Genomic DNA, 57,171 nt, shown 5'->3' with positions numbered 1-57,171 from the left:
CGAGATCGGAAGCGCTATGCACGATAAGTTGTTCGGACGGCGAAGCCTGCTGTGCGGTGCCAGTGCGCTCACCGCGGCGTCACTGGCACCCTGGGCCGCTGGTTGTGGTCCCGACGACGACGCGTTGACCTTCTTTTTCGCCGCCAATCCGGAAGAGACCGATGCCCGGATGCGCATTGTCGGCGAATTTCGGCGCGGCCATCCCGACATCAAGGTTCGGGCGGTGTTGTCCGGGCCGGGCGTAATGCAGCAGCTATCGACGTTCTGCGCTGGCGGAAAATGCCCGGATGTGCTGATGGCGTGGGATTTGACCTATGCCGAACTGGCAGACCGGGGAGTGTTGCTGGACCTCAACACATTGTTGGGGCGGGACAAGGCGTTCGCTGCGGAGCTGAAGTCCGACAGCATCGGGCCGCTGTATGAGACCTTCACGTTCAACGGAGGTCAGTACGCCCTGCCCGAGCAATGGGCCGGAAACTACTTGTTCTACAACAAGCAGCTGTTCGCAGACGCCGGCGTGCAGCCGCCGCCCCGCACCTGGGAACAGCCGTGGAGTTTCACCGAATTCCTGGACACCGCCCGCGCTCTCACCAAGCGGGATTCATCGGGCCGGGTCACGCAGTGGGGCTTTGTCAACACCTGGCTCTCGTACTACGCGGCCGGATTGTTCGCCCTCAACAACGGCGTACCGTGGTCCACCCCGCGGATGAACCCGACTCATCTCAATTTCGATGACGACGCGTTCATCGAGGCGGTGCAGTTCTACTGCGATCTGACCAACAAGTACCAGGTGGCGCCCGACGCATCCGAGCAACAATGGATGGCCATGACTGATCTGTTCTCGCTGGGCAAGGCGGCGATCGCGCTGGGTGGGCATTGGCGCTACCAGACATTCATGCGAGCCGACGGGCTGGATTTCGATGTCACGTCGTTGCCTATCGGGCCTTCGGCGGGCACAGCGCCCGCCAGGCGATCCGGGGCCTGCTCCGATATCGGCGTCACCGGGCTGGCCATCTCGGCCAGCTGCCCACGCAAGGAACAGGCATGGGAGTTTGTGAAATTCGCTACCGGTCCCGTCGGTCAAGCGTTGATCGGTGAATCCCGCCTCTTTGTGCCGGTCCTGCAATCCGCGATCCATTCGACGGGATTCGCCAAAGCTCATCGCAGAGTTGGTAACCTCGCCGTACTCACTGGGGGGCCATCCAATTCAGAGGGACTGCCGATCACGCCGGCGTGGGAAAAGGTCAACGCCTTGATGGACCGCGGCTTCGGACCTGTGCTGCGAGGATCCCGGCCGGCGACATCGCTGACCGGGCTCGCACGCGCCGTCGACGAGGTGCTGCGTAGTCCATGACATCGCGCGCGCGGGCTGGTCGCATGTTCGTCGCACCGAATCTGGCTGCGGTCTCGGTCTTTATGCTGTTTCCGCTCGGGTTCTCGCTATATATGAGCTTTCAGAAGTGGGACGTGTTCACCCCGCCGACGTTTGTGGGTCTGGCGAACTTCCGAAATCTCTTCACTGCGGATCCACTGTTTCTCATCGCGCTGCGCAACAGCGTGGTTTTCACTGTTGGGACGGTGATCCCGACCGTCCTGATCAGCTTGGTAGTCGCCGGCGTGCTTAACCGGAAAGTCAAGGGCATCGGAATCTTTCGAACGATTGTCTTCTTGCCACTTGCCATTTCGTCAGTGGTGATGGCGGTCGTCTGGCAGTTCATCTTCAATACCAATAACGGGCTGCTCAACATCATGCTCGGCTGGATTGGCATCGGCCCTATTCCATGGCTGGTCGACCCCAGCTGGGCGATGGTCTCGCTGTGCGTGGTCAGCGTTTGGCGGAGCGTGCCGTTTGCCACCGTCGTCTTGTTGGCGGCGATGCAGGGGGTTCCGGAGACGGTTTATGAGGCGGCCAAAATCGATGGCGCCGGCGAGATACGACAGTTCATGTCCATCACAGTGCCGTTGATCCGCGGGGCGATTTCGTTCGTGGTGGTCATTTCGGTTATCCACGCGTTTCAGGCATTTGACCTGGTCTACGTGCTCAATGGCCCAAACGGCGGGCCGGAGTCGGCGACCTATGTGTTAGGCATCATGCTGTTCCAGCACGCATTTTCGTTCCTGGAATTCGGGTATGCGTCGGCGCTGGCGTGGGTGATGTTCGCCATCTTGTTGGTGTTGACCGTGCTGCAGTTGCGGCTGACCCGGCGGCGCTCGTGGGAGGTATCTGGTGGGCTTAGCTGAGCGACCCGACCGCATAGTTAAGCGCAGCGTCGTTCGCGCGGTCGTCGTCTACACGGCGCTGAGCGGCATCGCATGGTGCGCGCTGTTTCCCATTGTCTGGGCGCTGTCGGGCTCGTTGAAAAAGGAAGGCGAGGTAAGCGAGCCCACGCTGTTGCCGGCTCACCCGCAATGGTCAAACTACACCGAAGTATTTGCTCTGATTCCGTTCTGGCGAATGCTTTTCAATACCGTGTTGTATGCCGGATGCGTCACGGCCGGCCAGGTTTTCTTCTGCTCACTGGCCGGATATGCGTTTGCGCGACTGCGATTTCGCGGGCTCGATGCGTTGTTCGTCTTGTACTTGGGCACGTTGATGGTGCCGCTGACCGTAACGGTGATCCCGCAGTTCCTCCTGATGCGGGTCCTGGGCTGGACCGACACACCGTGGGCGATGATCGTGCCGGGTTTGTTCGGGAGCGCGTTCGGCACCTATCTCATGCGGCAGTTCTTCCGGACGCTGCCGCGCGATCTTGAGGAAGCAGCAATCCTGGACGGCTGCTCACCGTGGCAGATCTATTGGCGAATCTTGCTGCCCCACGCCAGGCCCGCAGTGATGGTGCTGGCGGTCCTCACCTGGGTCAACGTGTGGAACGACTTTCTGTGGCCGTTGCTGATGATCCAGCGCAACAGCCTGGCCACCCTAACGTTGGGCCTGATCCGGCTGCGGGGAGAGTACGGCGCCCGCTGGCCGGTGATCATGGCGACTTCGATGCTGATCATGCTGCCGCTGGTCATCATCTATACGATCGCGCAGCGCTCCTTCGTTCGCGGTATCGCCGTCACCGGGCTCGGTGGGTAGTCATGGCTTCGGTGACCTTCGAGCAAGCGACGCGGCAATTCCCAGGCGCAGATCGGCCCGCCCTGGATCGCCTCGACCTCGGCGTCGATGATGGTGAGTTCGTGGTTGTGGTAGGGCCATCTGGATGCGGCAAGACCACCTCACTGCGGATGGTGGCCGGATTGGAAACGCTGGATTCGGGATGTATCCGGATCGGCGACTGCGATGTCACCCACGTCGATCCCAAGGATCGTGACATCGCAATGGTCTTTCAAAACTATGCCCTCTACCCGCATATGACCGTCGCGCAGAATCTGGGGTTTGCATTAAAGATCTCTAAAACCTCCAAGACCGAGATCCGCGATCGGATACTGTCCGCTGCGAAAATGCTTGATCTGCAACCGTATCTGGATCGCAAACCCAAAGACCTTTCCGGCGGCCAACGTCAGCGGGTGGCGATGGGGCGCGCCATCGTGCGCCGTCCACAGGTGTTCTTGATGGATGAGCCGCTGTCCAACCTCGATGCCAAACTGCGGGTGCAAACTCGCAATCAAATCGCGGCGCTGCAACGTCAACTCGGCACTACCACCGTTTATGTCACCCACGATCAGGTCGAAGCCATGACCATGGGGGACCGTGTCGCGGTGCTGCGCGACGGTGTGCTGCAACAGTTCGCGACGCCTCGTGAGCTTTATCGCAACCCCGGGAACGTCTTCGTCGCAGGATTCATCGGGTCTCCCGGGATGAACCTGTTCACCCTGCCGATCGTCGATTCCTCTGTTTCGCTAGGGGATTGGCCGATTCGCATACCGCGTGAGATCGCCGGGGCCGCAAGCGAGGTCATTATTGGGGTCCGTCCTGAAAATTTCGAGCTAGGCAGCGTCGGTGTCGAAGTGGAGATCGACATGGTCGAGGAGCTCGGGGCCGACGCCTACCTATACGGCCGAATCATAGGACCCAGCAAAGTAATCGGTCAATCCGTCGTTGCACGTGTCGACGGCCGAAACCCGCCCGGAAAGGGGAGCCGCGTTCGTCTGCAGTCAGAACCCGGGCAAGTGCATTTCTTCGGCGTTGATGGACATCGAATTTCCTGAGCATCTGGTCGATAGGATTATCGGCGCGCCGCGCACCGGTAGACCGGCATGATCGGGCTATGGTGGCGCCGTGGGCGCTATGCGTGTTGACCTGGTGTGTGAAGGCGGCGGGGTTCGGGGGATCGGCCTGGTCGGAGCGGTGGACGCACTGGCCGCGGCCGGATACCGATTTCCCCGTGTGGCGGGGACCAGCGCGGGCGCGATTGTTGCGTCGATGATCGCCGCTTTGCAGGCCGCTGGCGAACCGCTGACCCGGCTTGCTGAGGTGATGCGCACCATCGACTATCGGAAATTCCTTGACCGCAATCTGATTGGACGGGTGCCCTTAATCGGTGGCGGGCTGTCACTCCTGGTGGCGGACGGGGTTTACCGAGGGGCCTATCTCGAGGAGTTGCTCACCGGTTTGCTCGGCGACTTAGGTGTGCGCACCTTCGGCGACTTGCGTACCGGCGAGGAGCCCGAACAGTTCGCTTGGTCGCTGGTCGTGACTGCCAGCGACTTGTCGCGACGCCGGTTGGTCCGCATCCCATGGGACCTTGACGCTTACGGCATCGACCCGGACGACTTCTCGGTAGCACGCGCGGTACACGCCTCGTCGGCGATTCCGTATGTGTTCGAACCGGTTCGGGTAGCCGGCGCGACCTGGGTCGACGGCGGCTTGCTGTCGACTTTTCCGGTGGAGTTATTCGATCAGTCCGACGGCGATCCGCGATGGCCGACATTCGGGATTCGGCTGTCGGCGCGTCCCGGCATTCCGCCTACCCATCCGGTACACGGGCCGGTGTCGTTGGGAATCGCTGCGATAGAGACCTTGGTGAGTAACCAAGACAACGCACACATCGATGATCCGTGTACCGTGCGACGCACCATCTTCGTACCCGCAGATGAGGTGAGCCCGATCGACTTCGACGTCACCGTCGAACAACGGGAAGCGCTTTACCAACGCGGATTACAAGCTGGTCAACAGTTTTTGAAGACGTGGAATTACGCGGACTATCTGGCGGCCTGTGGCGGCCCGGCTTTGCGGCGCGACGGCGCGCCGCAAACATGATTACGCGCAAGATTTCCTAGGATTGTCGGGTGGTTGATCGCTATGGAACCGACGTGCTTGCCGGGGGCCGGCGCAAGCCCCGCTCGACTGAGCACCCCGCGGAGCTGGGCATGGTCGTGGAGGATGTTGCGACCGGCTATGTCGGTGCCGTGGTCCGAGTCGAATATGGCCGCGTCGACCTCGAAGACCGGCACGGGCGCACCCGTGGCTTTCCGCTGGGCGGCGGTTTTCTGCTGGAGGGCCGTCCGGTGGTCCTGACCGCGCCGCGCCGCGCGGCGCCGGTTGTGGCGGGCCGGACGGCGTCTGGCTCGGTCGCGGTGCCGGATGCCCGTGCCCGGGTCGCCCGCGCCAGTCGGATCTATGTTGAGGGCCGACACGACGCCGAACTCATCGCGCAGGTGTGGGGCGATGATCTGCGAATCGAAGGTGTCGTTGTCGAGCACCTCGGTGGCGTAGACGACCTGGTGAATATCGTGGCAGAGTTCCGGCCCGGTCCTGGGCGCCGGCTCGGCGTTCTCGTCGACCATCTAGTGGCAGGGTCGAAGGAGGCGCGGATCGCCGATGCGGTGCGCCGGGGACCAGGCGGCCCTGACACCTTGGTCGTCGGTCACCCGTATGTCGACATCTGGCAGGCCGTGAAGCCGCAGCGGCTAGGCCTGGCGGCCTGGCCCAACGTGCCGCGACATATTGAGTGGAAGCACGGCGTGTGCCAGGCCCTCGGCTTGCCGCACCACGACCAGGCAGACATCGCCAGCGCTTGGCGGCGGATTCGTTCGTGCGTGCGCGATTGGAACGATCTAGAGCCGGCGCTGATCAGCCGGGTTGAAGAGCTTATTGACTTCGTGACACAGCCTGCCTGACGGAAGGTGTTGGCAGCAACGGGACTTGGGCGCAGGATAAGGGGAGCGCGGATTGAGTTAACCGGATCCAGCAAAGGTCCTCTGCCCACCCGGTTGAGGACTAAAGGCTCACGACGATGAATGTGCCGGCAGATAGCCTTGCTCGTGATGGAGGGAGAACGAAATGCCTGCTGCCGTGAAATCTGATGGCATCGTTGTTGCGGTCGACGGCTCGCCGGCATCGAATGCCGCGGTCTGTTGGGCAGCCCGTGACGCAACGATGAGAAACATTCCACTGACCGTGGTCCACGTGGTTAATACTGCCGCTGCAACCTGGCCGCCGATCCCATACCCGGACTCTTTCGGGGTTTGGCTGGAAGACGAGGGCCGCAAGGTTGTGGCACACGCAGCCAAGATCGCCGAAGATGCCATGCCTCCGGAACGGAGGGTCATCGTCAAAAGCGAGGTCGTCTTTTCGACCCCGGTGCCGACGCTGGTCGAAATGTCCAGTGAGGCACAAATGATGGTCGTGGGCTGCACTGGTCGGGGTGCATTAGCCCGGGGTTTGCTTGGTTCGGTCAGTTCCAGCGTGGTGCGGCACGCCAATTGTCCGGTCGCCGTCATCCGTGATGAAGATCCGCTGATTCTCAATCCGCAGCATGCTCCCATCCTGTTGGGAATCGACGGCTCGCCGGCTTCAGAACTCGCCACGGCAATCGCGTTCGACGAAGCGTCGCGTCGGGGCGTCGATCTGATCGCCTTGCACGCGTGGAGCGACGTCACAGTATTTGAGCTTCCCGGATTGGACTGGTCGGGGATGGTGTCGGAAGCGGAGCGCAGTCTCGCCGAATGTTTGGCCGGTTGGCAAGAACGGTATCCCGACGTGGCGGTGCACCGATTGCTCGTATGCGATCGGCCAGCGCGACAGCTCGTCGAAAAGTCAGAATCCGCACAGCTTGTCGTGGTGGGCAGTCACGGCCGAGGTGGACTCAGCAGCATGCTGCTGGGCTCGGTCAGCAACACCGTCGTCCACGCCGTGCGAAGGCCGGTGATCGTGGCGCGGCCGTCGCAAGTGTCTGGTTGAAGCGACAGGTTTTGACAGGAGAGGTATGACCGAAGCCGTCACCCGGACGTTTCACCCACTTGACCCCCTCGCTGAGCATGAGTTCCGGCAGGCGGTCGCGATTCTGCGGCGCGACCAGGGTGTAGACGGCCGGTGGCGCTTCGCCTCGATAGCACTCGAGGAGCCAAGCAAACTCCAGGTCGCGACCTTCGACGACACCGGCGGGGTACCGGATCGACGCGCGGTCATCGTTTGCTTCAACCGCGATGTAAACCGCACATACAAAGCGTTGGTCTCGCTGTCCGATGACACGGTCGCGTCGTGGACCTATATGCCGGGGGTGCAGGCGAACGCGACGGTTGACGAATGGCACGAAGCGGGCGAGCTGCTGCGCACCCATCCCGCCGTGGTCGCGGCATTGCAGAGGCGCGGTGTCACCGACATCGATAACGTGCTCATGGATGTGTGGACTTATAGCGACATCATGATCCCCGAGGCCTACCGCGGCCGTCGGCTCGCCTGGTCGGACACCTGGGTCAAGTCGTCGGGCGGAGCTAATCCCTATGCGCACCACCTCAAGGGATTTCACTGTGTTATCGACTTAAACACGATGGAGCTACTCGAAATCGAGGAAGGCGAGCCCCTGGAGTTACCGGAGGTGATGGCCGAATACCTCCCTCGGCACATCCCCACACGCCTGCTCGAATCGAGCACCAGGACGCCGCTGCATCCGCTGCAGATCACGCAGCCCAACGGTCCGTCGTTCACCATCACCGGGAACCGGTTGCAATGGCAAAACTGGTCGCTGCGAGTCGGTTTCAACTATCGCGAGGGGATGACGCTGCATACGGTCACCTACAACGATCACGGCCGGATACGTCCGATCGCCCACCGCATGTCATTCGCCGAGATGGTGGTGCCGTACCGCGATCACTGCGATGACCATTACCGCCGTACGGCGTTCGACATCGGCGAGTGGGGTCTCGGATTCATGACGACCTCGTTGGAACTAGGTTGCGACTGTCTTGGCGAGATCCGTTATCTCGATGCGGTCTTGCACGACAGCAAGGGGGAGCCCTACACAATCAAGAACGCCATCTGCATCCACGAAGAAGATAACGCGGTGTTGTGGAAGCACGTCGACCCCGATACCGGCGCGGAGGTCCGCCGGATGCGCCGGCTCACAGTATCCTTTCACGCCACCGTCGCCAACTACGAATACCTGACATACTGGCGCTTCTACCAGGACGGCAACATCGAATGCGAAGTTCGCGCAACAGGTTTGATGGTGACCACGCATCTTCACGGCGGTGAGGAGCACCCGCACGGGACGCTGGTAGACCAGCGAACCTACGCGCCACACCATCAGCATTTCCTCACTGCGCGGCTTGATTTCGACATAGACGGCACCGACAACACGGTGTATGTGAGCGAGACCGAGGCGGTCCCGACGGGGCCGGATAACCCGTACGGATTGTCGGTGCGGCAGAAGAACATACCGCTGCGCACCGAGGATGAGGGCAAGCAGGACTACTGCTGGGAGACTCAGCGGGCTTGGCGTGTGGTCAACGAGAACGTCACCAATGGGCTTGGCGCCCATCCGTCCTACAAGCTCGTTCCGGGCGCGGCGATCCCGTCGCTGTTCGATCCCGATTCACCGATCTTGCGGCGCGCTGAAGTCATCTCCCACACCGTGTGGGTTACCCCGAATCATCCGGACGAGCGCTGGCCGGCCGGCGAGTTCGTGAACCAGAGCGGTCCCGGGCTGGGCCTGCCGGAGTGGACCTCGGCCAACCGTTCGATCGAGAACACTGATGTGGTGGTGTGGTACACCTTCGGTATCAACCACGTCACCCGTCCCGAGGATTGGCCGATCATGCCCGCCGACGTGGTGTCCTTTTGGTTGAAACCGGTCGGTTTCTTCGACCGTAATCCCGCCGTGGATGTCGCCCCGCCACCGCCTGCGCAATGCCCTAAGAGCCGCACCGGGATACACATGTCGGGCTCAGCCTCGGATGGCGGTGCGGAATCTGTCTCGGTAGGCCTTCGGTGAGACGCCAAGGTGGTCGACAAATGCCCGCCGGAGGGTTTCGGTGCTGCCGAAGCCTGCGAGGTGCGCGGTGTCGCTGACGGTGCGGCCGGCGTCAAGCGCGGCACGGGCGGCGTCGATTCGGACCATTTCGACGTAACCGGCGGGCGTCATTCCCAGTTCGGATCGAAACAGTCGTGTCAACTGACGCGTACTCAGAGAGGCCCGCGCGGCAAGGGTTCTCACGCTGTGGTCCGCGCCGGGGTTGGCCGCAATCGTATCGGTGACTACTCGAAGCGCGGACTGCGGCGGTGGGGTAGCCTCGACCAGCGCTGAGAATTGTGATTGCCCACCTGCGCGTTTGAGATAGACAACCAACCAGCGAGCCACGTCGCGGACGAGCTCGGTGCCGTAATCCTGTTCGACTAGTGCGAGGGCGAGGTCGATGCCCGATGAAACCCCGGCTGAGGTGAAGACCTCGCCGTCACGGACGAAAATGGCGTCCGGCTCAACGGTGATGTCGGGGAAGGCCCGGGCAAGCGACCGGGTACCTCGCCAGTGCGTGGTGGCGCGCCGGCCGCTGAGCAGGCCAGCCTGCGCGAGGATGAACGACCCCGTGCAAATGGACCCTAGACGCCGGGTGCGATCCGCCACCGATTTGACGGCCGCGACGAGGGTGGGGTCAATCGCCCGCGCCGGCAGGTGATCACTGCCTGCGACCAGGACGGTATCGGCGGATTCTATTGACGAAATGCTGTCGGTGACACCCAACCGGGTTCCGATCGAGGTTGTTACATCGCGACCATCTACCGATGCGATCTTGATGTGGTAGTCCCCGCCGAATCGGTTGGCCTCGGCGAAGACTTCGGCCGCTCCGGCGACATCCAATAGCGTCACATCGTCGAAGACGATGATCACCACCACCCGCGAGTGAGCACCGGCCGCTACCACAGCGCCATTGTGTCGCATTTTGTGGGCAGAACGGCTCACTAGCCATAGGTGTATTGCGCGGCACCCGCGCAGACTGACCGCAGTTGTCCAACTGAGGAGATTGATCATGGCCATCCAGTCGATTCAAACCATCGCCGGTGTAGCAATCCCCGACAGCGCACTGGTACGCGAGGCGACCGACTTTATACGCAACGCCGAAAATGAGCTGCTGTTCGACCATTCGCGGAGGGTGTTTCTGTTCGGCGCGCTGCGGGGCCGTCGCTTAGGGCTGCAACCAGATCTCGAGCTGCTCTACGTGGCGGCGATGTTCCACGACCTGGGCCTCACCGAGCGCTACCGCAGCTCCAATCTGCGCTTTGAAATCGACGGCGCCAACGCGGCACGGGACTTCCTGCTGCATCGCGGCGTCGATGCCGTCGACGTTCGCAAGGTATGGCTAAGCATCGCGTTGCACACCACTCCGGGCGTGCCGCAGTTCCTCGAGCCCGAGATCGCCCTGGTTAACTTCGGCGTTGAGACCGACGTGGTTGGCATCGGCCGTGACGAGCTCTCGTCAGAAGCCATTGACGCAGTGACCGCCGCCCACCCGCGTCCCGATTTCAAGAATCGCATTCTGGTGGCCTTCAATGACGGCATGAAGCATCGTCCGGACAGCACTTTCGGCACGATGAACGCCGACGTGCTGGCGCACTTCGACCCTACGTTCAAGCGGCAAGACTTGGTCGACATCATCCTCAACAACAGCTGGCCCGAATAGCGGAAAGGCGCAGACTTGGTCTCGGCGCCGACACGTTCTTGGATCTACAGCAGGACCGGCTGGAGGATGTCGGCAAGGTCGACGTGGTGTTCGACGTGTACTGATCACTATCGCTGAACCACCGCAGGTACAACCGGAGCACGGCCCGATCGTCGGAGCGGTGTGTTCACTGCCGCAACGTCATTTGAGTACGCTCCTCGAGCGATTGCTGCACCACCACTTCACTGATGCGCCGTTGCTTCTCTTTTCCGTAAGGTGATATTCAAGAGTCCGCACAGCGGGTGCGGCAACCCGACTTCTTCCAGGGGCGGACACTGACGCGGTTTACCCGCCTCTTGCGACGCCCGACTCATCGTCTATGAACCAACCCGAGGAAGTGACTTTATATGTCGGAGAAGAAGGTCTTCCACAACATCATCGGCGGAGAAATTCAGGCTGCCATCGACGGCGACATGATGGACGTCGTCAACCCGTCTACCGGCGAAGTTTACGCGTCGGCGCCGAATTCCTCGGCCACGGATGTGGACGACGCGTTCAAGGCGGCGGCTAAGGCGTTCCAATCCTGGAGGTGGTCCACCCCTAGCGAACGGCAGCGTGCACTGCTCAAACTCGCCGACGTCATTGAGGAGAACGCCGCGGAGCTCGTCGCAATCGAGAGCGAAAACACCGGCAAGCCGATCTCGCTGACGATGTCGGAAGAGATCCCGCCGACGGTCGACCAGATCCGGTTTTTCGCCGGCGCTGGGCGGATTCTCGAGGGCCGTTCCCAAGGCGAATACATGCGGGGATACACCTCGTCGATTCGTCGCGAACCAGTCGGTCCGGTTGCGCAGGTGGCGCCGTGGAACTACCCGATGATGATGGCGGTGTGGAAGTTCGCGCCGGCGCTAGCCGCCGGCTGCACCGTGGTGCTCAAGCCTTCTGACACCACGCCTGCGTCGTCGTACTGGATGGTGGAGAAGATGCAAGAGATCTTCCCGCCCGGGGTGTGCAACCTGGTGTGCGGGGACCGTGACACCGGTGCCGCGCTGGTCGCTCACCCAGTGCCGCAACTGGTGTCGATCACCGGTTCCACCCGGGCCGGCATGGCTGTGGCGGCCAGCGCGGCAAAGGACCTCAAGCGCGCCCATTTAGAACTCGGCGGGAAGGCGCCGGTGATCATCTTCGACGACGCCGACATCGAGGCCGCCGTCGAGGGACTCACCGCCGCGGGCTATTTCAACGCCGGCCAGGATTGCACAGCGGCCACCAGGATGATCATCCGTGACGGGATCTACGACGAGTTCCTGACGGCTATGTCTGAATCGGTGGCCCACACGAAGACCGGCTACGATCCGGCGGACGAGGACATCTTGTTCGGGCCGATCAACAACCCTAATCAGATGCAGCACATCTCCGGCCTGGTGTCGCGCGCGCCGGCGCATGCTCGAATCCTTGCTGGCGGCAAGCGAATAGACCGCGGCGGGTTTTTCTATGAGCCCACCTTGATTGCCGACCTTGAACAAGACGATGAACTGATCCAAACCGAGATTTTTGGCCCCGTGGTGACCGCCCAGCAATTCAGCGATGAACGGCAGGCCCTAGCCTTCGCCAACGGCACCGAATACGGACTGGCTGCCTCGGTGTGGACCAAGAACGTCGACACGGCCGCCCGGATGGCGGCGCAGCTGGACTTCGGCTGTGTGTGGATCAACACCCACATTCCCTTGGTGGCCGAGATGCCGCATGGCGGCTTCAAGCACTCCGGGTACGGCAAGGATCTGTCAATGTATGGGCTGGAGGATTACACCCGGATCAAGCACGTCATGCACTTCCACGGGTTTGAGGGGTAAGCGGGCGAAGTGCCACCAGTAGCACCCCGACGGCGAAGACCGCGGCGGTCAGCCATGGAAAATGGCCGTCCGGCGCGAAGCCGGCATAAGCGAAAAGATGCAGGCCAGCAGCGGCCATCGCCGCACCGGCCAGCATGATTACTTCGCACCAGCGATCCGTGAGCGGTATGCCGAGCATGGGTAGCGGGGCCGCGAAGAAGCGTCGCTGCCACCACAACAGCACCAGCTCGAACGATGTCGCTAGGCTAAGGACTAGCACCCACTCCAGCCGAACCAGCCACCAAGCTCCCGTTCCCTCAACGGGTTGGGGTACCAGGCTTGCCGGGTAAGCCACGATGGCGACGATTACAACAGGAATCATGTGCCATAGGTAAAGGGCCATCACATTGTTGTTGGCTACGGACAGCACTCGCTTGACTAAACCAGCACGCATCGCCCGGTTAAGCGCAGGCGCGAGTGTCACCACCAATCCTGCCTGCGCGCACGAGAAGGCCAGCATTGCCACCGTGGGCGGCGTCGTGTTCTGCACCGCTTGGCCAGGAACGCCAATCATACTGACCGGATACCATCCCAGCCAGATCAACAGCGCCAGCCCGACCGCCGAACCGGCAGCGAGCAGCAGCGGCCTGCGGCCGGCGAACAGCCCGCCATGCCAAGCGATTCCGAGCTGATAGAGCGCTCCCCAGCAGAGTAAGTAATTCAGCCAGCCGACGTAGGGCACGTGGCCCGCGATCGTAGCGACATCGAGCACCACGACCCCCACCGCCAGCATGCTCGGCGCTGCAAGTCCCCAACGATGTTGTGCGGCAACCGCAATCGGTGTCAGTGACACCACCACCACGTACACCGCGAGGAACCACAGGTGCATCGCCACCGCCCACCCCGCGTATTCCAGCACCCGGCCGGGCATGCCATAGGCTAAGAGAGTTACCACAACTGCCGACACCAGCGCGATGTATACCGCTGTCGGTCCCAGTACTCGGGCCAGTCGATGCCGAAGCCAGACCTCGCGCGAAAAACCTTCGGCGTCACGTCGATGTGTCCACGAGACTGCGCCCGCGTAGCCGGCTGCCAGGAAGAATACCGGAACCGCCTGGAAGATCCAGGTCAGCCACTGCGTCCAGGGGAGGTCTACGAGCGGGTTTTCCCGCCCGAACTGTCCATCGTGGTAGGTCACCGCTCCGTCCAGCCAATGCCCTAGCACGATGAGGATCACACCCGATACGCGGTAGAAATCCACCGCCAGATTGCGGATTGGACGCGCGGTGTCTACGTGGTCCATCAGATCACGGCAAGTTCGACGCGACGCACTTTCGCGAGGGTACTCGTTCGCGGGATTCAAACGTGGCTATATCGCCTGATCTCCTGTGGGTGCCCCGCGCGACATCGTTTTATTATCGGTACCGTATCGGTAATATATGTGCATGACCGTCCCCGAGGTGCTGGTAATCGGCGCCGGTCCGACAGGTCTGACGCTGGCGTGCAGCCTGCTGTTACATGGCGTGTCGGTACGCGTGATCGATCGTGCGTCTGGCCCGGCGGTGACATCGCGCGCCAACTTTCTGCACGCCCGCGGTTCGGAGGTGCTCGATCGGTTGGGTGCACTCGGCACGCTGCCGGACCAGTCATTGCGCGGTATGCGGATTACGACGTATCTCGGCGACCGCCCAATCATGAGACTGAGATTCGGCGATCTCGGGCTAAGGACCGCCGCCCCGCCAATGCTGGTGTCGCAGGCCAAGATCGAGGCGGCGCTACGCGACCGCTTTGCCGAGCTCGGAGGTGTGCCGGAGTGGAATCGTGCGCTTGTCGACCTTCGGCAGGATAACGATGGCGTCACTGCGGTACCCGGTGGAGGCGAGTCCGTCCGAACGCAGTGGCTGGTGGGTTGTGACGGCACGGGGAGTGCAACCCGCCAGCTGGCCGGCATCGGCTTTCCTGGCTGCAGGCTCAGCGAGCGGTTCCTGCTCGCGGATCTGCACCTGGACTGGGATCTCGATCGCAGCGGGACCACCGGCTGGATTCATCCGGCTGGCATGATCGGAGCGATGCCGATGCCCGACTCCGGCGGGAGCAACGACCTGTGGCGGCTCATCGCATACGACCCCGGCGACGACGAAAAGTCAACCGAGCAAGAGGTTCTCGAGCGGTTTCGAAAGATCCTGCCAGAACGTACCCAACGTGATGTACGAATCGGCGACGCCGAATGGCTGTCGCTGTTCTCGGTGCATCGCCGGCTGGCCGACTCGTACCGTCGGGGCAGGATCCTGATCGCTGGCGACGCCGCGCACGCGCATGCGCCATTCGGCGGCCAGGGCATGCTCACCGGCATCGGCGACGCGGAGAACCTGGCCTGGAAACTCGCTCTCATCTTGCGCGCCAAGGCAAGTGAGGCGTTGCTCGACACGTACGAGACTGAACGCCGGCCGCTGGCAACCGAGGTGTTGCGAGGCACAAGCACGGTGACGCGGATGAACATCGCGAGTAAGCCGGTAGGCCGATTTGTTCGGGACCGAATCGTGGTGCCGCTCGTGGGCTTGGCGCCAGTCCAGCGCTGGGCGACGTACACGGCCTCGCAGCTGTGGGTGAGTTACCGCAAGGGCCCGTTGGGAGGCCGCGGGCGTAAGCCACGTCCGGGTGATCGGATCGCCGACCTCGACTGCGTGCGCGATGACGGCACACCGACACGACTGCACGCCGAGCTGGGCGGGCGGTGGGCGTTGTTGGTGCCCGAGCACGCTGTCACCTTCGCCGGCTACGATGTTGCCCGGACGTGGCTTGGGAACTATCTGGATCGGTTGCGCTACCACGGTGCGCAGCCGATGCTGGTCCGTCCGGACGCCCACCTGGCATGGCGCGGCGATGTCGATGACACGGTTGGTCTCGAGCGGTGGCTGGCTGCCGCGATGCACACCGGACGGGTGCGATGACGCGAGCGCGCAGCCGCGGACGACCTCGCGATGCCGCTGCCGATGCCGCGATATTGCGGGCTGGCATCGAGCTGTTTATTGAGCGGGGTATCGACGGGGCCAGCATCGAGCAGATCGCCAAACGCGCCAGCGTTGGCAAACTGACGGTCTATCGCCGATGGTCGACCAAAGAGGCGCTGATCGCAGCGGCCATCGAAACGCTGTTTGCCAATGAGGTCTCGTGGCCGCCGCCAGAGGTGATCGATACGGCATCGCCATACGAGCTGGTCGAAGCGGCGCTGTCAAACGCGGCACAGACCGCGGCCGCGCCGGAGTTTCGAGCACTGGTCGCCAGGGTCCTTGGCTGTGCCGTCAGCCACCCCTCGCTGATGGCTACGTATTGGAAGCACTACATTGTGCCACGCCGCACGCTTGCAGCGCGTCTGCTGGCGCGGGCACGCGAGCTCGAAACGGTCTCGGCTGATGCCGATCTGGACGTGGCGATCGACATGATGGTTGGCGCGATCATGTGGCGTGTGCTGCAACCGGATCCGCCCGATGTGGTCGAGATGCACCGCTACCTCACGGCCGTTTACCGTCAGGCAGGGCTGCTGCCCTAGGCGGCTGACGCATGGGTTATTGTTAGCGATCTCATTTCGCTGCGAGAAGATCAACCTTGGTTTGTCGGAAAGCCAGTTCGTGCTGTCTTTTTTGTTGTCCAAGGGATCGTTCGGGTGCGTGCCACGCTAGACAGGAGCGGCGATGCGGTGTCCATGACATGGACACAGTGACGAGGAAGTGTGATGGCGTTGCCTGATATGCGCAGAAAAGACCGTGGCGGCCCGAATGTTGTTGTCAATGCCTGGCGGAGTGTAAAGCCCGCAGTCTTCATTCCTGCGTCAGTGGTGATCATCGCGATGATCGTCGTTTCCGTCGTCTACTCGGGCACCACTGCGAACGCGTTCGTCCGGCTGAACACCGCGGTCACCGCCAGTATCGGGTGGTGGTATATCTTGGCCGCCACAGGGTTTGTGGTGTTCGCGCTGTACTGCGGTGTCTCCCAGATCGGCACCATTCGGCTCGGCCGCGACGATGAGCTACCCGAGTTCGGCTTTTGGGCATGGCTGGCAATGCTATTCAGCGCGGGTATGGGTATCGGTTTGGTCTTCTACGGCGTGGCCGAGCCACTCAGCCACTACGTGCGACCACCGCAGGCACGAGGTGTGCTCGGGCTCACTGATGCGGCGGCCAACCAGGCGATGGCGCTGACAGTGTTCCACTGGGGCTTGCACGCCTGGGCAATCTACGCGGTGGTTGGTCTCGGTATGGCCTATATGACCTATCGGCGGGGCCGCCCCCTGTCGGTGCGTTGGTTGTTGGAGCCTGTTCTGGGTCGGCGTCGCGTTGAGGGGGTGCTCGGACACGCTGTCGACGTAATCGCAATCGTCGGAACACTATTCGGTGTGGCTACATCGCTGGGCTTCGGTATTACCCAGATTGCCGCCGGTTTGGAGTATCTCGGCTGGATCCGGGTGGACAACTGGTGGATGGTCGGCATGATCGTTGTCATCACCGCCACCACGACGGCGTCGGTAGTCAGTGGAGTCAGCAGGGGTTTGAAGTGGCTCTCGAACATCAACATGTCGCTGGCCGCGGCACTGGCCCTCTTCGTGTTATTGCTTGGGCCAACGCTGTTCCTACTGCAGTCGTGGGTGCAGAACCTGGGGGGTTACGTCCAATCGCTGCCGCAATTCATGTTGCGCACCGCCCCGTTCTCCCACGATGGCTGGCTCGCTGACTGGACGATCTTCTACTGGGGCTGGTGGATCAGTTGGGCGCCATTTGTCGGGATGTTTATCGCGCGGATTTCCCGGGGGCGGACCATCCGGGAGTTCATCGGGGCCGTGCTGCTGGTTCCCACCTTGATCGCTTCGCTGTGGTTCACCATCTTCGGTGACTTGGCGGTGTTGCGGCAACGCAACGACGGCGACATGCTCATCGACGGAGCGGTGGATGCCAACACATCGCTTTTCCAATTGCTCGGAGGTCTGCCCTTAGGGGTGATCACCAGCGTTCTTGCGGTGGTGGTGATCGTGTTCTTCTTCATCACATCGTCGGACTCTGGTTCGTTGGTCGTCGATATCTTGTCAACGGGTGAGCTGGACCCGCCCAAGCTGACCCGGGTCTACTGGGCGATGCTGGCAGGGACGGCTGCCGCCGTATTGCTACTGGTTGGCGGTGCCGGGTCACTGACCGCATTGCGGACCGCTGCCATTGCTACCGCCTTGCCGTTCTCGATCGTCATGGTGGTGGCGTGCTATGCCATGACGAAAGCGTTCCACTTCGATTTGGCTACCACGCCCCGGCTGCTGCATGTAACTGTGCCCGATGATGTGGTTCCCGCTGGAAGTCGGCAACGCCACGACATTTCCGCGACATTGGCCGGGCTTATTGCCGTCCGCGATGTCGATAGCGGCGCATACCAGGTGCATCCCGACACCGGCGCCCTCACCGTCACCACACCACCAGATCCCCTGGGCGACGGAGCCTTTGATACCGATTAGAGCGAAAGACACTGGAACTGGTCCAATCACCGGAACCCGGACGATGACGCATCCAGGCGGTGCTTCGACAGGAGAAACACAGTGGCAGAACGGTTGGCGGGAAAGGTCGCGCTCATTAGTGGTGGTGCGCGGGGGATGGGTGCCTCACACGTGCGGACGATGGTCCGCTACGTGCATCTCGACGTCACCAAACCTGAGGAATGGGAGGCGGCGGTCGCCATCGCCATCGACGAGTACGGCAGTATCGATGTACTGGTGAACAACGCGGGCGGGATCATGACGTTTACAAGTGCATTCAGGTCGAGCAGTGGGAAGCGCTGGGCCGTCCCGACATCGCCGAGAAATCGGCCCACGTGACATGTCCGGCCTCGATTATTGAAACCGCAAAATTGTGCCACCAGCTTGATCAGGTATCAAAGATTGTCGTCCCGACACCGCTGGGGCTGTAACTGATGTACACCGGTTGGTCCGCGAAGGGCATAAACCCGGTATTCATCAGGTTTCCTGTCGTAACCGTTGGGCTGTTGGTCCCGTCGGTGGTGTACGAGTACAGCAGCGTCTGACCGTCGCTTGTGTAGACCGAAATCTGTGTTCCCGGTGGCAGAGTTCCGGAGAGCTGACCGGTCCCGAGAACGGACGATGGGATGGCTCCGTGCACACCACCGGAATCGATGGTCGCGGAAACGGGTTGCAGAGGCCCGCCATTGATTTGCACGTTTACGGTGGTAATCGGCGACCCGACCACCGAGACTCCGGGGGGCAGCGGGTTAGCACCGAACTGGAGCACATGCTGGGGTGCGTTGATGAGCAGTCCCTGATTGAGTTCGCCCGGCAACGCCGTGGTCACGATGCTGGGGCCCGGGCCCCCCGCATTCGGCCCCACGCCCAAAACGCCAACGGCACCGGCGGGAGCCAGAAAGCCTTCCAGGGTTGTTGGCAAGGTGAAGAAGACGACGTCAACGCCGGTCGGTGCGGTGACGATGCCATTCCCGAAATTCACCGTCGTATTAAACGTGGCATAGAGGTAGGTCAGCCCGCCGCTGTACGCGCCGATGCCGAACCCGGTGGGCAAGCCGAGGTGCTGTATTCCGATATCCCACAACGGGATAACAAGACCGGTGGATCCGGTGTCAACGAGCACGAGCACATTCGGTCCGCCATTGACCGAGATGTTTGTCACCGGCTCGGTGACGTTATTCACCTGCAGCGGGACGGTTGCGCTCACCGGTGAACCAACGCCAGCGGCCCCGTTGTTGCCAAGCAACCAGCCGCCGCGGCCTCCGGCGCCGCCAAAGCCACCACTTCCGGCGGCACCTCCTGTCCCGCCCGCACCGATCAGACCCGCATCACCGCCAGCGCCGGCGACTCCACCAGGTCCGGCGAGCCCACCGGTCCCGCCGGAACCCAACAGCCACCCGCCATGACCGCCTGCCCCGCCCGTTGCGTTGTCTCCAGCGGCACCTCCGGCACCTCCATTGCCGATCAACCCCGCCGCGCCGCCGGCTCCACCGGATAGCCCTGACGCCGTGTTGGAAAAACCGGTGCCACCGTTGCCATATAGCAGCCCACCAGGTCCGCCATTGGGACTCGCGGCTGTTCCGTCTGTTCCATTGCCGATCAGTGCACGACCGAATAACACCTCGGTGGGTGCATTAACCGCATCCAGCAGTTCTTGCTCCATCGTCTGCAATGGCGACGCATTCGCGGCCTCGGCGGCGAGATACGACCCGGCCGCCGAGCTGAGTGCCTGCATAAATTGTTGATGAAACGCGCTGGCCTGTGCGCTGAGCGCCTGAAACTCCTGGCCATACCCGGCAAACAGCGCTGTCACTGCCGCCGAGACCTCGTCGGCGCCAGCAGCTAGAAGCCCAGTGATCGGCACGGCAGCAGCCGTATGCGCCGTAGTGAGCCCTGACTCAATGCTCTCCAAATCCGCCGCGGCCGCCGACAACCACTCAGGAGCCACGTCCAGAAGTGACACGCCGGCCCCCTCTGCGTCAACCACGGATCTATCTGCGCGTAAGCGTATCGAGGTCCTGGCTTGGCATCTCAGTTTTTGACCCACCAGTAGCAGATTGACCCGTCTCATCGGTGAACTCACGTCGGCGGCATGGGGCGCTGGGCCTTCAAGATATGGTTTGAACCATGACAGGGGAATTGATGGACTGGGAAGCCGTGTATCGCGAGCAAGGTGCCTTCGTGGGGCCGCCGCCGTGGAACATCGGCGAACCGCAGCCGGAAATCACGGCGCTGATCCGGGACGGCAAGATTCGCAGCGACGTCCTCGATGCCGGTTGCGGGGTTGCCGAGTTATCGCTTGCGCTTGCTGCGCACGGCCACACAGTTGTTGGTATCGACGTGTCTGCCAGCGCGATCGCTCGGGCCAAGCAAGCGGCCAAGGACCGGGGGGTGGAGACTGCTGCGTTCGTACAGGATGACATCGCGTCGTTCACTGGCTACGACGGCCGGTTTAACACAATCATCGATAGCACGCTGTTTCACTCGCTGCCGGTCGAAGCGCGCGACGGCTACATACGTTCGGTGTATCGTGCCGCGGCGCCCGGCGCGTCGTACTACGTTCTGGTGTTTGCTCCGGCAGCTTTCCCATTCCCGGACGGTGCGCTGCCGGCTGATTCCGCGCCGATTCCCAACCATGTCACCGAACAGGAGTTGCGGGAGGCTGTTGCGCGATGTTGGGAGGTCGACGACGTTCGGCCAGCGTTCATCCATGCGCATTTGTCCGACGTCTTATCCCGGATCCCGGCTGTTTCGCTAGACGACTACGAGGTCGACGAGAAAGGCAGGCTGAAGATGCCCGCCTTTCTGCTCACCGCCCACAAAGTGGGGTAAGCGCATCAGTCCTGGGCTTCATCTGATCGAGGGCATCGTGCCCGCCTCGTTGACGCAGAGATTTTTACCGATAATCTTTTCTCGCAACTAGGAAGAGGAGACGCCGTTGTCGTCGCGCGCACGCTCGGTCATAGTTGGTGGTTCCGTGCTCGTTGGTGACCCGTTGACCGCGGAATTCCGTCGGGTAGACGTCTTGATCGAGGATGGGCGTATCGGTGCGATTGAGGAGGATCTCTCCGGTGTCGATGCCGAAATTATCGATGCTGCGAATCGGTGGGTGATTCCTGGGTTTGTCGATAGCCATCGCCACCTGTGGCAGACCACAATGCGCGGGGTCACGGCCAACTGGAATCTCAACGACTATGCCTGGCGTATACGTAGTCATTTCGCAGGTTTGCATGACGCCGACGACGTCTACGCCGGCCAGTATGCGGGCGGCCTCGACGCCTTGGCTGCCGGTGTTACCACAACTCTCGACCATTCGCACATTACAAACTCACCGGAGCACTCTGATGCTGCGGTGCAAGGAATTAAGGACAGTGGCGTTCGGGCGTTGTGGTGCTACGGCTTTTACCCGTCCCCGCAACCGCACCCGGTATTCACCACTCCGGACGATCGCTTCGCCGACGCCCGCAGAGTGCGCGAGTCATACTTCCAGTCCGACGATGAGCTCGTCCGAATGGGGGCCGCGCTGACAGAACTCGGCGTGCGTCCATTCGCCGAAACCGCCCGTGAAATCGCTGTGGCAGATGATCTGAACGTGCCGATCACCATGCACACCCAGTGCCTATGGGTTCAACCAGCGGTTAAAGATGTTCAGCTCTACGCCCAGGCTGGACTTCTGCGAGAAGGTCAGATCCACGCACACGCCAATACGTGTGATGACACCGACCTGACCATGCTGCGAGACGCGGGCTGTTCCATCGCGACGACGCCCGACACTGAACTTCAGATGGGCTGCGGATACCCGGCATTTCGGCGCGCGACCGCCCTCGGCCTGATCGCCGGCATCGGCGCCGACATCGTGTCAAACAATAGTGGTGATCTCTTTACCGCCATGCGGGTATTGATCCAGCATGAGCGCGGCGCCGCACTGCAGCCGGTACTTGAACAATCAGGTCTTGGCGCTGTCGGCGAGTTGCCGGTGAGCACCCGGCAAATCCTGCGTGCTGCAACCCTGTTGGGAGCAAAAGCGCTTGGTCTTGAGTCTGTGTGTGGATCGATCGACGTGGGCAAGGCCGCTGATCTGGTGTTGCTGCGCAATGACCGGCTGCATTTGCGGCCCATCATCGACCCAGTTGACTCAATCGTCATGCAGGTGACTACTCGTGATATCGATCGGGTTCTCGTTAACGGGCAAACCGTCGTCCAGAACGGGGCACTGCCGGCCGCGGTGGAGCGGCGGGGCAGCGAGCTAATCGACACCGCCAACGGCAGACTCGCAGACCGGATTGCTCCACTCGGCGGCTGGCAGCTAGCCGTACCCGCCAACGCCGTCGACGATGCAGTGGCGTCGCTCGACACGTAATCCGGTCAGTCCAATCGCATTGCGCGCCAAGCTACTGGGGTTGAGCCCATTGGCCCAAACCCCAGTAACCCGGCGTCCACGGACGAGGTTAGGCCACCTGGTTGGGGCTGGCCAGTACTACTGCGGAGTTGTGACCGCCCATGCCCAGCGATGTCTTCAGGGTGAGTCCCTCAGCCATCGGCGTGGGGCCGTCCAACAGCCGTGGATGGCCGGGCGCAACACGCGGCGGGGCTGGGATCACCCCGTATTCGTATGCAAATGCCGCGGTAGCTAACTCAACGGCTGACGCTGCACCTTGGCAGTGACCGACCAGCGGCTTGACCGAGTAGATTTCCGGCCGCCCGTTCAGGATCTCTTCGAGGATTGCCGCCTCGGCACGGTCACATTGTTGGGTACCGGGCCCGTGCGCATTCATGTACCGAATTGCGCCGGCGTCAACACCTGCTCGGTCGAGTGCCTGACGCACGCACGCTTCTACCTGGGTGTGGGTCGGGTCGACGGAGGTCACATGGTAGGCGTCGTGCGACATCGCGCCACCTAGCACGTTGGCATACGGCTGCCCGGAGTCCCGCGACAGTACGAACGCCACTGCAGCTTCTCCCATCGGAAATCCCCGGCTGCCCTCCTGGAAGGGCCGGCACGCATCCAACGGCTCGGTATCCACCACGCCGACCCCCATCCGCACGAAGTGATCGACTGTCTCGGGGGTCATAGACAAGTCGGTGGTCAGAAACACCACATCGTCAGCGATGCCGCAATCCAGCCACATCTTGGCCGTGAGTATCCCGGCATTGCCGGAGGCACACATCGCCGACACATTCATTGCGGGGCCGTGGAAGCCGTATTCCTGCATCAGCAGCGACACCGGCGTGGAGGGCATCAGAGCAAGATAGTCGCGGACTCGCCGCTGCCCACCGTCCTCGCAGTGGAAGCGACCCCATTCCTCGAGCTCAGACACGACAACCGCGTGCACCACGCCCACCTGTCGGCCCGGAGTCCATCCGCGCTCCAACGCATCGGTGATCGCTTCGCGGGCCGCAGCGCGCATTGCGCGCGCCGCGAGGCTGGCTCCGTCGGCAGGATCACCGTCATCGCTAACCCGAGCCAACCACACGTCCTCGTCACGGTTCTGCCCATATCCCCCGAGCAGGGTGGCGGCTGGTTTGCCGCTCAACAAACCCTCCCACAGATATTTGGTGCCCCAGCCGTAGCCGGTTACTGCCCCGATCCCGGTCATCGCCATAGCCTGCTCACGCATGTTTTGTTTCCCCTCGCGTTGCTGTTTTGTCATTTTGTGGACATCCAAATGACACCCCACGTTGGTTATAATGCCCGATTTCGCTCGGTTCACCCAGTAAGGACACCTGAAGAGGAGCGGAGAAGACCTGCGGTACCGCCGTCAGATCTGATTCAAAACCCTCTACGAGGCTGGTCAGGGCTGCTGCGATGCACTAGCTTGGCCAGAGAAACGATGGCTTAAAATAAGAGGAATCAAGTTTGGAGACGGTGCGCAGCGTCATGGTCCACAGCGGCGAGTGCTCAGCTGAGTCGACTGCCGACGATGAACACGGCCAACATGATCTTGTCGAGCAGCGGTACCAACGGCTTGTCGACCACAGTCCCAATATGACCTGTGTGCACGAGAGCGGCCGGGTGACCTACCTCAATCCAGTCGGGGTCAAGTGGATGGCCGCAAAGTCGCCCGAGCAGATCATCGGGCACCCGATCACCGAGTTTGTCCACCCCGACTCAGTTCCGGCAATGATGTCCCGCATCGCGGGCCTGTGCGAGGTCGGTGACGCGTCCCAGCCATCGGAGGCGGTGCTGCTGCGCCTTGACGGCACTACGCTCGACGTCGAAGCGGTGTCGGTGCTCACCATATGGGAGGGAAAACCCGCTTACCAGGTCATCTTTCGCGACCTGACTACCCAGAAAGCCGCGGAAGAAACACTGCGCTTCCAAGCGGCTTTGGTCAACCACGTCAGTGACGCCATCATCGCCACCACGTCGACCGGCATCGTCACCAGCTGGAACCCGGCCGCGGAGGCCATTTACCGTCGCTCCGCATCAGACGCCCTGGGCATGCCGATCGGTGAAGCTGTCGGCGCGCCGCTGGATCCGCGCGCCATCATCACCGAGGGCGGGGTGCTACGCACTACCCAGTACGCCTCGGATGGCATGGCGCTGGCCGTGCGGGTATCTGCGGCCGCGATGGACAACGGCTACGTGCTGGTGTGCAGCGATCACACCGCCCTGCTTCGAGTCGAGCGCCGCTTCCAGACTGTGGTCGCATCATTGGAGGAAGGGGTCATCGTCCTGGACGGCGACGGCTACGTCGAATCAGTGAACCCGGCAGCCCTGCGCATCCTTGGCGTCAGCGACCGAAGCGCCCTCGACGATCCCGTCCGACGCGCAGCAATGCTTCCGCTATACGATGCCGAGGGCCGACCGCTTGACCGCGATCGGGGGCCTGTGCGCGAGTTTTTGCGGACCGGTACCCCACAAACTGGCTTCATCGTCGGTATCGATCGTCCCAGCGACGGGGCACGGATTTGGCTGTCGGCCAACAGCCGACCGCTTAACCCCGCCGATCCCGAAGACGCGGCGTTGCTGATTTCCTTCACTGACGTCACAGCCGACCGTCAGGCCAGCCAATACTTGGCCCATCAAGCGGCCCACGACACGCTGACCGGGTTGCCCAACCGCGCGTCCATCCTCGCCCGCATCGATAAACAGCGTCGCTGCGGCACCCCCGACCAGTTGCTGGCAGCGGTGCTGTTCATTGACCTGGACAATTTCAAGGCCATCAACGATTCGCTGGGGCACGACGTCGGCGACGTGGTGCTGCAGATTGCGGCGCAACGGTTACGGGCGGGACTGCGATCACGCGATGTGGTGGGTCGGTTCGGAGGTGACGAGTTCGTCGCTCTGATCCTGGGGAAGATCACCCATACCGAATTGAGCAAAGTCGCAGACAGGATGCACGCAGCGCTGTCCGAGCCGGCTCGCGTCGCCGATGCTTTGCTCCACCTCCGTGCGAGTATCGGCATCGTTGCGATCGAAGGCGATGACCCCCGCGACGTAGGTCAGATCCTGCGCGACGCCGACACCGCGATGTATCGGGCGAAGCTCTCCGGCGAGGGGACCAGCTACTACACCGACGCGCTGCGCCAGCGACCCAGCTGAGGTTCCCTGAAGGGGGCTGGGTTGGTTACCGTGGGATCGTCCGTATTCACAGCCGAGGAGTCGGCCCGGTATCGGGACGCGGGCTGGTGGTCGGAGTCGACGGTGTCGGATGCGGTACGTCGGAACGCTCAGCAGTCACCCGACCGCGCTGCCTATATCGACTATCCGGGCAGATCGCTGAACTGGCGCGAGTTTGATCGTGCGGCGTCGGTGCTGGCGGAGCAGCTAGCTGGTGTCGGCGTGGCTGTGGGTGATCGAGTTGCGGTGTGGCATGGCGACTCGGCCGCGATCCACGTGTTGTTCGTCGCGGTCGAACGCTGTGGTGCTGTCGTCGTCGGCATCGCCGCGCGTGCGGGTACCCGTGAAGCCGTTGAAATGCTGCGAAGTTCGCAGCCGCGGATTCTGATCAGCGATCGGCAGCGCAGCGATGCCGCGAGGCGGGCTGCAGCGGACATGGTTCCTGAATTCGCGGTGTCGGTGCTGATCTTGGCGCACGACGCGGGCACATTATCGCTGAATACACGCGCCCAGCCCCGGGTGTTGACGGCTGAGTCTGGGCTCGGCGCCGATGATGTCTTCTTGATCAACTCCACTTCTGGTACTACCGGATTCCCCAAATGTGTTGTACACACTCAGAACCGTTGGCATTACTTTTACCAGAAGGCCGTCGCGAACGGGGGACTGACGTCCGACGATGTATTCCTTCCCGTGGTGCCCATGCCCTTTGGTTTCGGAATCTGGGCCAAGCACATGACCCCGATCTATCTTGGTGCTACTGCGGTACTCCTGGAGAGTTTTACTCCGATTGCGACGTGTGAGGCGATAGCACGTCACAAGGTTACTGTGTTATGTTGTGTCAGTACGCAATTGACGATGCTGATGGCCGACCGGGCTTGCCGGGATTACGACCTGAGCTCGTTGCGTGTTGTTTTCACGGGCGGGGAGGTGTTGCCGTATCGGCCGGCGGCCGAGTTCGAGGAACTCAGTGGCGCCAAGATACTGCAATTCTATGGCTCCAATGAGACCGGCCTGCTCAGTGGGACCACCGTGCATGATTCGCGCGAACGCAGGCTCCGTACATGCGGCAAAATCGTGCCCGAAATGTCGGTCCGGCTTTTCGACGGCGACGAGGACGTTACTGAGACGGGGCATGGCCAACCTGCGTGCCGAGGTCCGGCGACTAGCCTCGGCTACCTGGGCGGGACTGACCACGACAAGCTATTCACCTGTGACGGCTGGATGCGTATGGGCGACATCTGCGAGATCGATGCTGATGGCTATCTCAGGGTCACTGGCCGGACATCGGATTTCATCGTGCGGGGCGGCAAGAACATCAGTGCCGCACAAGTTGAGGACGCCGTCGTAACTCATCCCGCGGTGGCGGTGGCCGCTGCGGTCGCGATGCCCGATCCAGTGTTCGGCGAAAAAGTCTGCGTCTATGCGGAGCTTTCCGATTCCCATGAGATCGACCTGCCCGGGCTCATCGAACATCTTCTGGGACAGGGAATTTCGAAGGAACTGCTGCCCGAACGATTGATCGTGCTCGACGAGCTCCCGCGATCGTCCGGGGGCAAGATCGCTAAAAGTCAGCTCCGCGATGATATTCGAGCCAGGTCGGAGGCCGATCATGAACGCTCGTAGTGCGTGACCGGGTGGCCTGAGAGGTGTAGGTAGGACCCAGCGGGGACGCCACCGATCTGATCGTGAACGGTCGGTTCGCGGAGCTTTATCGCTTTGGTCACCGGCTTGCCGGAGCCGGGGCCCCGGGTGTTTGTGTGGGGACACCCCAATTCGTCACTGTGACGTTTAGGTGCGCAGCCAAAGCCAAAAGCCGGACATGGGGTGGGCCGGCGTGGAGTCAACCGGCGGTCCGGCGCTGAGCGGCATTCTCATCCCGTCGCCGAACGGCATAATCTGATCATTAAGTGATTGAAACGTACGTCAAGCTGCAGCGATACACGATACGACTTCTGACGGATAGTGCAGCTGTGGCGACTGTCCGTCAGCTGCGACAACGTCGCAATCGCGCCGAGGTGCGAGTTCTTTAATGCAACTCGCATTGGGAAACTGGTAATGGTGCGTACTCGGTAGGTGCGAGTTGGTTGCCTTCGAGTGGACCACTGGGCGCCGGTAATGCAAACCCCGACGGCGCGTTCGGCCAGGTCTGATCGGGAGAGAGAGCCAGGGCAGCCTGCCAACGTCGGTACTTGATGCGCTGATGCGGTAGCATCACGATATGCGAACAACACTGGACCTCGATGATGACGTGGTCGTTGCGGCACGCGAACTGGCCGCTGGTGAGCGGCGTTCCTTGGGTGCGGTGATCTCCGAGCTGGCGCGCCGCGGCCTCACGCCGGCGCGTGTTGAGGCCGCCGGTGGGTTGCCGGTCGTCCGTGTGCCACCGGGTACGCCACCGATCACGCCCGAAACCGTCCGACGTGCGCTCGATGAGGACTGACCACCGACAATGGCGCTGCTCGACGTCAACTCGCTGATCGCTTTGGCGTGGGACTCTCACATCCACCACGTACGTATGCGCGAGTGGTTTGCCGCTAATGCGCCGCAGGGCTGGGCGACCTGCCCCATCACAGAAAGCGGGTTCGTTCGCGTGTCGACGAACCCGAAGGTGCTTCCGAGTCCTATCGGGATGTCCGACGCGCAGCACGTTCTCATTTCCCTGCGTGGGGCTGATGGCCACCAGTTCCTATTCGACGACGTGTCAATTACTGATGACGACGTTCCAACTATTCTCGGTCACCGCCAAGTGACAGACGCGCATCTGCTCACGCTCGCGCGCCGTAGGGGAGTTCGCCTCGTTACGTTCGACGCCGCGATCGTTTCTCTCGCGCAGGGACGCGATGTGGAACTACTGACCTTGCTTTAAGTACAACCGGCGGGCGTCCATCACGCCTTTCTGGCTGTCAGCTCATTCCGAAGAATAGAGCGAGGCCGGATCGCTGCCATGCCTTCGCAGGTAGGTGCCAACATGTTCCGGATCGGATAGTTGAACCGCTATTTCACCGAAATCTGTTGTTGTACAATATAACTCGCATTGGTTAACTGGTAACGATGCGTGCCGAGGAGGTGCGAGTTGGGGGCGCCCAAAGCTTGGTCGGCGGCCACTCTAACGCGGTGATTCATAGGCCCCCCTGCGCCACAAGATAATTCGTCACTGTGACGTATTGCTGGCAGTAGCGGGGTTAGATGGTGAGTGGGTGGCCGATCGCCGGCTCTGGGTTCGGCCGCCTGGGGCACGTTCAAGCTTTCACCTAACACGCGAATCATTCATTACTGGTCGCGTGGGCAACCGCACAGCACGCAGCCCGTTGGGGAATGAGTACGTATCGTGATGTGCCGAGATCGGCCAATCGTCAAGCGGTGCGAGCCCTTTCATCTAATGCAACTCGCATCAGTTATTTGCCGATAAGCGACATTATGTCAAATAAAAGGTCGCCGTGTTCATCGGATGAATCACTGGCGTTCCGAGTGACCCTCGCCCGCCGCAGCGGGTCGATCTGGCCAAACTGTCTTGACCCCAAGGGTTTATGACGGGCATCGAGATCGAAGACCACAAGGCTGGGCGCGACGCCCGCCGAAGCCTTCAAGATCGCCACCGACGTCGAGCTGATCGACGTCTTGCGGCTGAGGTGCCGCATCATCGAGCGCAGTAACAAGAATCAACAGGTTCGGTTCACCCGCGACGAGCTGCTCGCCGACGGCGTTTCCGAGGCGGCGATCGACTACCTCTTCGCCAACATGGCGCTGAAGCTGGACGATTTCAAGGCCCAAGTTGCAGGAGGATCGCAACGCCGGGGAGATCGGCCACCAGCGATACACCCTCACGCGGTACCGACCACGGGAAGTGCAGTCAGCTGCTGTCCACCATCGACCTCGTCCAGAAGCACGGCGGCTGGAAAGGCGAAAAGGTCGACAACAAACGATGTACGCCCCACTGGTGATCGTGCCCGACGCCGGCGTTACCAACGGACTGTTGGCTCAGTTCGACATCAATATCCGAAGTGTGAAGGCGTTTAAGCATCGTCAGCCGCAGGTGTACGCGCCCGGGATCGTTCCGCTGTCAGACCTCCAACTGCTGGAGGGTATGGCCGACATCGGGGCGAAGGGCGGCAAAACCCCAACATGATGGATTTGATCGCGAAATGGCGCACCGGAGCTTCGCAATACGGCATGGCGTCTTTGCAGCTCTACCTGCTCAGCTATGGCGCGCCGATACTGCCGGTGAGCGACCACATCGTGAAGAACAGCCGCATCTCGTCGTTAGGGTCGCCTCGGGGCTCTCGGCGTGCCACTGTGGTAGATCACTGCGCCGCAAGGTGACGTTGGCCACCGCTGGCGAGGCCATCTCAAACAAAGTGACGGTCACCGGCAACGAGCCGTCAAGTACGTTGAGACCGGACAGGTGCTACGACGAGGCTGGGCACTACAGATCTAGGACGAAGCGCAGTGCTTGGTCAATGGCTTGCATCTGTTCTGGACTAATCATTCCCTGGCGAGATGACAGTCGTTCGACGGAGACCACCCGCAGCTGATCGCAGCGAGCGTAGGAAGTGTGGCCCAGCCCGCTACTCGCTGGCTCGAGTTCAACGTGGCTTCGCAGGCCGTAACCAGCGGTGGTGATCGGGACGACGACCACCAGACCGCCCGGTCCGTTGTTGAGAATGTCGACCGACACCACCACAGCCGGGCGGCGAAAGGCTGGCTCGTGTCCGACTGGTTGGCCGAGATCGACGTGATAGACCTCCCCTCGCCAGATCAAGCCAGTGCGTCCCACTCGTGACGCTCGGCCAGGTATTGCTCCCACAGTTCGGGGTCGCTGCGCAGGCGCTGGTAGTCCCCGTTGAGTCCCCGCAGGAACTCCTGCCTCTCCAAGGCGTCGATGGCTGCGTGCACGACGTCGACGACGGCGGTTTGACGAGCCTTGGCTAGAGATTGCAGCCGCTCAGAATCGGGACGGCGGACTCGGACAGTTGTGGTTTCTGCTGCCATGGAACCAGTGTAGACGAATTGTAGACACGCGGTATGGCGGATCGTCCCATGTGTTCAGCAAACGAACGCCGGGCAAACCTCGAGTGCTGCCTGACCCTTGCCCTCCCGCCTTGGGCAGGGACTGGGCAAGGGGGCGCTGTGTGATTCATCACTTCGCGGATGCATGCCGACAAAAATGAATCTCGGAACTCGGACGGTTGTGGTTTCTGCGGCCATGCGCCCTGTGTAGACGAAATGTAGACATAAGGCTCCATTGCGGATCGTGTCCGTATCCAGCAAATGAACGCCCGACCGCAGGCTTTGGGTGCGACCGGCGGGTTACCAGTGGCCGGACTTCGGAGTCATGCGAGCTTCTCACTGAAGCTGCCGGTTAGTGTCCGACCCAGCCGGTACCGTTCGCGGCAGGTGAAGGAGACGGCGAAATTGAGACTTTGACAGGGGGCCTGGGACTCGATGACATATTTCGCGTCTATTGAATTTTGAGATTCAACTGATCAACAACAGCGGAAGGTGTTTCTGCGAGGCCGGCGGCCAGGAGTCGACGATCTGCGCTCACGAGCGGGATGCGCAGCGCAGCTGCCGTTGCGGCCCAACTGGCGTCATTGAAGGACAGTGCATGCCTTTCGGCCAGGACCGCCGCCTCCCGAAGCCAGGCTTTGGACATAACGAGCGGCGGGCCCACGATTTCCAGGAGGTCATCGAGTTGATCGCCGACATCGCGGGCCGTCCACTTCAACGCCCGCACCAGCACATTGCCGACCTCGTAGATCGCAAGATCCAGCACATGCGCGTCAAGCTCGCTACAGACATGAGCGTCCCGTATCGCTCGCGCCTCGGCGAGTTCACTCTCCCCCGCGTCGTGGAACCACTTGATCAACACCGATGTGTCGACGAGTAAACGCATCACCGGCGATCGTCACGGTCGACCCTGACGACGTCTGCGGACTCGAAGCTACCGGCTCCACGAAAGCGACGCTCCGAGCGCTCGATCGCCGCAGCCAGGTCAGCAGGATCGCGACGCGCCAGCTCGCGCCGAGCAGCGTCGGCTAGCAACGCGCTCCGACTGGTCCCCCGGCGTTTGACCTCGGCATCAAGCTCCGCAAGGAGGCCATCAGGCAGGGACACCATGACCTTAGACATGAGGCTAGTATAGCTTGAAGTATTGCCGCCAGGATAGCTCCGGGCGGGCCAGAACGAACCCCACTCATCTCCTCGTTTTCGCCTGCAGCTCAAGCCTTTCCTCTCATCGACCCTGCGATGCGGACTTGCAACGTTGACGTCCGCCGGCTACTTGCGCAGCCTTTCGGGCGACACGCTGACCAGGGAGCTTAGCTTGATGATGTAAACAGATGAATCATCGATTCACCTGTTGATCCCAGAGGGCGGGAGCTCGGGTGGCAGTCGATGACGTTGGACGTGCGTACCTCGTTGGCTCGGTCAGGCACCTGTACCCCGAGGAACAGACGGTCGCGGAGGTGGCTCCAAGGCTGGCGCGATCAACAGCTCGGTCGCCATGTTCTCTAACTATCTGTGCGACAACAGCTTTCGTGATCGCGTCTATGGCGAAGTGTATAGCGCGATTTCTAATACAGTTCAAGTCAGCGGATTATTGATGGGGATTCGTGAGAGGGACCTGTTTGTGGTCCAGTCGCTTATGCAGCTTGGGGTTGGTGGGTCTCGGAGCGGTCGAGCTTCAGTGCGCAGTCGTTCCTAGGTGCAAAAATATTGCCCATTGAGCAGACAATTCGACGGTGGTGAGTAGGAGCCGGTCAGCACGCCTCTTAGACCACCTGTGGCTGAACCACCGGGCGCAATGATGCGGTTCCAATTCGCGTGGGTGAGAACATAGTGCGTGCCAGATTGGGTAAGGGTGCTATTCCACGTGTGCGAGACGGATTGTCCCACCGGCATGTCGAATTCAAGCTTCCAATCGGTGAGCGGCACCATGCTCGAGTTGGTGATGGTGAAGTGGGCGATGAAACCGGTCTGCCACGTATGTTCCACCGACAACGTCGCCGTGGCCGCAGCCGCATGAGCTACGGGGGTGATGGCGAGTCCGAGGATGGCAACTATCAATGCCGATGCGGTTACGTGAAGCGCTGTGCGCCAGCGCTTCACGTAATTGTTCAGTCCGGCCATAGCTGCCAACACTAAAGCCAAACAGGTGATATCGGCTCTCGCAACGCGGGTAAGCTGCAGTACCTTTGCTCAACTGAAACCGTCATGAAATTTTAGCCTCGATCCACCCTGGACCATGTATCGCCCGGCCGAACGCGAACTTGCGGACGGGGAAAGCCGGCACGCCAGCCTCATCGGGGGCGTGGAGTCGTTCAGCCGCCAGCAAACGAGCGGTCTCGTACACCACCCCTTGGGCGCGGCCGGCCGGTATCGCGACGTCGACCGCACTCTGATCGGACGTCCAGCACGTTCTCGGGAGGCAACGATTTCCGCGTAGTGCGTTGCCGCCGCCGGCGCATCAAACGGCAGAATCTGGCCCTCGAAATCCGCTGTTAGTAGTCCGTCGATCTTGATGTGTAGTTCCCGCTTGCGGCGCCCCTCCGGCAACCGGGCAAAGCTATGCCTGAGCTCGGCCGCCGTAACGGCGGTGACCAGTACGTCCGAGGCGGAAAACCTGTCAACCCAACTAATGACGCGGGGCTCAGGTGTGCCTTCCGTATCAATTCCGACACGACGTTGGCGTCGAGGACAATCACCCGCCAAACTCCGCAGCTCGTGGGCGATCAGTTCGGTTCGGCAGCTCAAGGTCCGCGGCCCTGGCGACGTCGGAGAACCGCTGTCGAATCCGTGTAGCCATCCCCGGACCACTCGACGGGCGCTCCAATACGGTACGCAAGATCTCGCGCACCTCGGATTCCATGGAGCGACCGTGCTCAGCGGCGCGCACGCGTAGTGCCGCCTTGAGGTCGCTAGCATTTCTGGTACGGGGTTTGTGGTGCGATCTCGGTCCAGCAAACTCGCACATACATGGAGGTCCGGAAGACACCGATAGCGCGCAAGTCGACGCAAAGCGCACTCGCGTTCCACGGACGCCCCTCGCTTGGCCATCAATGGCGTGAAGTTTTCGGTAAAGGACGAGCCTATCTAGCCTTGCGAATCAGCAACGGCAACTAGTTATCCGCAACGTTGGCCAGGATCATTACATCGGCGGGTATGTCTTGCACACTACTCAGGAACAGATTGAGCTCGTCTGGTCTGAGCCGATCGCCCGACAGAACAAGGTCGATCTTCGGTTTGCTTCTGTTCTCAGCGGCACTGACTCTCACATCTTGCACAGGGCGGAAGGCTTCTGCGAGTGCAACGACATTGTTTATGGTCTGCGTCACGTCGACTAAGCCGTCGCGGGAAGAGATGATCACTTCCCCTTCTATGTGTGAAGAGCTAAGCAAGGCGGGACGTTTCAGAATCTGAGCCCCTGCTGCAAGGAACTCTATGCACCATGCATCTCCCATATGGCTAGACCAACTGGGCAGCACCAGCTGAGTGTGGTCATGCGACTCGTCCAGTGCGACCTGTACCAAGGGGCCGAGCACATCGCCGAATGCCGCAGCGCATTGCGACTCGAGATCTGCATCCCCCGCAGACGACATCCATGGCACCAACACGCTCTCCAGGTCCGCATCCGCGGCACATTCGTGAGCCGCAAGGTATTGCCCGACAGCTAGCGGCGCCACTGGCCGGCTTACCACACCGGCACGCTCTAGGGCCATCGCGCCCTGATCTGAATTCCGCCGAGCTTCCACCTCGCGGAGGTCGAGTTCGCATGACGCCACGCGTCGATAGTCGGAAGCTACCTGTGCCAAGAACAGCTGTGCGGTCACTGCCGGGTTGGCTCGCTCTTCAGTCGGGGTGCCGGATGGCAGCAGCGGACGCGAGAAACGGTCGACCCGGTCCACCTGACCGTCCCACGCTAGGGACGCGGCCGACACAACACGAACCATTTCCGCTTCCCGTGGGTCACGCGTCGAAGGCGCGGACCACACAATGCCGGCGCGTAATCTACGCACCTCGTCCTCGAGGATCCGCGGTTTCCGCTCCGGCGTCATTAGATCCCCAGGATAGTAGCTATCGCAGCAGCCAGCTCGGCCAAACCCGCTCTTAGGAAGTCGAGTTGATCCAGATCGCTTTGATCCGCCTTATCGCTTAAGGAGTCTGTTGCAACGCGCAGGACGAGTACGCGCTCACACAAGCCCAAAGCGCGCATTGTGGAAGCAATACCGAAGGACTCCATGTCGACGAGTACGGGCTTAGTCGCCATTCGGGAGTACAGGGCAAGCGCCAGCGAGTACGTCCAGTCTCCCTTGGCGTAGATGGGACCGCTGGATGGCGTATGTATTGGCATTGGCGCGACACCTGGCCCGACCTTGATCACCTTGTCGGTTGCAAGAACGTGGGCGTCGGGAAGATCCAGCCCCCACACAGAACCCGGAGCACCTGCTGACCCGGCTCGCATCTCAATCGCGTCAAGCGGGGCCTGTTCGTTAGGTTGAGTACGGACGATCCATTTGTTTTTTAGCTTGACGACTTCGCCGTCGGCTGAGGCGGCGACCACCCCCAATGACAGGTATGACACCCTTTCGGCCCGAAACACCTGACCCACCAGCTTCGAGTCGACTGTTCCGCAGCAGCCATAGAAGACGTAGTAGTCGGCTCGGTTCTCTCGGGTTGATCTGCTGAGAGCCGCCGCTGCAACGACGTTCCCCTGGGCACTCAGGGGATGGTGCTCCACTCTGGCAGTCCGGCCGTCAGACAGGCAGCCCTCTACTGCCTCTACCCCCAGCTTGGTTGGCGTCCAGATCGTTGTTCCGAAGACCGGTAGGTCGATGTAAAGGCGCGTCAGCAACTCCGTTACGGCGGTCGCTTCGTTCCTCGTGAACGAAAATATTGCCACCGTTACATCGGCCACGGCGACATCGTAGTCCGATGAGACACGCGGGCGGGCGTTTTGCCAGTGTACGGTCGCCGAAAACTCATTATGGGGACCTTGGCGGCACGGGGCGCAACAGTGGACGCCTGCACGCCGATCCTCGGATTGGTAGCGAGGTTGTCCTTGAACCCGATGCCGACTCGGTCCCCTGGCGTTCGGCAGTGAACCTGGATTCAGTCGAAGCGTCTCGCGATACTGCATTGCGTGCCAAGGGATTTCGCGTGACACTCAGATAGTGGATCAGGGCCACATCATGGGCATCGGCGAGGGTGGCGATTAGGAGATCAGCCATACCGACTGGGCGGGGGTCGCGACCAATCGGGCCTCGATGAGTGGTGCGACCCCCCAGACCGCCAGGCGTCAACCACGCGACCTGGCGTGCGCGAGCAGACTATGCTGCCGCTTTATGGATGCGTTGATGATCATTCGACAAGGTCGTCGTTTGGTGGTCGTATGGCGTTGTTGCTGAAGACAGGCAACAGGTTTGTCGGATCTCCCTGCCAGGGCAGCGCCAACAATTGGCGGACACTGCGTCGTCCTCCGAAGGCGCGCAGCGCCTCGAAATCCGAAACGCTAAGGGTGACGTGACTTTGTGCCGTGTGCGGGTCGCCGAGTTGTACGGATCCGATCGTCGGGGTGATCAACCGGAGCGCCGGCAGCCCAGTTTGCCGGATGATCTGGTCGCCCGTTGTCGTCAAGAATCCCATGGTGACCTCGAACGGGAGATCGCCTGTGCGGGAATACGGTTTACACAGTGCGCCGCGGATGTCGTGCTCATGGGTGAGGGCATCGAAGACAAGCTGGCATTCGGATCCTTTGGGGCCCAGACCGAGCCTCGCCGTCACAGGGTCGATCGTCTGTCCCCACAGGTCGAGTAACTCGTCGATGTTGTTCCCGCCGAGGCGATCGACTTGCGCCTGGGTCCAGGAGTCGGTGCCCACTGCCTCCAGGTTTAGTGAAATGATGTCGTGTGCGACGCCGGCAAGGTGGGCAACCGTCTGGCGGACGGTCCAGGCGGGACAGGCCGGCACTGCGAATTCGGCGATCTCAGCGCGGCCGCGCAGCAGCGCGTCGACACGTCCGTAGACGAGGCGGTACGCCGCCGCCGCGTCGGAGGTTGGCAGCAGTCGTGGCGTTCGGTCGCGCTGTACTTCGAGGACGACCCCATCTGGTTCGTCGTCGACTTCAGTGTCGGGCATGTCGTTGACCTCTCGTTGCGGAAATATCGACGCTCTAGGTGTTGGCGGGTGCGGTGGTACCTGCGCCGCGGTGGCGGGTGATGACGAGGTCGCGGGGGCGCGCTGACTGGGTCGGCTGGTCGAAGCCTTCGATTACGAAGCCGGCGTCGGCGATCATCTCCCGGTCGGCGCGGCCGGGTTGTCCTTGGCTGGTGAGGTAGTCCCCGAGAAAGATCGAATTCGCGAGGTGCAAAGCCAGCGGTTGCAGGGTGCGCAGGTGTATCTCGCGGCCGCCGGCGACGCGGACTTCGACGTCAGGGAAGGCGAACCGGAACATCGCCAGGATGCGCAGGCAGCGCTGCGGAGTCAGCTCCCAATGCCCGCCCAGCGGCGTGCCTTGGAAAGGGATGAGGAAGTTCACCGGCACCGAGTCCGGTCGGAGCTCGCGCAAAGCCAAAACGACATCAACGATGTCCTCATCGGATTCACCCATTCCGACGATGGCACCCGAACACGGAGACAGCCCGGCCGCTTTCGCGGCGGCGACCGTGTCCGCCCGATCGCTGAAGGTGTGAGTCGAGCAGATCCGGGCGTAGTTCTCAGCGCTGGTGTTCAAGTTGTGGTTGTACGCATCGGTGCCGGCCTGCCGAAGCCGGTCAGCTTGCCCCTGTTTGAGCAGCCCCAGGCAGACACACACCTCCACTTGCGGGGCGGAACCTTTGATTGCAGCGACAGTCTCGGCAATGCGTTCGATATCACGATCGCCCGGCCCGCGGCCGGCGGCTACCAGGCAGACGCGTTTAGCGCCGGCATTGATCGCGCTTCGCGCGTGCTGGGCGGCTTCATCGGTGTCGATCCATGAGTACTTGAGGATTTCGGCGGTCGATCCGAGCCGTTGCGAGCAATAACCGCAATCTTCAGGACACATACCGGATTTCATGTTCACCAGGTAGTTGAGTTTGACTCGGCGGCCGAAGAACATGCGCCGCACTCGACCGGCTGCGGCGATCACGTCGAGCAGGTCATCGTCGGTGCTGGCCAACACCGCCAATAACTCGTCGCGGTCCACAGGATCGCCGCGTAGCGCTTTCGTTGTGATCGCGGACAGGAGTTCGTCAAATATTTTATCAATCATGACTATTTGTCCTTTCGTGCTCGCCAAGCAACGCGGCTGGGTGCTCCACCCATTGACTACCGGTTTGGGCACCTGGCCGAGTCCTGCGATAACGCACGTTGGCCGCCAGGACGCGAGGCAACAGCCGGGGGTCTTGTAGCCGTTCAGACGAATCAACGAGATTCAGCACCCGCAAGAAGCGTTCGGCCAGGACGGTGTCGTTCGCCGTGGCGTTCAGCGCAGCCTGCGTTGACCACCGCATGGCCCGCTGCCGCATCGAGCGCGGCTTTGGGACAGGGGCAAGGATGCGGTCGCGGACTTGGTTCGCTGTCCAGGTCGGACCAATTTGTCGCGCCGCAGCGTGAAAGAAGCGTTGCGCCACATCGCGATGACCATAGTTCAGGCAGTCGCGTAATGTCAGGGCCTGCAGGGTGGCCATCGTCATGCCTTGTCCGTAGCTGGGGTCCAGGCTGCATAACGCATCCCCGATCACCACGAGACCCGATGGGAATCTCGGTATCTGATCGAAACGACGCCATATGGCTGCGGTGTTGCGGAGGATCACGCTCTGTCCGAGGGGTTGGGCGTTGCGCAGCCCGGCCATGATCGGCGCCGGCAATGATTGTGCTGCTAGCGTGAGCATCTCGGCCAAGTCGGCCGGTGGCCGGCCCGCCGCGGCGCTGCGGCCGATCGCCAGCATCCAAGTGTCGTGCTCGCAGGCCATCAGCAGGCCCCGGTGCCTGTCGATCCCTCGATTGAACAGTGCCAGCCGTTCGACGATGCACCCTTCGGGGATGCTCAACGGCTGGCTCGAATAGCCGACGTTGACCGCGGAGCGCTCCTCGGGTGGGCGGCCATATCCCAGGTCTTCCAAAAACGCTGGGGTGCACGCGTTCCGGCCTGTGGCATCGACTACTAGATCGGCATCAAGGGCGGTGACTACGCCGTTGTCGCGGTTGATGATTCGAACTCCGAGGATGGAGTCGTTCGCGGCGAGCGGTTCGACCACGTTGTGTCCGTCAAGAAAATTCACGTTAGCCAGGGCTGCGACACGTCGGCGCACGTGAAACTCTAGGAACGGCCGGCTGGCGAGATACACCGCCAACGCCGCCGGATCAGCAAGTGTGCCCGACTGCTTCAACTCGTAGGGACCGCTGCGCACATACACCCGTGACAAGTCCCCGTCATCGATGACGACAGCTCCCGCAGCGGCCAGCTCATGCGGCAGCCCGGGAAACAATTCACCCAGCACATGGCTGCCGCGGCTGAGCAACATGTGTACGTGACGTCCCTGCGGGATGCCCCTGCGATGGGCAGGACGATCGGGCAACGTGTCGCGCTCCACCACCGTGACCGAGTCGTAGAACTCTGAAAGCGCCCCAGCGGCAACCAGACCAGCCATCCCGGCACCCAGCACAACAGCGTGCTCACCGATTTCTTTCACACCAGACCCTTTCCAGTGCGGATGGTCACTGACCCGACGCAAAGGCTGCTCAAGCTCATGACGAGCGACCCTACACCAAAAATAAGAAAAATAAGAGAATCTTAAGATAGCGATAAGGCGTGTCGATCTATTGCAGATCGGCTCGTCCGCGGTGCGTTGGCAATGGCGACCGTGGGTGGCGGGCTACCTGTAGGCGACGCCATAGGTAGCTGTAGCGTGACTGCCGTGAAGCCTTCCTGGGTGTATTCCTCCGTCGTGCTCGCAGCTTGTGTCGCGGCAACCGTTCTCACGCTCGCTGGATCGGGCAAAGCAACCGCGGCCGGCTCGTGCCCAACAGCAACTCCTCAGAACAGCGGAACCCCTGACTGGACGCTGGCCGGGACCACTGGCAGCATCGCGGTCACCGCATCCACGGACACGACAGCTCCGCGTGTGAACGTGACGGCACCGTTCAGCGTGACCCAGACCCAGGTGCATACGCTGCACGCCGGAGACGGACCGGTAGTTCCGGGCACGGCTAGGGTTTCCGTCTGCTACATGGGTGTCAATGGACGTGACGGGTCCGTATTCGACAGTAGCTACCAACGGGGCGCCCCGGTTGACTTTCCGCTTAACGGAGTCGTGCCGGGCTTCCAGAAGGCCATCGCAGGACAAAGGGTCGGGTCCACGGTCGCCGTCGCCATGACCTCCGCGGATGGCTACCCCGACGGTCAGCCCAGTGCTGGAATCCGGCCGGGCGACACGCTCATCTTCGCGATCAAGGTCCTCGGCGCCTCGAGCTGATCTGAGCCGCGCTGCGCTGCGCTGCGCTGCATGCGTAATTTTACGCCGTACTGGCCGTATTGCGTTGCCACGTAACGGGTAAGCGTTTCGATAGCGGCCTTTGTGCAGGCGTATGCGGTTGACATGTCGTAAGCGGGCGCACGAATTTTCCAGCCTCGGCTCAAGGCGCGCGCTCCCGGCATCGCTAACCATGCTGTGTATCAACACTTTTCATTGTCCTGGCCATCGCGCTCAAGGCAGGTCGGTTGACGACTTGCAAGCCGTCGCGCGACCGACCAATAGGGTGAGTTTCATTTGCGATATCACCGGTGAGGAAGGCCGGCCTTGTGGGGCTATTCTGGCGGGTATGGCCATCGAGTCCACCATGCTCGCCCTCGGTACGCCAGCGCCGCCGTTCATGCTGCTCGAGCCGGCCTCCGGCGCCATGATCAGCCTCGACGGGCTCACGGGCCGGGCGCTTGTCGTCACGTTTATCTGTAACCACTGCCCATACGTCCAGCACGTCGCTGCTGGGCTGGCCGCACTCGGTCGGGACCTCGCCGATCGAGGCGTCGCGATGGTCGGTATCTCCAGCAATGACGTGATCACTTACCCGCAGGACGGACCCGATCAGATGGTTGTCGAGGCCCGTCGCCACGGCTGGACCTTTCCGTATCTTTACGACGAGACCCAGGACGTGGCCCGCGCCTTCGCCGCGGCCTGTACGCCCGATACGTTCGTCTTCGATGGCGAGCGTCGACTTGTCTACCGGGGCCAGCTCGACGACTCCCGTCCCAGCAACGACCTCCCGGTGACGGCGGCTGACGTCCGAGCGGCGGTCGACGCAGTGCTCGCAGGACGGCCGGTAGACCCCGATCAGCGGCCGTCGATCGGGTGCAGCATCAAGTGGCGGTGAGCCGAGCTGACGGCGACGGCGCGAGCGCCTCGAACCGCTGAAGCGGACCGCGTGCACTCCGCCCCCCGGGCGCCCACGTCGCCCTCCCCTATCAGCTCCTGACGATGGAACAGTCGTGGTCCTGGAGCTCCTCGGCTGCCACCGGCTGGTCGTCCGTTCCCTCGGCCACGAGCAGCAAGAATTGGTCCGGTGCAATGTTTGCAACGGCAACCGACGCGTGATCCATCGTTGCGCCGTCAGCGGTGACCTTGGCGTAGACGTCCTGGAACAGATTCTTGGACTCGAACGTGTTCCTGTTAACCGCTAGTGCTTGGTAGGTGTGATCCTTTAGATCGGTGGGAAGTGGCTTCCAGCCAACGTATTCGGCCGAATTGACCTGCTTAAGGACCGCCGCTGTCGCCGGTGAGACACACGATATGTGGATGTGCAGCTGATCCTGAGTACGTGCGTTCTTCGGGTTTATTGCGAGGGATATGTCGGGCTCTGGCAGTGAGTTATTGAGTCGCGAGCTGACGAAGGCTCGAGCGGCCCACGCGTCGTAAAGGTAGTTGGGGCTCGCTGGCTCCTGCAAGGCAGGGTCCTCAATTCCTGTGACACGAGCTAGCGGGAGCAAGAGGTACTGGTTCGGATCGTAGCTTGCTTTAAACAAAGCCGTGCCGGACTGTTCATCGACCAACGTGCAAGGATCGTAAGCACCGGTTCGTTGATAGCCGAGTTCGCAACGGTCGTGCACAATTTTCCACAGTGCATCGCGACTGGCTGCAGGCGGGTTGTTCGGCGGCATCGGCGCGGCCGCAGTAGTTGGTGCGCCGGTCAGTGTCGCGATGGCCGCGGCCAGTAAGACACTTCGACGTATCAGCCGACTGCTACTCGACAACTTGGTGCGGGTCGCTTGTGTCATGACGCTATATCGCTCCGTTCGCGGTAACGCGGCTAAGCCGCCCGGGCAAAGTTACTGGCCTACCTTCACCATCTTGTGCGGCGACGGTATCATTGCCGCTGCTCACGGACGAGGACGCGGGCGGGTCGCGGATCGATGTTTGCCTGGTATCGCAACCACGCGCGTAAAGCGTTCAAGCAGCGGGCGTTCGTCAACGCTCGGTCACCGTGTCGACTCGAATTACCGGATGAACGCCTAAGTATCGGTTTGCGTGCCATCGCGCTCTTGAGCACGCCGCTCGCGGTATGCCGCCACGTGCAGGCGGTTGCCGCAGTTGCCCGTGTCACAGAAGATGCGCGAGCGGTTGCGCGACAAGTCCATTAGCACAGCATCGCAGTCCGGCGCAGCACAGATCTTCAGGCGGCGCAACTCCCCGGACCTGATTACATCAGCCAGCGCCATCGCCATCTCCGCGCCCATCCGCTGGGCCAGCGGGTCTCGTTGCGACGCCAGATGCAGGTGCCACTCCGGCATCTCGGGATGGCGGGTCAGCCACGGCGCCGCGTGCGTGTCGGCCAACAGCGCGTTGACCCGACTTGCGAAGCTTTCCTCGTCGGCGGCTGACTCCCAGATCCGACCCAACCGTGCCCGGAGTGCATGTACCGCGGCCAGCTCGGCATCGTCGTGGTCGCGCCGTCCGGTATACCCAAAGTAGTTCAAAAACTTGTCTAACGCGGGCCGCTCGCAGAGCGGCTCGCCGCCGCGGTCGGTGTTGACCAGCATCGTTGCAGCTTTCAGGGTCCGCACGGTGTCATGACTGAAAAGCATTTGACTGCTGACCCCTTCTTGGCTACCGTAACCACCAAAGTTGACTTTACTCATTACACGAGACGTTGGGGGCGAGATGAACGCAAAGAACACCGTCCGTCTCGGAATTGCTTTTGCCATCATGTCGGCGATCACCTTCGGGGTATCCGGGTCCTTTGCGAAGGCGCTGCTGGAAGCCGGCTGGACCCCCACCGCCGCGGTCACAGCACGTCTGGCAGGCGGTGCGCTCGTGGTGGTGCTCGTCGCGACGATCGTGAACCGTGGCTGGCTGAGTGAGGCCATCGCGCATGGCAAGACCCTCATCGTCTACGGCGTGATCCCGGTCGCTGGCGTCCAGCTGTGCTTTTACAACGCTGTCTCGCATTTGTCGGTCGGCGTTGCGTTGCTGCTCGAGTATCTGTCACCGGTGCTGGTGGTCGGGTGGGTGTGGGCTTCCACCCGCAAGCGGCCCAAAACGTCCACCCTCGTTGGTGCCGCGCTGGCGCTCGCAGGCGCCAGCATCGTGCTCAACGTGTTCTCCGGGGCCAAGATTGAGATCGTCGGCGTGGCGTGGGCACTTGGCGCCACGGTGTGTGGGGCTTGTTACTTCCTGCTCTCTCATCGGGTGTCAGCTGGTGGTGAAGGTCTGGATCCCTTGACGTTGGCTGCCGGCGGATTGATCGTCGGCGCGATTACCGTTGCCCTGCTTGGTGTGTGCGGCGTGTTCCCGATGACTTTTACCACCAACGACACCGTCGTCGCCGGCCACACCACTTCATTTTTGGTGCCGGTCGTGGCGCTCGGCCTAGTCGCTACCGCGATGGCTTATCTTTTCGGCATCAACGGTGTAGCGCGGCTAGGGCCGAGTCACGCGTCGCTGATGGGTCTCGGTGAGGTGCTGTGTGCCGTCACCTGGGCATGGCTTTTGGTCGGCGAGGAAATCACCTGGGCCCAAGCAGTCGGAGGTGGTGTCGTGCTGCTCGGCCTGGCGTTGGCTAGCCGCAGTGCCGACCGCACGACCGCACAGGCGACGTGGCCAGAAGTTGGAGTAGTCGACGGCCTCGTCGTCGAGCCGGGCTGATCGGGTGCAGTCCCTGCGGTCAAGGCTCCACGGTCCAGCGATGAATTCTGCGCGCGCGGCAAGTCACACCATTGAGACCGGTAAGTCGATAGCTTCAACACAAAGGGGTGGATCCTATGTCCAATGCCCTGCCACCAATCGTTGATCATCGGACCTGGCGCGACGCGCTCGGCGAACTGCGCGTGCGTGAGAAGGCTGTCACCCGCGAACTCGATGCGATCGCCGCCCAGCGTCGGCGTCTGCCGATGGTGGAGTTGCCTGACTACACCCTGATCGGAGCAGGCGGGCCTATCCGTCTGGTCGACGTTTTCGATGGTCGCTCGCAGCTCATCGTCTACCACCACATGTGGTCGGACGGCGCGGACTGGCAGTGCGGCGGGTGCACCGGTTTCACGTCGCAGTTCACCCGGCTGGAGTTCCTCAACAACTACGACGCCCGGTTCGTCATCGTCACCAACGGACCGATCGAAGAGGCACTCGCCTACAAGCAGAAGGTGGGCAACCAGATGGAGTGGTACTCATCATCGGAGAGCCCATTCGGCACCGACGTGGACGCACCGCCGGGCGGAGGTTTCGCGGTCAACGTGTTCCTCCGCGACGGCGATACCGTGTACCGCACCTGGCATACAACGGGGCGGGGTACCGAGCAACTCAGCCACGCGTTCGCGCTAATCGACATCTTGCCGTGGGGTCGGCAGGAAGAATGGCTCGATTCACCTGAAGGATGGCCTTCGCGGCCGACATACTCGGGGTGGCTGGATTCTCCCGATATCGCGCGCGCCTACGGCCCCAAGGACAACGCATGACCGTCAGCATCGAACGTTACGTCGTCACTCGCACCATCGCCGCTACCCCGCAACAGATTTTCGCGGTGCTAGCCGACCCCTCTCGCCACCAGAACACCGAGCCAGGTGACTGGGTCCGCGACGCGGTGGACACTGCGCCGATCACCGGCACCGGACAGATGTTTGCGATGAACATGTTCCTCACCCAGGCCGGTGGCCACTACATCACGTACAACCTGGTCACTGTGTTCGACAAGGACCGCGCCATCGGCTGGATGCCAGGGCAACTTGACGACTCGGGTAACCACGCCCCCGGAGGGTGGTTCTGGCGCTACGATCTTGCTCCGAACGGGGATCGCACGGACGTCACCCTCACCTATGACTGGAGTGGCACGCCGCAGGATTTTCGCGACCGGATCGGCGGGATGCCCACGTTCCCAGAGGATTACCTCGCCGCGTCGTTGGTGACGCTGGCGCGATCCGTCGCGAGCTGATCCGCCGGCCGAACCTCTCCCCTGCCAAACGCCACACGAACATTATCCCTATCGTAGCCGTTATTCTGCTGTGGTACAGCTTGTTTCGTCCTTACGACAGGTGGTATGTAGCGAGATAGTCCCACTCCGACGTGATGACCAGCCCTCACTGACTCGTCAGTCTCGAGATGACTTCCTGGACAGCTTGGATGCGCAGCTCTAGGCGGTCAGCTGGGATGTCGATCAGCTCGTAGCCGAACCTGCTGTAGCTCCGCTCGTGGATTCGCTCGAACTCCAGTGCGTCCTGATGAGTGATCCGTCGAGCTCTGGTGGGCTCGCAGAAGCTCAGGCTCCGCACGAACAACACCTGCGGTTCGTAGATGCGGTCGGCGTCGATACGCTCGAGCTCCGCCGACAAAGCCATCGAGATCGGCATGCCAAGGTAGATGGCAAGTGCATAGGTGCACACCGGCGATCGGTCGAAGACCTGCACACTGCCGGCGGCCGCGTGGGCGTTGCGCTGACGCTGATGCTGCAAGCCGACGATGTCGTCGATAAACGATGCTTGGGTCCACGGCTCCATCTCGCCTGCCGCTTGGCGGCGGGCGATGACCTCAGTCGCCGCCTCGCTGACAATTGTGTAGCCCAATCGCGCCAGGCCCGACAAGATCGACGTCTTGCCCGAGCCGGGTGCGCCCGTAAGGACATACCGCCGCATGCGTGGACCGCCTTTCCGGTATGGAGGAGCGACCTCCCACTGTGGGGTTGCTGGCTAGGACGGCCAAATCACCCTTCCAGCCGTTCCGGGCATGCTCGACGAGCACGTCCAGCGTGGGCAGCCCGGTTTGATCGAGTGTGGGTCAGGTGCGGTCGACAAGGCCGTCGCACCGGAGCGGATTTGAGCATTACGAAATTTGTTGGAGCAGTTCGTGATTCAGTTGTTTGCGTCGGACTAGCTTGACATCATCCGCAATCATCGCACCAGATGGCGGCCGGCGGAAGGAGGTCGGGAGACGCCTGCATCCAGTAGGCAGGATCCGAACCGAGCTGCACGAGCTCAGCAACTTGTTGGCGGCACCAGGGCGATACGACGAATCGCCCGCTGCTTACGTCCTGGGCAAACTTGGGCCAGTCGAGCAAACGGATGTCATCGGTTTCAGCGGAGTTCGGCTGCGGCAGTTGGGATGTTGTCGCTGAAAACACCGGGCAGAGTTCGTTTTCGACGATTCCGTTGTCCATCACAGCTCGGTACCGGAACCTGGGCAGGATCAGTTTGAGATCGTCAAGCGTGATGCCAAGCTCCTCGCGTGCTCGACGTCTTACGGCGTGAACTAAGGCCTCTCCCGGTGCTGGATGTCCACAACAACTATTGGTCCATGTCCCCGGCCATGTTTTTTTCGTCGCGGCGCGTCTTGTCACCAAGAGTCGACCGTTCGAGTCGAAGATGTAGCAAGAGTAGGCGAGGTGCAGCGGGGTTTGCATGTGGTGGACTGTTTGCTTTTCGGCCACCCCGGAGGAGTAACCGTTCTCATCAAGCAGAACCACATGTTCCATTTTTAAGGCTTTCGATCGGTGGTACGCCTATGGTTCCACATGCGATGTCGCTACACGCCGAAACTCAACCTCCGGCGGACCAGGCGGTCGTGACTGTGCGGGTCTGAGGCGGCGGAAAGTGGGTGTTTGGTGCGCCTAGCTGACCGACTTTGACCGTCCACACCGGCGCCGAGCGGTCGATGCACGTCCTAGCGCCCTGGTTGGGGAGCCACAGGACCGCTAGGTTTGCGCTGGGCTCGCCGCACCCATAGACGCCAACGTAGCCATCGTCGCGCCCAGCCCACGCGCCGCCGTTGCGAAGCAAGCAACGTGTGCCGCCGTCGAGAACTAGCGCGAACGGGTTTGGTGTGGTGGTCGGCTGTACATGCGGGAGCTGACCGCCATAGGTCACCCGATGTAAGCGTTTGTCCCACGGATCGTCAACGCACAATAGTGATTCGGGCGTCGACGGCCAGCAGGTGCCGGCGCTGGCCGCGCTTGGCGAGCAATAGTAGATGTTCTCGGTCACTGCCGACGGCGACGGCATTGTGCAATCGCTGACGGCAGCGACATTGCCCTGCGAAGGTGCCTCTCGGTAACCGTTGGTCGGTTGGCCGCTGGGTCCGACAGCCACCGCTGTGATCACGTCGGTGGGTGTCGGATCAGCAACCGCCGATCCGGCCACCGCGAAAATCGCTAGCGTCATCAGGGCGATCGGCACTACGACAAGTCGCAGCATGCTGTCCACTGGGCGCGTAGCTCCAACGTCCTCCGCCGCTGACTTGGTCAACTTGTCCTTCCTAGGCCACGTGGCCGCGGGCACCGATCTGGCAACAGCAGGTGCGTGAGTCGCTAACATCATGCCGTGCGCTCATTGCTTTCCTGTAAATCGGTTGCTGTTGGCCTAGCGGCGGTCGCGATCGCGGCCGCCTTGACGTTCACTGCCGCTGTAGCGCCCCCTGGGGCGCCGGGGGCCGCGCAGTCGGCCGCTGCGGCGAATTGTCCGCAGGTAGAGGTCGTCTTTGCCCGCGGTCGGATGGAATCACCGGGAACGGGCATACTCGGCAATGCGTTCATCAACGCACTGGAATCCAAAGCCAGCGGTAAAAGCATTGGCGTATACGCGGTGAAGTACCCCGCCGATTCGGAGGTCGACGTCGGCGCCAATGACATGAGCCGACACATCGAGTACATGGTCAATAGCTGTCCGGACACCCGGCTGGTATTGGGTGGTTACTCGCTCGGTGCGGCGGTCACCGACCTGGTGCTCGCGGTACCCATCGCGGCGTTTGGCTTTGACCAACCCCTGCCGGCTGGCGCCGATCAGCACATCGCCGCGGTCGCGTTGTTCGGCAACGGGAGCCAATGGGTGGGTCCGATCACGAACTTCAACCCGCTCTACAACGACAGGACCATCGAGTTGTGCCACGGCGCCGATCCCGTCTGCAACCCGGCTGACCCGCACACCTGGCAAGACAATTGGCCGCAACACCTCGCGAATGCGTACGTTCAGGCCGGTATGGCCAACCAGGCCGCCGACTTCGTGGCAAGCAAGCTGTAGGCGGCTCGTCCGCACGTCGTGTGTGGCAGCGATGCCGCGATGGTTAGCGTCGGCCCGGGTCTGGCGTTGAACTAACCCCAAAACCGCCTGAGGGCCTCTGTCAACGTCGACACCGGGCAACCCTTAGGCCGGTGTGTTTTCGAGCCGGTGCACACCCTGAAGTTTCGGATAACGGGGCCGGTGTCGACTCCCCGTGCGGCAGCGCGCTGCCGGGCCAGGAAAGAAGGATGACGTCGCATCGCTTCGCTGCGTTGACGTGCATGCCGCTGAGCGGCCGCCCAAGCCGGATGCGACTGAAGGAAAACCACCGTTGCACCTGACGCATTCGCCACGATTGTCGAACTCCTTCCAGACCAACGAACTTAGCTGTACTTGTCGCGCCGCCCACACCATGTGGTTCTCGGCCTGCCGTTAGCCCAGGATGCCTAGTAAACCTGTGACAAAACCTTTGTCATGTTGAGAATTAGCCGTGAATCCAGCATTTACTACGCCTCGTTGGCCGGACAACGCGGCGCACTCTAGGGTTACCGGTCGACTATGGAATATTCGACGTTACAAGGGCTTTCGAGTCTCGACGGGTAAGGAGGGCAACCGCACTCCATGCGCTGCTACCAGGGTGACGTGGATCCGGTTGGGGTAGCCAGGCAAGTGGGCGCATGAACGTCGGCAATCGACGGAACCGGTGAGCGGCTGCAAATAGCGATTCCGCTTCGACGACGCGCCAGCCAAGGTCTTCGAAATAGGATAACCCGTTCTCGGGTGCGAACTTGAACGGCGCGTTCTGCAACATGCCAGCCATCTTCTTATTCATCATTTTCTTGAGGCCCGGGCCGGCGAAGTCGAGCATCCACCAGGTGACTTCGGGTCGTGCGATCGCCTCCGATAGCGCGACGACGTCACGGTCGTCGAGGTACATCAGCAGGCCCTCGGTGAGCACCAGCGCTTTCGCAGCGCCGTCCAGCGCTTCGTTGAAGAACGCGTCGCGGGCGTGCGGGTCGGCCAGGTCGACCGCAGTCCGGATCAATTGGCATCGCGGTTCCTGGTCGGCGAGCAGGTGGGTCTTCTCCGTGAGCAACTTCGGCAGATCCGCCTCCACCCAGGTGAGGCCAGTCGGAAGATTCAAACGATACGGCCGGGTATCTAAACCAGCGGCCAGGTTCAACACGCGGTCACAGCCGTCGGTGATCGCTTCGGCAATGGCGTCGTCGATGATCTTGGTGCGCGCGACGAGCCACCAACCGTTGCGACTCATCCGTGGAACTCTGGCGACGATGGCGCGGCCCTGTTCACCGGCAAGATGTTTGGCGAGCGGATCGCTGAACAACGCATCTTTACGTGCCGACTCGGTTGCCCGGTACAACGCCGTCCAGCGAGCCGTATCGGAAACGTGGGTAATGTGCCCGGTGTCTGACATACGTTGCGTTATAGCATCGTTGCCCGCACTGTGCAGCGCAGCATACAGGTTCGTTGCTGGTCGCTTTGGGCCGGTAGTGACGACCCGTGCGCAGGCGGATGTCAGGACGCCGCGCTCTCGGGTTTCAATCTGGCTCGTCCTGGGCTGCTATCGTCCTTTGCTTATGCCCGATATGGATCGTCGCTGCATGTTGTTGACGACAGGGATCGGCATCCTGGCGGCAGCCGCGATCCCTGTCTCGGAGGCCTGGGCTCACCCATCCCGACAGGAGACGCCGGCGGGTCGGTTCCCCCCGCCAGCCGCGCCGTCCGGTCAAACTGGGACCTATCTTTTCCAGGATGAATTTGATGGCCCGGCCGGCTCCGCGCCCAACCCGTCGAAGTGGACCGTTGCGCGAGCCCGCGAGCAAATTAAGGACCCGACGTATTGGGAAAAACCGGAGAACATCGGGCAGTACCGTGATGATCGCCGAAACGTGTTTCTCGACGGTAAGTCCAACCTCGTACTCCGTGCCGCGAAAGACGGCCCCACTTACTACAGCGGCAAGATTCAAAGTCTCTGGCGGGGCGGCGTCGGTCACACCTGGGAAGCTCGGATCAAACTTGATTGCCTGACCGCCGGTAGTTGGCCCGCCTTCTGGCTGGGCAATCAGGATGAGGGCGAAATCGACATACTCGAGTGGTACGGCAACGGCAACTGGCCCTCCGCCACTACCGTCCACGCAAAAGCAAATGGCGGTGAATGGAAGACCCGCAACATCGCAGTGGACAGCGGCTGGCACACGTGGCGATGTCAGTGGGATGAGGTGGGCATCCGCTTCTGGAAAGACTATGTTGACGGCGCACAACCGTACTTCGATGTGCCGGCGAGTTCTCTACCGGATTGGCCGTTTAACGCCCCCGGCTACACCGTTTTCCCGGTGTTGAATCTTGCGGTTGCCGGTTCGGGTGGCGGCGATCCTGGACCAGGGACCTACCCCGCGGACATGCTCGTCGACTGGGTACGTGTCTGGTAAAGCTATAGCCCACGAGACCGACTCATCACATGCGTGATGGTTTTGTCAACTTGACCCGGTGTCTCTAGCGCTGACCACGTTGACGTCGGTCGTGTTGAGATTGTGGGCCTCAATTGTTGCCGAGCTGCTCGGCGGTCGACGCATCCCGTCGCAGTTAGCGCTCTTCTGCGGGGTCGCCGCCAATAGGGCAGAATCGGCTGCGGCGAGTCATGGTCAACTGCCGTTTCGGTCAAGCCGTTGTCGAGCCACCGCATGCTGGAAGACAGAGTGGTCGACCTGCCTCGGTCTGGTCGTCGCTCAGAGATTCTCGGTAAGGGAATCTATGGCACATTCGAGGTTTGGGTGCTACGCCCTTGTGCCGGTGGTCGGTCTGCGGGCAAGGAGGACGTGCGATTAGCAAGCTTGGTTTCTGGAGCGTTGTCATGCTTGGCATCAACTCGATAATCGGGGCGGGTATCTTCCTGACTCCCGGTGCGGTGATCAAGCTCGCTGGACCGTTCGCCCCGATTGCATATATTCTGGCAGGCGTTTTCGCGGCCGTGATGGCGATCGTCTTTGCGACAGCGGCCAAGTATGTAAAGACGAACGGCGCCTCCTATGCGTACGCGACGGCTGCATTTGGGCACCGAGTCGGTATCTATGTCGGTGTCACCCATGCGATTACCGCCTCCATCGCGTGGGGGGTGCTAGCGTCTCTGTTTGTCTCAACATTGTTGAGAGTTGCTTTCCCCGAACAGGTTTGGGCAGACACCGACGAGCTCATCAGCGTGAAGACGCTCACTTTTCTCATATTTATCGGAGTATTATTGGTAATAAACCTATTTGGTAACCGGGTGATCCGGTGGGCCAACGGAATCTCAACCCTGGGAAAGATGTTTGCGCTATCGGTCTTCATCGCCGGCGGGCTGTGGATAATCGTCACACATCACGTGAACAACTACGCGACGTCCCGGTCGGCGTATCAGCCCGCAGCGTACTCGTTGCTCGGTGTCGCCGAGATCGGGAAGAGCGCCGCCGCGAGTTTGGCACTCGCAACGATCGTCGCGTTGTACGCATTCACTGGTTTCGAATCGATCGCTAACGCCGCCGAAGAGATGGACACACCGGACCGCACCCTTCCCAGGGCCATACCACTAGCAATCCTCACCGTCGGCGCCATCTATATGCTCGCCTTAGTCGTAGCAATGCTGCTTGGATCGGACAAGATTGTCGCGACCAACCACACCGTGAAACTGGCCGCGGCCGTCGGGAACGATACTTTCCGCACCATCATCGTTGTTGGAGCCCTAGTCTCGATGTTCGGCATCAACGTGGCGGCGTCGTTCGGTGCTCCTCGGCTCTGGACCGCGTTGTCGGACGGGAGAATCCTGCCGACAAGGTTGTCGCGCAAGAACCGATTCGGCGTTCCCATGGTCGCCTTTGGAATCACGGCGTTCCTGGCGCTCGCCTTCCCGCTGTCGCTTCGATTCGACAGTCTGAACCTTACCGGCCTGGCAGTGATCGCCCGATTCATCCAATTCATAATCGTACCGATCGCGCTCTTCGCGTTGGCGCGTTCTCGGACACCAGAGTATGTGGCCGTGAAGCGAAATGCGTTTACCGACAGGGTGCTACCGATCGCTGCGGTCGTGGTCTCGGTCGGGCTGGCGGTATCGTTCGACTACCAGTCCATCTTTCTTGCGCGCGGAAGCCCCAACTACTTTTCGATTGCATTGATTGCGATTACGTTTATCGGCATACCGGCAATCGCCTACCTCCACTACTACAGAACCAGTGGCCTGAAGTGGGCCAAAGGCAGGTTGACGCTTCGAAGCGTGGGTAGCCCAAACCCGCGATCAGATGCTGCCGTTAGAAGGGACCCGACGCCGGTCGAGCATCGCTGAGCGGGGCTTTGCTTGGAACCTAATGACTACTGAAACAATCTGTGGTTCAACTGTTTGCTGATAGCCGAGATTCGGTCAAGTTAAGCGTTGCGTTAGGCAGGGGTCGTGCTTGGACAGCTGCACGTTCAATTCCAGCGGACCCTGACCCGCTGGTCCCGCTGGTCCGCGTTGGCTGTCGTTGGTCGCCGAAGGACCTCAGACACACCACGCAGGGTAGATTCCGGACATGGACCTTCACGGCAGGACAACCCTTCTCACCGGCGCGACTGGAGGCTTGGGGCGGGCGATCGCCAAAGCGCTGGCATTACGTGGAGCGAAGCTCGTTCTTAGCTCGCGCAAGGCCGAGGACTTGGACCAGCTCGCGGGCTCGCTCTCGGGTGTGGATCACAGGACGGTAGTTTGTGACCTAGCCGCGGAGGGCGCGGTGTTTGCGTTGCTTGAGCAGGTTGGCGACATCGATATATTGGTCGCCAACGCGGGGCTGCCCGGGTCAGGCCGCCTGGAGGGCTTCAATCACGACGAGATCAGCCGCGCGTTTCGTGTCAACCTCGAAGCGCCGGTTCGCATGACCCGTGAGCTGCTGCCCGGCTGGCAGGAGCGCGGTAGTGGCCACTTTGTGTTCATCTCGTCGATCTCCGGGTTCACGGCTATGCCGCGGGCGTCTGTATACGCTGCGACGAAGTTCGGGCTACGGGGATTCGCGCTCAATTTGCGAGAAGACTTGCGTGGCAGCGGCGTCGGAGTTTCGGTCATTACCCCTGGCGCGATTCGCGAGGCCGGGATGTTCGCGGATAGCGGCGCCCCGCCGCCGCCCGGTATCGGCACGGGCACGCCCGAGCAGGTGGCCAACGCCGTCGTACGGGCGATCGAGCGCAACAAGCCGGAAATTTCGGTGGCCCCTGTGCGGCAACGGGCGCTTGCCCGGTTCGCGATGCTAGCGCCCGAGATCTTCGGTCGAATCGCTGGGTCGGTTGCTGCTAAGGCCGCCGATGCGGTTGTCGCAGGCCAAGCGGACAAGCGCTAAGGCAAGTCAAAGTTGGTCGCGTAATAGTTTGCCCGCACTCCCCCACCCCGCGGCGTAGCTTGATGCGGTAGATTGCCGTCGCGACCGGCTCAGGAGGATGGGATGGCGTGCTGCGACTTCCCAACTGCGGCGAAAGACTGCGACGGAGCCTTCACCATTGACGCGTCCCGGGTCACCTTCGGGCGCGGCTGCTTGGCAGAAGTAGGTGCCAGAGCCAGTGCGCTGGGGCTGCGGCGGGTGGCGTTGTTCTCCGATGCCGATGTGGCTAAATTGTCGATCTTCGAGAAGACGCGCGCCTCGCTGTTGGCGGCTGGGCTAGCGGTGATCACCTACACCGACGTGCACGTCGAGCCCACCGACATGTCTTTTCTGGACGGGGCGCGCTTCGCGCAAGAGTTGAACCCCGATGGCTACGTGTCACTGGGCGGTGGCTCTGTCATCGATACGTGTAAGGCCGCCAATCTGTACGCGACTTATCCCGCTGAACTACTTACTTACGTCAATGCGCCGGTGGGGGAAGGCAAACCCGTGCCTGGCCCGCTTAAGCCGCATATCGCCTGCCCCACGACGGCCGGCACCGGCAGCGAGGTAACGGGCATCACGATCTTTGACCTTCTCTCGTTGTCGGCGAAGACCGGCATCGCTTCGCCGGCACTACGTCCCACTGAGGCCCTGGTCGACCCGGATTGCACCGCGAGTCTGCCTCCCGAGGTTGTCGCCGCAGCGGGGCTCGATGTGCTGTCGCACGCTTTAGAGTCCTACACCGCGCGGCCCTATGTCCGTCGGCTCGCTCCCGAACGCCCCAACCTGCGGCCGATGAGTCAAGGCGCTAACCCGTGGAGTGATCTGGGCTGTCGTGCGGCGTTGCGCTTGTTGGGCCAATACTTGGAGCGAGCGGTGCAGGATAGCGCCGACAGTGAGGCCCGGGAGCAGATGATGTGGGCCGCGACGCTTGCGGGCATCGCCTTTGGCAACGCGGGCGTTCATGCACCGCACGGCATGGCCTACGCAGTCGCGGGGCTGGTACGTGACTTCCGCCCCTCGGGCTATCCGGCCGATAAGCCGCTCGTGCCGCACGGCATGGCCGTTATTGTCAACGCCCCCTCGGTGTTCCGTTTCACCGCGCAGGTGAGTCCAGAGCGTCATTTGGAGGGAGCCCAGCTGCTCGGCGCCGATACACAGGGTGCTGATGCCAACGATGCGGGCGAAGTGCTTGCGAACGAAATTATCCGCATCATGCGCGCGGTGGGAATGCCGAATGGGCTGAGTGGGGTGGGCTATACCGACGATGATGTGGCGGCCCTCGCCGAGGGCGCTTACCCGCAACAGCGCCTTTTGCAGAACGCACCCCGAGCGATGAGTAAACCTGTTCTGGCGGACCTGTTTCGGCAAGCTATGCGCTATTGGTAGTACACGGTGGCTACTTCCTTGCTGCGCAATATGTTTCGGCATAAGCTGACCAGCTCCGAAATTCGGGTCACGTCGGTGGGCGCGCTGCGCAGCGCTTGCTCGTTCTCCCCGAGGCCGGCGACGCCGCACACCGCATTATCAAGGACCAAGCCCCTGCGGCTGGCGATAGGCTGACTCATGTGCCTATTATCTGCGTATGAATGCAGATATCCGTGAGGTGTTTATCGGTCGTCGAGCGCTAGATGCGCCCGAGCGATGACTCACCTGCGCGGTCAATCCGTTTGCACCACTGACGATCACAATCACAGCCATTCCCTTGGCCATGATCATCGGCGTGGTCTGGGTTGGGCGGTGAGGCAGATCTTCGCGCCGCACTCACACGATGTCGCCGACAGCGTCGACAGTCCGTTGGAATCCAGCGCTGCAGGGATCCGTGCGGTCAAGATCAGCCTGTTGGTGCTCGGGCTGACCTCGATTGCGCAGATCGTCGTCGTAAGCATTTCCGGGTCTGTGGCGTTGGTTGCCGATACGATCCACAATTTCTCGGACGCCCTGACCGCGGTGCCGCTGTGGATCGCATTCGTGTTAGGAACTAAGGCCGCCACACGCCGCTACAGCTATGGGTTCGGCCGTGCTGAGGACCTGGCTGGGTTGTTTGTGGTGACAATGATCGGGCTGTCGGCGATCGTTGCCGGATACGAAGCGGTTCTGCGACTAACCCATCCTCAACGGATTGAGCACATCGGTTGGGTCGCGCTGGCGGGGTTGATCGGGTTCATCGGCAACGAATGGGTGGCCTGCTACCGCATTGGGGTCGGGCGTCGCATCGGCTCCGCCGCGTTGATTGCCGATGGCCGGCATGCCCGCACTGACGGGTTCACCTCCCTGGCGGTGCTGTTCTCCGCCGGCGGTGTCGCGCTTGGGTTTCCACTGGCCGATCCCATCATCGGCTTGGTTATCACCGTGGCCATCCTGGCCGTGCTGCGCACCACAGTGCGTGACGTGTTCCGCCGGCTACTCGACGGAGTGGAGCCGGCGATGGTCGACGCCGCCGAACAGGCGTTGGCGGCCCAGCCCGGGGTGCAGGCGGTGCGCAGTGTGCGGATGCGTTGGATCGGCCACCGCCTGCACGCTGATGCCGAACTTGATGTCGATCCCACCCTTACCCTGGCCCAGGCGCACCGCATCGCCCATGACGCCGAACACCGACTTACCCATGCCATACCCAAACTCGCCACCGCACTGATCCATGCCTATCCGGCCGAGCATGACGTCACGGAGTGAGTGCCCGGTGTCAATCGAGCCAGGCTCGGGTATTTGCTCCCAAACGCCGTCAAGATTGGCGTAGTGTCCCCAAGCCATGGCTGATGCGATTCGTTTCGTCGACGCGAACGGGCTCAGATTCGCCTACCTCGAGGAAGGCTCGGGGCCACTTGTGCTCATGCTGCATGGCTTTCCGGACACGGCGCATTCCTGGGACGATCTTCGCCCGCGAATCGCCGCGAAAGGGTATCGCGCGGTCAGCCCGTTTATGCGCGGGTACCACCCCACAGAAATCCCGGATCGTGACACAGATCAAGAGACCCTAGCGCGCGATCCGCTTGCCTTGATCGAAGCGCTCGGCGCCCGCGACGCCATCATCATCGGACACGATTGGGGAGCCTCGGCTGGATACGGCGCCGCGGCGCTCGATCCGGATCGAGTGAAAAAACTCTTTGTTATCGGCATTCCGCACCCAGCGGCGCTCAAACCCTCGCTGAGGAAGCTTTGGGGTGTCCGGCACTTCGTGGCATACAAGCTGCCGGGCGCGCCGAACCGTTTCGCACGCAATGACTTCGCGGGGCTACCTGCCATCTATCGGAGATGGTCCCCGACCTGGAACCCCGATCCAGCCGAGTTCGACGCCGTGCGTACTAGCTTCTCAAACCCGGCGAGTTTAAACGCGGCGTTCGGCTATTACCGAAAGCTCTCCCCTATACCCACCGCATCGCTGAAAGTGCGGATCGCCGTGCCAGTGGTCGTGTTTGCGGGCCTCGATGATCCAATTGCCGAGCCCGCGGACTACCGGGGTGCCGCCCGGATGTTCGAGAACAAGTACCTCGTCGAGGAAGTCCGAGGTGGGCATTTCATGCATCGGGAGCATCCCGAAGCGTTCGCCAAGCGGCTTTTGGCTCATCTGTGAGCACAGATCGGTGCTGCAGACGCAGATGCCCGGGGTGTCTCGCGTG

At 61.8% G+C, this 57,171-nt stretch carries 55 protein-coding genes and 1 pseudogene; 33 read left to right on the top strand and 23 right to left on the bottom strand.

Translation table 11 applies throughout. The annotated features are described in order from the left end of the window. Positions 1-16: 16 nt before the first annotated feature. The 8 genes from B586_RS11375 to B586_RS11340 all read left to right on the top strand — a co-directional run bounded on the left by B586_RS11375 (position 17) and on the right by B586_RS11340 (position 9,158). Positions 17-1,354 carry an ABC transporter substrate-binding protein gene (locus B586_RS11375; protein ID WP_054879904.1) on the top strand — a complete coding sequence of 446 codons (1,338 nt, stop codon included), beginning with the start codon at positions 17-19 and terminating at the stop codon, positions 1,352-1,354. Then, positions 1,351-2,241, top strand: a complete 891-nt coding sequence (locus tag B586_RS11370; RefSeq protein ID WP_156406758.1) for a carbohydrate ABC transporter permease — start codon at positions 1,351-1,353, stop codon at positions 2,239-2,241. The genes B586_RS11375 and B586_RS11370 overlap by 4 nt, the downstream gene beginning before the upstream one ends. Next, positions 2,228-3,079 (top strand): carbohydrate ABC transporter permease, encoded by an 852-nt coding sequence (locus B586_RS11365; RefSeq protein ID WP_054880953.1) that lies wholly within the window; start codon positions 2,228-2,230, stop codon positions 3,077-3,079. Before B586_RS11370 ends, B586_RS11365 begins: the two co-directional genes overlap by 14 nt. A 2-nt stretch (positions 3,080-3,081) precedes the next feature. After that, positions 3,082-4,152, top strand: coding sequence for an ABC transporter ATP-binding protein (locus tag B586_RS11360; RefSeq protein WP_054879905.1), 1,071 nt, complete (start codon positions 3,082-3,084; stop codon positions 4,150-4,152). A gap of 79 nt (positions 4,153-4,231) precedes the next feature. Beyond that, entirely contained in the window at positions 4,232-5,203 is a 972-nt protein-coding gene (locus B586_RS11355; RefSeq protein WP_054879906.1) for a patatin-like phospholipase family protein, read from the top strand. A 29-nt stretch (positions 5,204-5,232) separates the two neighbouring features. Beyond that, the gene (locus B586_RS11350; protein ID WP_054879907.1) at positions 5,233-6,063 is read left to right on the top strand and encodes a DUF3097 domain-containing protein; all 831 of its coding nucleotides are present in this window, start codon (positions 5,233-5,235) and stop codon (positions 6,061-6,063) included. A gap of 163 nt (positions 6,064-6,226) precedes the next feature. Then, complete coding sequence (locus B586_RS11345; RefSeq protein WP_054879908.1) at positions 6,227-7,126, top strand: universal stress protein; 900 nt, start codon at positions 6,227-6,229, stop codon at positions 7,124-7,126. A 25-nt stretch (positions 7,127-7,151) separates the two neighbouring features. After that, positions 7,152-9,158: a primary-amine oxidase gene (locus tag B586_RS11340; protein WP_082607595.1), complete on the top strand. Its 2,007-nt coding sequence runs from the start codon at positions 7,152-7,154 to the stop codon at positions 9,156-9,158. Here B586_RS11340 and B586_RS11335 read toward each other — a convergent pair. Further along, positions 9,111-10,103 carry a GlxA family transcriptional regulator gene (locus B586_RS11335; RefSeq protein ID WP_211141627.1) on the bottom strand — a complete coding sequence of 331 codons (993 nt, stop codon included), beginning with the start codon at positions 10,101-10,103 and terminating at the stop codon, positions 9,111-9,113. The two genes, B586_RS11340 and B586_RS11335, sit on opposite strands and share 48 nt — an antisense overlap. Before the next feature lie 88 nt (positions 10,104-10,191). Here B586_RS11335 and B586_RS11330 point away from each other — a divergent pair, with 88 nt between their 5' ends. Beyond that, a complete protein-coding gene (locus tag B586_RS11330; protein ID WP_054879909.1) occupies positions 10,192-10,842 on the top strand; it encodes an HD domain-containing protein in 651 nt (216 codons plus the stop codon). A gap of 386 nt (positions 10,843-11,228) precedes the next feature. Next, positions 11,229-12,674 carry a gamma-aminobutyraldehyde dehydrogenase gene (locus B586_RS11325; protein WP_054879910.1) on the top strand — a complete coding sequence of 482 codons (1,446 nt, stop codon included), beginning with the start codon at positions 11,229-11,231 and terminating at the stop codon, positions 12,672-12,674. Here the strand turns inward: B586_RS11325 and B586_RS11320 are convergent. Next, positions 12,646-13,956, bottom strand: a complete 1,311-nt coding sequence (locus B586_RS11320) for an acyltransferase family protein (protein ID WP_054879911.1) — start codon at positions 13,954-13,956, stop codon at positions 12,646-12,648. The two genes, B586_RS11325 and B586_RS11320, sit on opposite strands and share 29 nt — an antisense overlap. Before the next feature lie 142 nt (positions 13,957-14,098). On the opposite strand from B586_RS11320, the gene B586_RS11315 reads away from it, so the two are divergent. The 4 genes from B586_RS11315 to B586_RS11300 all read left to right on the top strand — a co-directional run bounded on the left by B586_RS11315 (position 14,099) and on the right by B586_RS11300 (position 18,504). Continuing rightward, the gene (locus B586_RS11315) at positions 14,099-15,604 is read left to right on the top strand and encodes an FAD-dependent monooxygenase (protein ID WP_156406757.1); all 1,506 of its coding nucleotides are present in this window, start codon (positions 14,099-14,101) and stop codon (positions 15,602-15,604) included. Further along, on the top strand, positions 15,601-16,203 hold the full coding sequence (locus tag B586_RS11310) for a TetR/AcrR family transcriptional regulator (protein ID WP_054880955.1): 603 nt from the start codon (positions 15,601-15,603) through the stop codon (positions 16,201-16,203). Before B586_RS11315 ends, B586_RS11310 begins: the two co-directional genes overlap by 4 nt. Before the next feature lie 198 nt (positions 16,204-16,401). Further along, positions 16,402-18,147: a BCCT family transporter gene (locus tag B586_RS11305; RefSeq protein ID WP_047314055.1), complete on the top strand. Its 1,746-nt coding sequence runs from the start codon at positions 16,402-16,404 to the stop codon at positions 18,145-18,147. Between the two features lie 81 nt (positions 18,148-18,228). Beyond that, on the top strand, positions 18,229-18,504 hold the full coding sequence (locus B586_RS11300) for an SDR family NAD(P)-dependent oxidoreductase (RefSeq protein ID WP_054879913.1): 276 nt from the start codon (positions 18,229-18,231) through the stop codon (positions 18,502-18,504). 49 nt (positions 18,505-18,553) lie between these two features. Here the strand turns inward: B586_RS11300 and B586_RS11295 are convergent, their stop codons facing one another. Next, entirely contained in the window at positions 18,554-20,128 is a 1,575-nt protein-coding gene (locus B586_RS11295) for a PecA family PE domain-processing aspartic protease (protein WP_054879914.1), read from the bottom strand. 164 nt (positions 20,129-20,292) lie between these two features. Here B586_RS11295 and B586_RS11290 point away from each other — a divergent pair, with 164 nt between their 5' ends. Beyond that, the gene (locus B586_RS11290; protein WP_082607594.1) at positions 20,293-20,997 is read left to right on the top strand and encodes a class I SAM-dependent methyltransferase; all 705 of its coding nucleotides are present in this window, start codon (positions 20,293-20,295) and stop codon (positions 20,995-20,997) included. A gap of 106 nt (positions 20,998-21,103) precedes the next feature. Then, positions 21,104-22,525, top strand: a complete 1,422-nt coding sequence (locus B586_RS11285) for an amidohydrolase family protein (protein WP_082607593.1) — start codon at positions 21,104-21,106, stop codon at positions 22,523-22,525. A gap of 88 nt (positions 22,526-22,613) precedes the next feature. On the opposite strand, the gene B586_RS11280 is transcribed toward B586_RS11285, so the two are convergent. Then, positions 22,614-23,783 (bottom strand): beta-ketoacyl synthase N-terminal-like domain-containing protein, encoded by a 1,170-nt coding sequence (locus B586_RS11280; protein ID WP_054879917.1) that lies wholly within the window; start codon positions 23,781-23,783, stop codon positions 22,614-22,616. Between the two features lie 248 nt (positions 23,784-24,031). Here B586_RS11280 and B586_RS11275 point away from each other — a divergent pair, with 248 nt between their 5' ends. The 4 genes from B586_RS11275 to B586_RS11260 all read left to right on the top strand — a co-directional run bounded on the left by B586_RS11275 (position 24,032) and on the right by B586_RS11260 (position 28,595). Next, positions 24,032-25,711 (top strand): diguanylate cyclase, encoded by a 1,680-nt coding sequence (locus B586_RS11275; RefSeq protein ID WP_236971400.1) that lies wholly within the window; start codon positions 24,032-24,034, stop codon positions 25,709-25,711. Between the two features lie 21 nt (positions 25,712-25,732). Next, positions 25,733-27,352, top strand: coding sequence for a class I adenylate-forming enzyme family protein (locus B586_RS11270; protein ID WP_082607592.1), 1,620 nt, complete (start codon positions 25,733-25,735; stop codon positions 27,350-27,352). Between the two features lie 595 nt (positions 27,353-27,947). Then, the gene (locus tag B586_RS11265) at positions 27,948-28,169 is read left to right on the top strand and encodes a hypothetical protein (protein ID WP_047314063.1); all 222 of its coding nucleotides are present in this window, start codon (positions 27,948-27,950) and stop codon (positions 28,167-28,169) included. A gap of 9 nt (positions 28,170-28,178) precedes the next feature. After that, positions 28,179-28,595, top strand: a complete 417-nt coding sequence (locus B586_RS11260; RefSeq protein WP_047314064.1) for a TA system VapC family ribonuclease toxin — start codon at positions 28,179-28,181, stop codon at positions 28,593-28,595. Positions 28,596-29,254: 659 nt separating this feature from the next. On the opposite strand, the gene B586_RS22045 is transcribed toward B586_RS11260, so the two are convergent. Continuing rightward, complete coding sequence (locus B586_RS22045; protein ID WP_236971270.1) at positions 29,255-29,500, bottom strand: hypothetical protein; 246 nt, start codon at positions 29,498-29,500, stop codon at positions 29,255-29,257. Between the two features lie 151 nt (positions 29,501-29,651). Between B586_RS22045 and B586_RS22040 the strand changes: the two genes are divergently transcribed. Next, positions 29,652-29,855 (top strand): hypothetical protein, encoded by a 204-nt coding sequence (locus B586_RS22040; protein WP_236971269.1) that lies wholly within the window; start codon positions 29,652-29,654, stop codon positions 29,853-29,855. Between the two features lie 297 nt (positions 29,856-30,152). On the opposite strand, the gene B586_RS11240 is transcribed toward B586_RS22040, so the two are convergent. From B586_RS11240 to B586_RS11195, 11 genes are all read right to left on the bottom strand, one after another. Continuing rightward, positions 30,153-30,503 (bottom strand): type II toxin-antitoxin system PemK/MazF family toxin, encoded by a 351-nt coding sequence (locus B586_RS11240; protein WP_231584587.1) that lies wholly within the window; start codon positions 30,501-30,503, stop codon positions 30,153-30,155. Beyond that, positions 30,485-30,718, bottom strand: coding sequence for a hypothetical protein (locus B586_RS11235; RefSeq protein ID WP_047314067.1), 234 nt, complete (start codon positions 30,716-30,718; stop codon positions 30,485-30,487). The genes B586_RS11240 and B586_RS11235 overlap by 19 nt, the downstream gene beginning before the upstream one ends. A 469-nt stretch (positions 30,719-31,187) precedes the next feature. Beyond that, positions 31,188-31,622, bottom strand: a complete 435-nt coding sequence (locus B586_RS11230) for a type II toxin-antitoxin system VapC family toxin (protein ID WP_054879923.1) — start codon at positions 31,620-31,622, stop codon at positions 31,188-31,190. Beyond that, the gene (locus tag B586_RS11225) at positions 31,622-31,858 is read right to left on the bottom strand and encodes a CopG family ribbon-helix-helix protein (protein ID WP_047314069.1); all 237 of its coding nucleotides are present in this window, start codon (positions 31,856-31,858) and stop codon (positions 31,622-31,624) included. Before B586_RS11225 ends, B586_RS11230 begins: the two co-directional genes overlap by 1 nt. Before the next feature lie 570 nt (positions 31,859-32,428). Further along, the gene (locus B586_RS11220) at positions 32,429-32,857 is read right to left on the bottom strand and encodes a cellulose-binding domain-containing protein (protein WP_054879924.1); all 429 of its coding nucleotides are present in this window, start codon (positions 32,855-32,857) and stop codon (positions 32,429-32,431) included. Positions 32,858-33,428: 571 nt separating this feature from the next. Beyond that, entirely contained in the window at positions 33,429-33,701 is a 273-nt protein-coding gene (locus tag B586_RS22410) for a FitA-like ribbon-helix-helix domain-containing protein (protein WP_082607590.1), read from the bottom strand. A gap of 145 nt (positions 33,702-33,846) precedes the next feature. Then, positions 33,847-34,632, bottom strand: coding sequence for a hypothetical protein (locus B586_RS11215; RefSeq protein WP_156166381.1), 786 nt, complete (start codon positions 34,630-34,632; stop codon positions 33,847-33,849). Between the two features lie 149 nt (positions 34,633-34,781). Continuing rightward, on the bottom strand, positions 34,782-35,642 hold the full coding sequence (locus B586_RS11210) for a hypothetical protein (RefSeq protein ID WP_047314072.1): 861 nt from the start codon (positions 35,640-35,642) through the stop codon (positions 34,782-34,784). A gap of 443 nt (positions 35,643-36,085) precedes the next feature. Then, a complete protein-coding gene (locus B586_RS11205) occupies positions 36,086-36,862 on the bottom strand; it encodes a maleylpyruvate isomerase N-terminal domain-containing protein (protein ID WP_054879926.1) in 777 nt (258 codons plus the stop codon). Between the two features lie 34 nt (positions 36,863-36,896). Continuing rightward, positions 36,897-37,976, bottom strand: coding sequence for a biotin synthase BioB (gene bioB, locus B586_RS11200; RefSeq protein WP_054879927.1), 1,080 nt, complete (start codon positions 37,974-37,976; stop codon positions 36,897-36,899). Further along, complete coding sequence (locus B586_RS11195; RefSeq protein WP_054879928.1) at positions 37,969-39,399, bottom strand: FAD-dependent oxidoreductase; 1,431 nt, start codon at positions 39,397-39,399, stop codon at positions 37,969-37,971. Before B586_RS11195 ends, bioB begins: the two co-directional genes overlap by 8 nt. 225 nt (positions 39,400-39,624) lie before the next feature. Between B586_RS11195 and B586_RS11190 the strand changes: the two genes are divergently transcribed. Together B586_RS11190 and B586_RS11185 are read left to right on the top strand one after the other, a co-directional pair. Then, positions 39,625-40,182, top strand: a complete 558-nt coding sequence (locus B586_RS11190; RefSeq protein ID WP_418001135.1) for an FKBP-type peptidyl-prolyl cis-trans isomerase — start codon at positions 39,625-39,627, stop codon at positions 40,180-40,182. A gap of 346 nt (positions 40,183-40,528) precedes the next feature. Then, complete coding sequence (locus tag B586_RS11185; RefSeq protein ID WP_047314076.1) at positions 40,529-41,077, top strand: thioredoxin family protein; 549 nt, start codon at positions 40,529-40,531, stop codon at positions 41,075-41,077. Between the two features lie 91 nt (positions 41,078-41,168). On the opposite strand, the gene B586_RS11180 is transcribed toward B586_RS11185, so the two are convergent. Both B586_RS11180 and B586_RS11175 read right to left on the bottom strand, forming a co-directional pair. Next, positions 41,169-41,978 carry a CDP-diacylglycerol diphosphatase gene (locus B586_RS11180; protein ID WP_257720462.1) on the bottom strand — a complete coding sequence of 270 codons (810 nt, stop codon included), beginning with the start codon at positions 41,976-41,978 and terminating at the stop codon, positions 41,169-41,171. Between the two features lie 234 nt (positions 41,979-42,212). Beyond that, on the bottom strand, positions 42,213-42,785 hold the full coding sequence (locus B586_RS11175; protein WP_047314077.1) for a CGNR zinc finger domain-containing protein: 573 nt from the start codon (positions 42,783-42,785) through the stop codon (positions 42,213-42,215). Between the two features lie 76 nt (positions 42,786-42,861). Here B586_RS11175 and B586_RS11170 point away from each other — a divergent pair, with 76 nt between their 5' ends. The 3 genes from B586_RS11170 (at position 42,862) to B586_RS11160 (ending at position 45,124) form a co-directional block, all read left to right on the top strand. Further along, positions 42,862-43,845 (top strand): EamA family transporter, encoded by a 984-nt coding sequence (locus B586_RS11170; RefSeq protein ID WP_047314078.1) that lies wholly within the window; start codon positions 42,862-42,864, stop codon positions 43,843-43,845. Between the two features lie 116 nt (positions 43,846-43,961). Further along, positions 43,962-44,651, top strand: a complete 690-nt coding sequence (locus tag B586_RS11165; RefSeq protein ID WP_047314079.1) for a DUF899 domain-containing protein — start codon at positions 43,962-43,964, stop codon at positions 44,649-44,651. Further along, complete coding sequence (locus tag B586_RS11160) at positions 44,648-45,124, top strand: SRPBCC family protein (protein WP_054879929.1); 477 nt, start codon at positions 44,648-44,650, stop codon at positions 45,122-45,124. Before B586_RS11165 ends, B586_RS11160 begins: the two co-directional genes overlap by 4 nt. Positions 45,125-45,269: 145 nt before the next feature. On the opposite strand, the gene B586_RS11155 is transcribed toward B586_RS11160, so the two are convergent. The 3 genes from B586_RS11155 to B586_RS21610 form a co-directional block, all read right to left on the bottom strand. Beyond that, on the bottom strand, positions 45,270-45,821 hold the full coding sequence (locus B586_RS11155) for an AAA family ATPase (protein WP_054879930.1): 552 nt from the start codon (positions 45,819-45,821) through the stop codon (positions 45,270-45,272). A 245-nt stretch (positions 45,822-46,066) separates the two neighbouring features. Next, a complete protein-coding gene (gene idi, locus B586_RS11150; RefSeq protein WP_054879931.1) occupies positions 46,067-46,657 on the bottom strand; it encodes an isopentenyl-diphosphate Delta-isomerase in 591 nt (196 codons plus the stop codon). 64 nt (positions 46,658-46,721) lie between these two features. Further along, a complete protein-coding gene (locus B586_RS21610; RefSeq protein ID WP_054880958.1) occupies positions 46,722-47,375 on the bottom strand; it encodes a hypothetical protein in 654 nt (217 codons plus the stop codon). A 126-nt stretch (positions 47,376-47,501) separates the two neighbouring features. Between B586_RS21610 and B586_RS11140 the strand changes: the two genes are divergently transcribed. Next, the gene (locus tag B586_RS11140; RefSeq protein ID WP_047314083.1) at positions 47,502-48,197 is read left to right on the top strand and encodes a cutinase family protein; all 696 of its coding nucleotides are present in this window, start codon (positions 47,502-47,504) and stop codon (positions 48,195-48,197) included. 535 nt (positions 48,198-48,732) lie between these two features. Here B586_RS11140 and B586_RS11135 read toward each other — a convergent pair. Continuing rightward, on the bottom strand, positions 48,733-49,611 hold the full coding sequence (locus B586_RS11135) for a class I SAM-dependent methyltransferase (protein ID WP_047314084.1): 879 nt from the start codon (positions 49,609-49,611) through the stop codon (positions 48,733-48,735). Between the two features lie 163 nt (positions 49,612-49,774). Between B586_RS11135 and B586_RS11130 the strand changes: the two genes are divergently transcribed. The 4 genes and pseudogenes from B586_RS11130 to B586_RS11115 all read left to right on the top strand — a co-directional run bounded on the left by B586_RS11130 (position 49,775) and on the right by B586_RS11115 (position 54,943). After that, positions 49,775-50,626 (top strand): glycoside hydrolase family 16 protein, encoded by an 852-nt coding sequence (locus tag B586_RS11130; RefSeq protein ID WP_054879932.1) that lies wholly within the window; start codon positions 49,775-49,777, stop codon positions 50,624-50,626. Between the two features lie 422 nt (positions 50,627-51,048). Then, positions 51,049-52,395, top strand: a pseudogene (locus B586_RS11125) (APC family permease); the annotation flags it as partial. Positions 52,396-52,735: 340 nt separating this feature from the next. Then, positions 52,736-53,533 carry an SDR family NAD(P)-dependent oxidoreductase gene (locus B586_RS11120; protein WP_054879933.1) on the top strand — a complete coding sequence of 266 codons (798 nt, stop codon included), beginning with the start codon at positions 52,736-52,738 and terminating at the stop codon, positions 53,531-53,533. A gap of 102 nt (positions 53,534-53,635) precedes the next feature. Next, positions 53,636-54,943: a hydroxyacid-oxoacid transhydrogenase gene (locus B586_RS11115; RefSeq protein WP_054879934.1), complete on the top strand. Its 1,308-nt coding sequence runs from the start codon at positions 53,636-53,638 to the stop codon at positions 54,941-54,943. On the opposite strand, the gene B586_RS20905 is transcribed toward B586_RS11115, so the two are convergent. Then, positions 54,934-55,122 carry a hypothetical protein gene (locus tag B586_RS20905; RefSeq protein ID WP_156406755.1) on the bottom strand — a complete coding sequence of 63 codons (189 nt, stop codon included), beginning with the start codon at positions 55,120-55,122 and terminating at the stop codon, positions 54,934-54,936. The genes B586_RS11115 and B586_RS20905 overlap by 10 nt on opposite strands. Before the next feature lie 76 nt (positions 55,123-55,198). Here B586_RS20905 and B586_RS11110 point away from each other — a divergent pair, with 76 nt between their 5' ends. After that, positions 55,199-56,227: a cation diffusion facilitator family transporter gene (locus tag B586_RS11110; RefSeq protein ID WP_054879935.1), complete on the top strand. Its 1,029-nt coding sequence runs from the start codon at positions 55,199-55,201 to the stop codon at positions 56,225-56,227. Between the two features lie 76 nt (positions 56,228-56,303). Further along, the gene (locus B586_RS11105; RefSeq protein ID WP_054879936.1) at positions 56,304-57,125 is read left to right on the top strand and encodes an alpha/beta fold hydrolase; all 822 of its coding nucleotides are present in this window, start codon (positions 56,304-56,306) and stop codon (positions 57,123-57,125) included. Positions 57,126-57,171: the final 46 nt, after the last annotated feature.

Origin of the sequence: Mycobacterium haemophilum DSM 44634, from assembly GCF_000340435.2 — a bacterium.
Lineage (GTDB): Bacteria > Actinomycetota > Actinomycetes > Mycobacteriales > Mycobacteriaceae > Mycobacterium > Mycobacterium haemophilum.
The sequence above is the reverse complement of the archived record's forward strand: the minus strand, read 5'-3'. Positions and strand labels throughout refer to the sequence as shown.

What these genes read in the sequence shown, in the direction of transcription:
- B586_RS11160 (WP_054879929.1), top strand. Translation starts at nt 44,648, where the DNA reads ATGACCGTCAGCATCGAACGTTACGTCGTCACTCGCACCATCGCCGCT.
- B586_RS11105 (WP_054879936.1), top strand. Translation starts at nt 56,304, where the DNA reads ATGGCTGATGCGATTCGTTTCGTCGACGCGAACGGGCTCAGATTCGCC.
- B586_RS22040 (WP_236971269.1), top strand. Translation starts at nt 29,652, where the DNA reads ATGTACGCCCCACTGGTGATCGTGCCCGACGCCGGCGTTACCAACGGA.
- B586_RS11325 (WP_054879910.1), top strand. Translation starts at nt 11,229, where the DNA reads ATGTCGGAGAAGAAGGTCTTCCACAACATCATCGGCGGAGAAATTCAG.
- B586_RS11305 (WP_047314055.1), top strand. Translation starts at nt 16,402, where the DNA reads ATGCGCAGAAAAGACCGTGGCGGCCCGAATGTTGTTGTCAATGCCTGG.
- B586_RS11185 (WP_047314076.1), top strand. Translation starts at nt 40,529, where the DNA reads ATGGCCATCGAGTCCACCATGCTCGCCCTCGGTACGCCAGCGCCGCCG.
- B586_RS11290 (WP_082607594.1), top strand. Translation starts at nt 20,293, where the DNA reads ATGACAGGGGAATTGATGGACTGGGAAGCCGTGTATCGCGAGCAAGGT.
- B586_RS11355 (WP_054879906.1), top strand. Translation starts at nt 4,232, where the DNA reads ATGCGTGTTGACCTGGTGTGTGAAGGCGGCGGGGTTCGGGGGATCGGC.
- B586_RS11165 (WP_047314079.1), top strand. Translation starts at nt 43,962, where the DNA reads ATGTCCAATGCCCTGCCACCAATCGTTGATCATCGGACCTGGCGCGAC.
- B586_RS11120 (WP_054879933.1), top strand. Translation starts at nt 52,736, where the DNA reads ATGGACCTTCACGGCAGGACAACCCTTCTCACCGGCGCGACTGGAGGC.
- B586_RS11360 (WP_054879905.1), top strand. Translation starts at nt 3,082, where the DNA reads ATGGCTTCGGTGACCTTCGAGCAAGCGACGCGGCAATTCCCAGGCGCA.
- B586_RS11115 (WP_054879934.1), top strand. Translation starts at nt 53,636, where the DNA reads ATGGCGTGCTGCGACTTCCCAACTGCGGCGAAAGACTGCGACGGAGCC.
- B586_RS11320 (WP_054879911.1), bottom strand. Translation starts at nt 13,956, where the DNA reads ATGGACCACGTAGACACCGCGCGTCCAATCCGCAATCTGGCGGTGGAT.
- B586_RS11315 (WP_156406757.1), top strand. Translation starts at nt 14,099, where the DNA reads ATGACCGTCCCCGAGGTGCTGGTAATCGGCGCCGGTCCGACAGGTCTG.
- B586_RS11335 (WP_211141627.1), bottom strand. Translation starts at nt 10,103, where the DNA reads ATGCGACACAATGGCGCTGTGGTAGCGGCCGGTGCTCACTCGCGGGTG.
- B586_RS22410 (WP_082607590.1), bottom strand. Translation starts at nt 33,701, where the DNA reads ATGTGCGAGTTTGCTGGACCGAGATCGCACCACAAACCCCGTACCAGA.
- B586_RS11110 (WP_054879935.1), top strand. Translation starts at nt 55,199, where the DNA reads ATGACTCACCTGCGCGGTCAATCCGTTTGCACCACTGACGATCACAAT.
- bioB (WP_054879927.1), bottom strand. Translation starts at nt 37,976, where the DNA reads ATGATTGATAAAATATTTGACGAACTCCTGTCCGCGATCACAACGAAA.
- B586_RS11375 (WP_054879904.1), top strand. Translation starts at nt 17, where the DNA reads ATGCACGATAAGTTGTTCGGACGGCGAAGCCTGCTGTGCGGTGCCAGT.
- B586_RS11155 (WP_054879930.1), bottom strand. Translation starts at nt 45,821, where the DNA reads ATGCGGCGGTATGTCCTTACGGGCGCACCCGGCTCGGGCAAGACGTCG.
- B586_RS11135 (WP_047314084.1), bottom strand. Translation starts at nt 49,611, where the DNA reads ATGTCAGACACCGGGCACATTACCCACGTTTCCGATACGGCTCGCTGG.
- B586_RS11340 (WP_082607595.1), top strand. Translation starts at nt 7,152, where the DNA reads ATGACCGAAGCCGTCACCCGGACGTTTCACCCACTTGACCCCCTCGCT.
- B586_RS11230 (WP_054879923.1), bottom strand. Translation starts at nt 31,622, where the DNA reads ATGCGTTTACTCGTCGACACATCGGTGTTGATCAAGTGGTTCCACGAC.
- B586_RS11280 (WP_054879917.1), bottom strand. Translation starts at nt 23,783, where the DNA reads ATGCGTGAGCAGGCTATGGCGATGACCGGGATCGGGGCAGTAACCGGC.
- B586_RS11170 (WP_047314078.1), top strand. Translation starts at nt 42,862, where the DNA reads ATGAACGCAAAGAACACCGTCCGTCTCGGAATTGCTTTTGCCATCATG.
- B586_RS11330 (WP_054879909.1), top strand. Translation starts at nt 10,192, where the DNA reads ATGGCCATCCAGTCGATTCAAACCATCGCCGGTGTAGCAATCCCCGAC.
- B586_RS11370 (WP_156406758.1), top strand. Translation starts at nt 1,351, where the DNA reads ATGACATCGCGCGCGCGGGCTGGTCGCATGTTCGTCGCACCGAATCTG.
- B586_RS11180 (WP_257720462.1), bottom strand. Translation starts at nt 41,978, where the DNA reads ATGACACAAGCGACCCGCACCAAGTTGTCGAGTAGCAGTCGGCTGATA.
- B586_RS21610 (WP_054880958.1), bottom strand. Translation starts at nt 47,375, where the DNA reads ATGCTGCGACTTGTCGTAGTGCCGATCGCCCTGATGACGCTAGCGATT.
- B586_RS11345 (WP_054879908.1), top strand. Translation starts at nt 6,227, where the DNA reads ATGCCTGCTGCCGTGAAATCTGATGGCATCGTTGTTGCGGTCGACGGC.
- B586_RS11260 (WP_047314064.1), top strand. Translation starts at nt 28,179, where the DNA reads ATGGCGCTGCTCGACGTCAACTCGCTGATCGCTTTGGCGTGGGACTCT.
- B586_RS11265 (WP_047314063.1), top strand. Translation starts at nt 27,948, where the DNA reads ATGCGAACAACACTGGACCTCGATGATGACGTGGTCGTTGCGGCACGC.
- B586_RS11220 (WP_054879924.1), bottom strand. Translation starts at nt 32,857, where the DNA reads ATGGCCGGACTGAACAATTACGTGAAGCGCTGGCGCACAGCGCTTCAC.
- B586_RS11130 (WP_054879932.1), top strand. Translation starts at nt 49,775, where the DNA reads ATGCCCGATATGGATCGTCGCTGCATGTTGTTGACGACAGGGATCGGC.
- B586_RS11175 (WP_047314077.1), bottom strand. Translation starts at nt 42,785, where the DNA reads ATGCTTTTCAGTCATGACACCGTGCGGACCCTGAAAGCTGCAACGATG.
- B586_RS11310 (WP_054880955.1), top strand. Translation starts at nt 15,601, where the DNA reads ATGACGCGAGCGCGCAGCCGCGGACGACCTCGCGATGCCGCTGCCGAT.
- B586_RS11225 (WP_047314069.1), bottom strand. Translation starts at nt 31,858, where the DNA reads ATGTCTAAGGTCATGGTGTCCCTGCCTGATGGCCTCCTTGCGGAGCTT.
- B586_RS20905 (WP_156406755.1), bottom strand. Translation starts at nt 55,122, where the DNA reads ATGAGTCAGCCTATCGCCAGCCGCAGGGGCTTGGTCCTTGATAATGCG.
- B586_RS11235 (WP_047314067.1), bottom strand. Translation starts at nt 30,718, where the DNA reads ATGGCAGCAGAAACCACAACTGTCCGAGTCCGCCGTCCCGATTCTGAG.
- B586_RS11205 (WP_054879926.1), bottom strand. Translation starts at nt 36,862, where the DNA reads ATGCCCGACACTGAAGTCGACGACGAACCAGATGGGGTCGTCCTCGAA.
- idi (WP_054879931.1), bottom strand. Translation starts at nt 46,657, where the DNA reads ATGGAACATGTGGTTCTGCTTGATGAGAACGGTTACTCCTCCGGGGTG.